The 42,480-nt window shown below is 69.6% G+C and carries 38 protein-coding genes, 1 tRNA gene and 1 pseudogene; 20 read left to right on the forward strand and 20 right to left on the reverse strand.

Going from position 1 to position 42,480, the window contains the following annotated elements; genetic code table 11:
* The 6 genes and pseudogenes from ACFVJS_RS06835 to ACFVJS_RS06860 all read left to right on the forward strand — a co-directional run.
* Positions 1-733: pseudogene (locus tag ACFVJS_RS06835) on the forward strand (hypothetical protein); the annotation flags it as partial.
* A 72-nt stretch (positions 734-805) separates the two neighbouring features.
* Positions 806-1,393 carry a superoxide dismutase family protein gene (locus ACFVJS_RS06840; RefSeq protein WP_378878175.1) on the forward strand — a complete coding sequence of 196 codons (588 nt, stop codon included), beginning with the start codon at positions 806-808 and terminating at the stop codon, positions 1,391-1,393.
* A 50-nt stretch (positions 1,394-1,443) separates the two neighbouring features.
* Positions 1,444-1,932, forward strand: coding sequence for a nucleoside deaminase (locus ACFVJS_RS06845; RefSeq protein ID WP_378878176.1), 489 nt, complete (start codon positions 1,444-1,446; stop codon positions 1,930-1,932).
* Positions 1,933-2,004: 72 nt separating this feature from the next.
* On the forward strand, positions 2,005-2,610 hold the full coding sequence (locus ACFVJS_RS06850; RefSeq protein ID WP_378878177.1) for a TetR/AcrR family transcriptional regulator: 606 nt from the start codon (positions 2,005-2,007) through the stop codon (positions 2,608-2,610).
* 89 nt (positions 2,611-2,699) lie between these two features.
* The gene (locus ACFVJS_RS06855; RefSeq protein WP_378878178.1) at positions 2,700-4,292 is read left to right on the forward strand and encodes an MDR family MFS transporter; all 1,593 of its coding nucleotides are present in this window, start codon (positions 2,700-2,702) and stop codon (positions 4,290-4,292) included.
* Between the two features lie 124 nt (positions 4,293-4,416).
* On the forward strand, positions 4,417-5,274 hold the full coding sequence (locus ACFVJS_RS06860; RefSeq protein ID WP_378878179.1) for an alpha/beta hydrolase: 858 nt from the start codon (positions 4,417-4,419) through the stop codon (positions 5,272-5,274).
* Positions 5,275-5,288: 14 nt separating this feature from the next.
* Here ACFVJS_RS06860 and ACFVJS_RS06865 read toward each other — a convergent pair whose 3' ends face one another.
* The 3 genes from ACFVJS_RS06865 to ACFVJS_RS06875 are packed head-to-tail and all read right to left on the reverse strand — an operon-like array spanning position 5,289 to position 11,631.
* Complete coding sequence (locus ACFVJS_RS06865) at positions 5,289-6,779, reverse strand: family 43 glycosylhydrolase (RefSeq protein ID WP_378878180.1); 1,491 nt, start codon at positions 6,777-6,779, stop codon at positions 5,289-5,291.
* A 9-nt stretch (positions 6,780-6,788) separates the two neighbouring features.
* Positions 6,789-9,344, reverse strand: a complete 2,556-nt coding sequence (locus tag ACFVJS_RS06870) for an alpha-L-arabinofuranosidase C-terminal domain-containing protein (protein WP_378878181.1) — start codon at positions 9,342-9,344, stop codon at positions 6,789-6,791.
* Positions 9,345-9,354: 10 nt separating this feature from the next.
* On the reverse strand, positions 9,355-11,631 hold the full coding sequence (locus ACFVJS_RS06875; RefSeq protein WP_378878182.1) for an immunoglobulin-like domain-containing protein: 2,277 nt from the start codon (positions 11,629-11,631) through the stop codon (positions 9,355-9,357).
* Positions 11,632-11,877: 246 nt separating this feature from the next.
* On the opposite strand from ACFVJS_RS06875, the gene ACFVJS_RS06880 reads away from it, so the two are divergent.
* Positions 11,878-13,179: an MFS transporter gene (locus ACFVJS_RS06880; RefSeq protein ID WP_378878183.1), complete on the forward strand. Its 1,302-nt coding sequence runs from the start codon at positions 11,878-11,880 to the stop codon at positions 13,177-13,179.
* A gap of 266 nt (positions 13,180-13,445) precedes the next feature.
* Here the strand turns inward: ACFVJS_RS06880 and ACFVJS_RS06885 are convergent.
* Positions 13,446-13,518: transfer RNA gene (locus tag ACFVJS_RS06885), tRNA-Thr, on the reverse strand.
* 301 nt (positions 13,519-13,819) lie between these two features.
* On the opposite strand from ACFVJS_RS06885, the gene ACFVJS_RS06890 reads away from it, so the two are divergent.
* Entirely contained in the window at positions 13,820-14,746 is a 927-nt protein-coding gene (locus ACFVJS_RS06890; RefSeq protein WP_378878184.1) for a LysR family transcriptional regulator, read from the forward strand.
* Between the two features lie 122 nt (positions 14,747-14,868).
* Here the strand turns inward: ACFVJS_RS06890 and ACFVJS_RS06895 are convergent, their stop codons facing one another.
* The 4 genes from ACFVJS_RS06895 to tmk form a co-directional block, all read right to left on the reverse strand.
* Positions 14,869-15,456 carry a hypothetical protein gene (locus ACFVJS_RS06895; RefSeq protein WP_378878185.1) on the reverse strand — a complete coding sequence of 196 codons (588 nt, stop codon included), beginning with the start codon at positions 15,454-15,456 and terminating at the stop codon, positions 14,869-14,871.
* 111 nt (positions 15,457-15,567) lie between these two features.
* Entirely contained in the window at positions 15,568-17,076 is a 1,509-nt protein-coding gene (locus ACFVJS_RS06900; protein WP_378878186.1) for an alpha/beta hydrolase, read from the reverse strand.
* Positions 17,073-18,245 carry a DNA polymerase III subunit delta' gene (locus tag ACFVJS_RS06905; protein WP_378878187.1) on the reverse strand — a complete coding sequence of 391 codons (1,173 nt, stop codon included), beginning with the start codon at positions 18,243-18,245 and terminating at the stop codon, positions 17,073-17,075. The genes ACFVJS_RS06900 and ACFVJS_RS06905 overlap by 4 nt, the downstream gene beginning before the upstream one ends.
* Positions 18,242-18,892, reverse strand: coding sequence for a dTMP kinase (gene tmk / locus ACFVJS_RS06910; RefSeq protein WP_378878188.1), 651 nt, complete (start codon positions 18,890-18,892; stop codon positions 18,242-18,244). Before tmk ends, ACFVJS_RS06905 begins: the two co-directional genes overlap by 4 nt.
* Before the next feature lie 130 nt (positions 18,893-19,022).
* Here tmk and ACFVJS_RS06915 point away from each other — a divergent pair, with 130 nt between their 5' ends.
* From ACFVJS_RS06915 to ACFVJS_RS06940, 6 genes are read left to right on the forward strand one after another with little or no spacing between them, the layout of a single operon-like run.
* Positions 19,023-19,640 (forward strand): DUF4178 domain-containing protein, encoded by a 618-nt coding sequence (locus ACFVJS_RS06915; protein ID WP_378878189.1) that lies wholly within the window; start codon positions 19,023-19,025, stop codon positions 19,638-19,640.
* Positions 19,637-20,149 carry a DUF2617 family protein gene (locus ACFVJS_RS06920; protein ID WP_378878190.1) on the forward strand — a complete coding sequence of 171 codons (513 nt, stop codon included), beginning with the start codon at positions 19,637-19,639 and terminating at the stop codon, positions 20,147-20,149. Before ACFVJS_RS06915 ends, ACFVJS_RS06920 begins: the two co-directional genes overlap by 4 nt.
* Positions 20,142-20,624: a DUF4247 domain-containing protein gene (locus tag ACFVJS_RS06925; protein WP_378878191.1), complete on the forward strand. Its 483-nt coding sequence runs from the start codon at positions 20,142-20,144 to the stop codon at positions 20,622-20,624. Before ACFVJS_RS06920 ends, ACFVJS_RS06925 begins: the two co-directional genes overlap by 8 nt.
* Positions 20,625-20,649: 25 nt before the next feature.
* Positions 20,650-21,072, forward strand: a complete 423-nt coding sequence (locus ACFVJS_RS06930; RefSeq protein WP_378878192.1) for a DUF350 domain-containing protein — start codon at positions 20,650-20,652, stop codon at positions 21,070-21,072.
* The gene (locus ACFVJS_RS06935; RefSeq protein ID WP_378878193.1) at positions 21,069-22,640 is read left to right on the forward strand and encodes a polyamine aminopropyltransferase; all 1,572 of its coding nucleotides are present in this window, start codon (positions 21,069-21,071) and stop codon (positions 22,638-22,640) included. Before ACFVJS_RS06930 ends, ACFVJS_RS06935 begins: the two co-directional genes overlap by 4 nt.
* A complete protein-coding gene (locus tag ACFVJS_RS06940; RefSeq protein ID WP_378878194.1) occupies positions 22,640-23,665 on the forward strand; it encodes an ion channel in 1,026 nt (341 codons plus the stop codon). The genes ACFVJS_RS06935 and ACFVJS_RS06940 overlap by 1 nt, the downstream gene beginning before the upstream one ends.
* Positions 23,666-23,789: 124 nt before the next feature.
* On the opposite strand, the gene topA is transcribed toward ACFVJS_RS06940, so the two are convergent.
* A complete protein-coding gene (gene topA, locus ACFVJS_RS06945; RefSeq protein ID WP_378878195.1) occupies positions 23,790-26,498 on the reverse strand; it encodes a type I DNA topoisomerase in 2,709 nt (902 codons plus the stop codon).
* A gap of 329 nt (positions 26,499-26,827) precedes the next feature.
* Here topA and ACFVJS_RS06950 point away from each other — a divergent pair, with 329 nt between their 5' ends.
* Entirely contained in the window at positions 26,828-27,583 is a 756-nt protein-coding gene (locus tag ACFVJS_RS06950) for a hypothetical protein (RefSeq protein ID WP_378878196.1), read from the forward strand.
* On the opposite strand, the gene ACFVJS_RS06955 is transcribed toward ACFVJS_RS06950, so the two are convergent.
* A complete protein-coding gene (locus tag ACFVJS_RS06955; protein WP_378878197.1) occupies positions 27,531-29,009 on the reverse strand; it encodes a methyltransferase in 1,479 nt (492 codons plus the stop codon). The two genes, ACFVJS_RS06950 and ACFVJS_RS06955, sit on opposite strands and share 53 nt — an antisense overlap.
* A 26-nt stretch (positions 29,010-29,035) precedes the next feature.
* Positions 29,036-29,371: an anti-sigma factor antagonist gene (locus ACFVJS_RS06960; RefSeq protein ID WP_165109518.1), complete on the reverse strand. Its 336-nt coding sequence runs from the start codon at positions 29,369-29,371 to the stop codon at positions 29,036-29,038.
* A 182-nt stretch (positions 29,372-29,553) separates the two neighbouring features.
* Between ACFVJS_RS06960 and ACFVJS_RS06965 the strand changes: the two genes are divergently transcribed.
* Positions 29,554-31,866, forward strand: a complete 2,313-nt coding sequence (locus tag ACFVJS_RS06965; RefSeq protein WP_378878198.1) for a DEAD/DEAH box helicase — start codon at positions 29,554-29,556, stop codon at positions 31,864-31,866.
* Positions 31,867-31,881: 15 nt separating this feature from the next.
* Positions 31,882-32,184 carry a hypothetical protein gene (locus ACFVJS_RS06970; RefSeq protein ID WP_378878199.1) on the forward strand — a complete coding sequence of 101 codons (303 nt, stop codon included), beginning with the start codon at positions 31,882-31,884 and terminating at the stop codon, positions 32,182-32,184.
* 9 nt (positions 32,185-32,193) lie between these two features.
* Here ACFVJS_RS06970 and ACFVJS_RS06975 read toward each other — a convergent pair whose 3' ends face one another.
* From ACFVJS_RS06975 to ssd, 7 genes are all read right to left on the reverse strand, one after another.
* Positions 32,194-32,556: an Rv3654c family TadE-like protein gene (locus tag ACFVJS_RS06975; RefSeq protein WP_378878200.1), complete on the reverse strand. Its 363-nt coding sequence runs from the start codon at positions 32,554-32,556 to the stop codon at positions 32,194-32,196.
* A 2-nt stretch (positions 32,557-32,558) separates the two neighbouring features.
* Positions 32,559-32,933 (reverse strand): TadE family type IV pilus minor pilin, encoded by a 375-nt coding sequence (locus ACFVJS_RS06980; RefSeq protein ID WP_378878201.1) that lies wholly within the window; start codon positions 32,931-32,933, stop codon positions 32,559-32,561.
* A 3-nt stretch (positions 32,934-32,936) separates the two neighbouring features.
* Complete coding sequence (locus tag ACFVJS_RS06985; RefSeq protein ID WP_141801821.1) at positions 32,937-33,113, reverse strand: DUF4244 domain-containing protein; 177 nt, start codon at positions 33,111-33,113, stop codon at positions 32,937-32,939.
* Between the two features lie 262 nt (positions 33,114-33,375).
* On the reverse strand, positions 33,376-34,092 hold the full coding sequence (locus tag ACFVJS_RS06990; RefSeq protein WP_378878202.1) for a type II secretion system F family protein: 717 nt from the start codon (positions 34,090-34,092) through the stop codon (positions 33,376-33,378).
* Entirely contained in the window at positions 34,089-34,853 is a 765-nt protein-coding gene (locus tag ACFVJS_RS06995) for a type II secretion system F family protein (protein ID WP_378878210.1), read from the reverse strand. The genes ACFVJS_RS06990 and ACFVJS_RS06995 overlap by 4 nt, the downstream gene beginning before the upstream one ends.
* 5 nt (positions 34,854-34,858) lie before the next feature.
* Entirely contained in the window at positions 34,859-36,043 is a 1,185-nt protein-coding gene (locus ACFVJS_RS07000; protein WP_378878203.1) for a TadA family conjugal transfer-associated ATPase, read from the reverse strand.
* On the reverse strand, positions 36,040-37,095 hold the full coding sequence (gene ssd / locus ACFVJS_RS07005; protein WP_378878204.1) for a septum site-determining protein Ssd: 1,056 nt from the start codon (positions 37,093-37,095) through the stop codon (positions 36,040-36,042). The genes ACFVJS_RS07000 and ssd overlap by 4 nt, the downstream gene beginning before the upstream one ends.
* 124 nt (positions 37,096-37,219) lie before the next feature.
* Between ssd and ACFVJS_RS07010 the strand changes: the two genes are divergently transcribed.
* Complete coding sequence (locus ACFVJS_RS07010) at positions 37,220-38,014, forward strand: HAD family hydrolase (RefSeq protein WP_378878205.1); 795 nt, start codon at positions 37,220-37,222, stop codon at positions 38,012-38,014.
* Positions 38,015-38,302: 288 nt separating this feature from the next.
* On the opposite strand, the gene ACFVJS_RS07015 is transcribed toward ACFVJS_RS07010, so the two are convergent.
* Complete coding sequence (locus tag ACFVJS_RS07015; protein ID WP_378878206.1) at positions 38,303-39,034, reverse strand: oxidoreductase; 732 nt, start codon at positions 39,032-39,034, stop codon at positions 38,303-38,305.
* A gap of 35 nt (positions 39,035-39,069) precedes the next feature.
* Between ACFVJS_RS07015 and ACFVJS_RS07020 the strand changes: the two genes are divergently transcribed.
* Positions 39,070-39,981 carry a class I SAM-dependent methyltransferase gene (locus ACFVJS_RS07020; protein ID WP_378878207.1) on the forward strand — a complete coding sequence of 304 codons (912 nt, stop codon included), beginning with the start codon at positions 39,070-39,072 and terminating at the stop codon, positions 39,979-39,981.
* 9 nt (positions 39,982-39,990) lie between these two features.
* Here the strand turns inward: ACFVJS_RS07020 and ACFVJS_RS07025 are convergent, their stop codons facing one another.
* A complete protein-coding gene (locus ACFVJS_RS07025) occupies positions 39,991-40,821 on the reverse strand; it encodes a hypothetical protein (RefSeq protein ID WP_378878208.1) in 831 nt (276 codons plus the stop codon).
* Positions 40,822-41,253: 432 nt separating this feature from the next.
* Between ACFVJS_RS07025 and ACFVJS_RS07030 the strand changes: the two genes are divergently transcribed.
* Complete coding sequence (locus tag ACFVJS_RS07030; protein ID WP_378878209.1) at positions 41,254-42,453, forward strand: glycosyltransferase; 1,200 nt, start codon at positions 41,254-41,256, stop codon at positions 42,451-42,453.
* Positions 42,454-42,480: the final 27 nt, after the last annotated feature.

Below are 42,480 nucleotides of genomic sequence, written 5' to 3' on the forward strand. Positions count from 1 at the left end.
GGCCGTGAACCGTCTGGATCGGCAGAACGCCCGCTCGGGGCGTACGACCGACGAGGAGTCACCCATGACCACATCCCGCCTCCACCTCCGTGCCGCGCTCGCGGCGACCGCCGTGGTCGGGCTACTCGGCCTGGCCGGGTGCGGGAGCGACCCCGCCCCGACTGCCGGATCGCCCTCGCCCGTGCCGTCCTCGGCTCCGTCGTCCGAGCCGCCCGCGACTCCCACCCCGGCTCCGTCGGAGGTTCCGGTCTCCACCACTGCGTCGGCCGAGCCGACGCCGAAGCTGGACTGGGGCGGCCCGCTGGCTCCCGGAGCTTTCGGGAAGATCAAGGCGGAGGGCAACGTACGCACCCTGGTCGACCAGGGGTGGATGACCCGCGACAGCAAGCGCGAGGACATCTGCGAGGGGAAGCACTGGAGGTGGGTTGAGCAGCTCGGCGACGGCATCGACGTCATCCATGACCAGCAGGGCAACATCGGCTCCTTCGGGATGAGCAAGCCCGTCCTCGAGACCGCCCAGGGCATCACCGTCGGCGACTCCTTCATGGCTCTCCAGGACGCCTACGCGAGGGGCACCCAGAACACCAACGACTACGGCCAGACGACCTGGGTCGTCCAGGACGGCAACCGCTGGATCGGCTTCCTGCTCTCCGGCGACTCCCGCGACGCGAAGGTCGAGTTCATCGAGGTCTCCGTCGGGCACCAGCCCGGTCTGCTCCGCGACGGCTGCTGAGTGTCGGGCGACGCTCACCTCCTCGCGGCGTACGGTGGGGGTGACCGGATCCCGTTCTCGTGGAGGTATCCCATGTCCCGTCGTGCCACCGCCGCCGCGCTCGCCGCGTGCGGCCTGCTGACGCTCGCCGCGTGCGGAGAGGCAGCAGACCCCGACCCGGATGACCGCAACGAGGTGAGCGCGAAGCTCGCCGATCCCGACGGGAAGCGGGTCGGGACCGTCGAGATCGAGGAGGACGACGGCGCCACCCAGGTCAGCGTCCGGGTCAGCGGCCTGCCGGCCGGCTACCACGGCTTCCACGTGCACACGACCGGCAAGTGCGAGGCCGACAGCGCGGCGCCGGACGACCCCTCGAAGACCGGAGACTTCCTCTCCGCGGGCGGACACCTCAATCCCGACGACAGCGCCCACGGCGAGCACCTCGGCGATCTGCCGGCGCTCCTCGTGAACGAGGACGGCACCGCCAGCCTGGAGTTCACCGGCCCCTTCACCCTCGACGACCTGCGGGACACCGACGGTAGCGCGGTCATGATCCACGCCGGCCCGGACAACTACGCCAACATCCCGGAGCGCTACGCCCCCGAGGGCCCGGACGAGGACACCACCAAGACCGGCGACGCCGGCGACCGGATCGCCTGCGCCGTGATCGAGGCCGGCTGACCGGCACGAAATGAGGCGACGTCTGCGGCGCACGGCAGCAGACTGGTGCGGTGACCACCGATCTCACCCCGAACGACATGACCCACCTGCGACGCTGCCTGGAGCTGGCGGCGGAGGCGCTGGCGGACGGCGACGGGCCGTTCGGGTCCGTCCTGGCCGACAGCGCCGGCAACGCGCTCCAGGAGGGACGTAACCGCGAGCACTCGACCGGCGACCCGACGGCGCATCCCGAGATCGAGCTCGCCCGCTGGGCGGCGATCCAGCTCGACCCGGCGACGCGGGCCGGGGCGACTCTCTACACCTCGGGCGAGCACTGCCCGATGTGCTCGGCGGCGCAGGGTTGGTCTGGCGTCGGCCGGGTCGTCTACATCGCCTCCTCCGAGCAGCTGACCACGTGGCGGGCCGGCTGGGGTGCGGGCGAGTCGCCGGTGCGAGCGCTGCCGATCCAGGAGGTCGCCCCGGCCGTCGAGGTCGTCGGCCCGGTCCCCGAACTCGTCGAGGAGATCCGCGCGCTCCACCAGGCGGCCGCCGGAGCCTGAGCGAGCCCGTGTAACACCCAACACACTATTCTTGCATTGACTGCAACTTGCACTCAATGCAAGAATAGTGGCGTGCCCACCTCCACCCCGCCTCCGAACGCTCGCGAGCGTCAGAAGCGGGAGCGTCGGCTGGCGCTGATCGAGGCCGCTCAGCGACTGGTCGGCGAGCGTGGGCTCGACGACGTCACCGTCGAGGAGATCAGCTCGGCGGCGGGGTTGTCGACGCGTACGTTCTTCAACTACTTCGACTCCAAGGACGACGCGGTTCTCGGCATCCAGGAGATCGACCTGGACGCCGAGGTTCGCGCACAGTTCGTCTCCGGCGGGCCCTCGGGACGGCTGATGACCGACCTGGAGGCACTGGTGGCGGGCTTCCTCAGGAATGCCGCCCCCAACATCGAGCAGGGCGAGCGGGCGATGCGGCTGATGATGTCCGAACCCCGCCTCGTCCAACGGCACATCGCCTGGCACCAGCGCGTCGTCGGCGAGCTCGAGGCGCTGCTCTCCGAGCGCCGCAACGCGCGGCCCTCCCCGGTCGACGACGACACCATCGGGATGGTCGCCGGGCTGCTGATGCGGTCGAGCGCGCTCGCGTGGGCGCGGTCGGGCTACGAGGGCGATGCCGCGGCGCATCTGCCCGAGGCAGTCGCCCAGCTCCGCCTGCTCCTCGACGACTAGAACGACCAGCCGCAACCTCTCGGGACTCTCACGTCACACGGCACCCGTGTGTCCTCACCTCTTCACCACCTGCCTGGAAGGTCCAACCCATGAGCCACACGGTCGCGCCCGACGCGCCCGACAAGCCGCTGGTCGTGCTGACGCCGCGTACGATCTGGCTGATCTTCGGGGCCCTGATGGCCTCGATGTTCCTGTCCTCCCTCGACCAGACGATCGTGAGCACGGCGATGCCGACGATCGTCGGTGAGCTCGACGGCGTCGAGCACCAGGGGTGGGTGATCACCTCCTACATCATGGCGATCGCGATCGTGATGCCGCTGTACGGGAAGTTCGGTGACCTCTGGGGTCGCCGCTGGCCGTTCCTGGTCGCCGTCGCGCTGTTCACGCTCGGCTCCCTCTTCGGCGGGATGGCGCAGACGTTCCCCGAGCTGGTCGCCGCCCGCGGTCTCCAGGGACTCGGCGGTGGTGGGCTGATGATCCTCTCGCAGGCGATCATCGCCGACATCGTGCCGGCCTCCGAGCGCGGCAAGTACATGGGACCGATGGGCGCCCTCTTCGGTATCTCCGCGGTCATCGGCCCGCTGCTCGGTGGCTGGCTCACCGACGGCCCGGGCTGGCGCTGGACCTTCTGGATCAACGTACCGGTCGGCATCATCGCGCTCGTCGTTGCCTGGTACGCCCTGAGGCTGCCCTCGCACCGCTCCGGGCGACCGGTCGACTGGCTGGGGATCATGTTCATGGTGCTCTCCACCAGCGGCATCGTGCTGCTGACCTCGTGGGAGTCGCTGGGCCACGACGGCTACGACTGGTCCTCGCCGCAGCTGCTCGGCCTGCTCGTCGGCACCCTGGCCTCGGTGGCCGCGTTCATCGTCACCGAGACCCTCGCGCCCGAGCCGCTGATCCCGCTGCGCCTCTTCAAGAACCCGACCTTCACCGTGACCACGCTGATCGGCCTGGTGCTCGGCATGGGCATGTTCTCGGCGATGGCGATGCTGCCGACGTTCCTGCAGATGTCGACGGGGGCCTCGATCACCGGCTCCGGGCTGCTGATGCTGCCGATGATGGCCGGCATGATGCTGACCGCGATCGGCTCGGGTATCGCGATCTCGAAGACGGGTCGCTACAAGATCTTCCCCATCGTCGGGTTGGTCGTCACCGCGGCCGGGATCGCCTGGATGACCACGATCACCGGCGACATGTCGATGGTGGTCTTCGGGCTGATGATCTTCGTGCTCGGCGCCGGGATGGGCCTGGTCATGCAGACCATCGTGCTCGCCGTGCAGAACGCCGTCGACCCGCACGAGCTCGGCACCGCGACCTCGGCGAACAACTTCTTCCGAGAGATCGGCGCAACCGTCGGCACCGCGCTGTTCACGACCGTGTTCACCACGCGACTGACCGACAACTTCGAGGGTCTGGCCGCGAAGATGGCCTCCTCGGGCCTGATGCCCGCCGACGGCGCCGGGTTCTCCGGCGAGAGCCTCACCCCGGCCGCCGTCGACCAGCTGCCGGAGCCGATCCACAGCTGGGTCGTCGACGCCTTCACCGAGGCGCTCGCTCCGGCGTTCTGGTACCTCGTGCCGCTGGTCCTCCTCGGCCTCGCGCTCGCGCTGTTCCTCAAGGAGGTCAAGCTCTCCAACGAGGCCGGCATGGTCGCTCGCGGGGAGGCGGTCGCCGCCTGACCGCGCCGACGTCGAAGGGCTCTGGCCAGCAGGTTGCTGCTGGCCGGGGCTCTTTCTCGTACGTCCCCAGGTGGCCGTCGAAAACCGCGTGGCTCGCCCCTCGAGTCGGCGCTAGTGTCTCGCCATGCCCTCCCCCGACACGACCTTCGTCCTGGTCCACGGCGCCTTCGCCAACTCGTTCTCGTTCGCGCCGCTGCAGGCCGAGCTCGCGCTGCGCGGGTTCCGCTCGCTGGCGGTCGACCTCCCCGGCCACGGCTTCAAAGCGACCTTCCCGGTGGCCTACCAGGCACCCCAGGACCTCGGTGAGCTCGCGTCCGCGCCGGGCGTGATCAAGGGCGTCACGCTCGCCGACAACGTCGCCCATCTGGTCTCCGTGCTCGAGCGAGCGAAGGCGCATGGCCCGGTGGTCGTCGTCGCCCACAGCCGGGGCGGGATCACCCTGACCGCGACCGCCAACGCCCGCCCGGATCTGATCGACAAGATGGTCTACGTGTCGGCCTGGGCACCGGTGACCCTTGATGCCGTCGCGTACAACTCGGAGCCGGAGATGGCCTCCTTCGACGCCTCGGTGCTGATCGGCGCGGCCGCCGCGAACCCGGCCGACCTCGGTCTGCTGCGCTGCAACTTCCGCACCGCCTCTCCCGAGGTGCTCGCCGGCCTCAAGCACGCCTTCATGGCCGACGGCACCGACGACGAGTTCCGTACGTTCCTCAACACCTTCCAGCCCGACGAGAACCTCGACGCCGGCGGGCCCGACGACCGTGCCCAGGCGTCGACCTGGGGCACGGTGCCGCGGGCGTTCATCCGGCTCAGCGAGGACGTCAGCATGCCGCCCGCGATGCAGGACCGGCTGATCCGCGAGGGCGACGCCCTCACTCCGGACAACCCGTACGCCGTCCACACCCTCGCCTCCAGCCACCTCCGCTGGCTCGTCCACCCCGCACCGGCCGCCGACCTCCTCGCGGAGATCGCGGCCGGCTGACGGGAACTGGGGCCTCAGGTCAGGGCGAAGGTGCTGGAGCGGCGTCCCGGGGTGGAACCGACGGTGAGCGCACCGCGGTCGTGCCGGAGGTAGTCGCCGCGGTCCGTGGCCACCTGCAGCGAGATCCCGCCCTTGACGGGCACCCTGCGGAAGCTGGCCTCGGCGGCGTACGCCGGACCCGGCTGGACCTGCTCGATCCGGACCGTGCCGGCGGTGACCCGGACGTACCGGTCGGGGAAGTTGACCGACTGCAACGACTCCGACCCGTCGCCCGCCAGGCCGGGGACGAAGCGGAACTGGCTATCGGCGAGCTCCCTGGGGGCATGGTCAACCCGCACGGCGTACTCGTAGTGGCGTACGAACGAGCCCGGCGCATCCAGCGGGGTGAGCCGCACGATCGGCCCGCCCTTCCCGACCGGGACCCCGAACATGGGCGTGCCGTCCTCGTGCCAGACCACCTTCTGCACGCGAGCGTGCCGGTTCGGGTCGTAGAGCGGGTCGCCGGTGATGTCGCGGTAGTCCCGGGCGTGGTAGACGAGAACGTCGGTCACGCCGTCCTCGGCGACCGTGAACGAGTTGTGGCCCGGGCCGTACTGCCCGGTCTGCTCGTTGGTCGTGAACACCGGTTCGGGGCTCTTGGTCCACGATGCCGGGTCGAGAAGGTCGGCGTCCGCCGGGGCGGTGAGCAGGCCCATGCAGTAGCGCGCATCGGTGGCGCTGGCCGAGAACGTCATGAAGACCCGGCCGTTGCGGACCAGCACGGCAGGGCCCTCGTTCACCTTGTAGCCCTGCACCTCCCAGCTGCGGGTCGGGGTCGCGATCCGCGCCGGGAAGGTGCTGATCGCGAACGGGGAGCTCATCTCGGCGATGTAGAGGCTGGTGTTGACCGCGATCTCGGGCTCGCTCTGCGCCCAGACCAGGTAGCGGCGGCCCGCGTGCTCGAACGTGGTGGCGTCGAGCGCGAAGCTCATCCAGGGCGTGATGATCTGCTGCGGCGCACCCCAGCCCGCCGGGTCGCGCGGGTCGGCGAGCGCCGACTCCATGACGTACATCCGGATCCGGAAGACATCGTCGGAGTCCCCGGCCGCGAAGTAGACGTACCAGCGGCCGTCGATGCGGTGCAGCTCCGGCGCCCAGATGTGGCCGCCCATCTTCCCGCTGGACGGGCGGCGCCAGATGACCGACTCCGCCGCGGTGGCGAGCCCGGCCAGCGAGGCCGACCCACGGATCACCAGACGGTCGTACTCCGGCACGGAGCCGGTCAGGTAGTACATCCCGTCGACGGGCGGGGTGACGAACGGGTCGGCCCGGCGCTCGACCAGGGGGTTGAGGGTCGGCACGCCCCAGATCTCGGCGTCGCCGGGCATGGATCCCGCCGGGGCTGCGGCCGAAGGCGTGGCGTACCCGGCGAGCGCAGCCGCTGCCCCGAGGCCGACCCCGGCCTGCAGGAGGTGACGCCTGCTGAGGCCGGCTCGGAGGACGAGGTGATTCAGGTGGTCGGACATGGTGCTCCTCTACCGGGTCGGGATGCGGATGAAGGTCACGGAGTACGGCGCGAACGTGCGCGTGAAGGTGCTGTCCACGCCGCGGATCGTGCTCGTCACCGGCTTGATGGGCTGCGCCGTACGCGTGTTCTGCTCCTCCGGGTCGCCGCTGATGACGGTCATCTCCGCCCTGGAGGCGACCTTCACGCCGAGGTCGAGACGAGTCACCGCAGGCTCGGCCTGGGCGTTGACGACCTTGACGATCAGGTCGCCGGTCGCCTCGTCACGGGTGACCACCTGCGCGAACGGCTCGGTGACCTGGTCGTCGTCGAACTCCTGGAAGAGCTGGCCGTCGAGGAAGAGCCGGACACGAGTGCCGCGGACCTCGATGCGAACGTCGTAGGTGCGTCCGGTCTCGACCGAATGGCCCTCCCGGGCGACCAGGGTCTGCTTGCCACCGTTGATGGCCTTCTCGACGACCGTGCGGGTGTTGTTCCAGCCACCGATGTTCCACCAGTAGAAGTTGCCGGAGTCCTTCACCCCGAACGCGATCAGGAAGCCCTCCGAGCCGGACAGCTTCTTGGCCTTGAGCTCGAGGTCGTAGTCGCTCGCGGTGATGTCCGCGGCCTTGACCAGGGTGTCCTGGGCAGTCGCGTCCGTCTGGGTGTAGGCGCCGTCGACGACCGACCAGCTCCCACGGTTGGCCAGCGAGCTCCAGCCCTCGGCGTCACCGTCCGCGAAGTCGTCGGCGAACAGCGCGGTCCCGTCGGGCGCGGTGACCGACACATCGTCGTACGCCGCCGAGGTGGCCCACGTGGAGAGGCCGATGCCGCCGGTGATGGGCCGCGGCTCGATCACCTTGCCGCTCGCTTCGCTGGGCACGACCCGGTCGCCGACGTTGTTCATGAACAGCTTCTGGACTTGGTAGCTCGCCGAGCCCCAGGACTGGTCGTTGTCGAACCAGATCATGTCCGGGCGCCACTGCACCTGGTCCACGTTGGCGAGCAGCGGGGCGTAGGAGGCCAGCCGGACGACGTCGGCGTTGCGCTCGAGACCCGTCATGTACGCCGCCTCGGACAGCGCGTTGAACAGCTTGTTGTCCTGGGAGGCGTACTCCCCGAGGAAGACCTTCGGCCCGTTGCGGTCGTAGCTGTCGTAGCGGTCGTTGTTCTGCAGGAACCAGGTCGGGGAGTTGTAGTAGTGCTCGTCGACCATGTCGACACCGGCGGCCTTGTTCTGCGCCCAGTGCTGGTCGAAGAGCGCGCCCTCGTCGTCGGGGCCGGAGTTGCTGATGATCGTGATCTCCGGGTGGCGGGCCTCGATGGCCGCACGGAACTTCTCGAACCGCTCGAAGAACTCGGTCGGGAGGTTCTCCTCGTTGCCGACGCCGAGATGAGTGAGCCCGAACGGCGCCGGGTGTCCCATCTGCGCACGCAGGGCGCCCCACTCGGAGTCGACCGGGCCGTTGGCGAACTCGATGAGGTCGAGGGTGTCCTGGATGTGGCGCTGCAGCAGCGCCTCGTCGTCGGTGGCGCGGTTCTGGCCGCAGCCGGTGACCAGCGCCGGCACGACCGGCAGCGGCATCGCCCCGATGTCCTCGGCGAACTGGAAGTACTCGAAGTAGCCCAGTCCGTAGGACTGGTTGTAGCCCCAGAAGTTGGCGTTCGTCGCGCGCTCCTCGACCGGGCCGACGGTGTCCTTCCACTGATAGGACCGGGCTCGCTGCCATCCGGAGGCGGCGTCGTAACCGGACATGCTGCCGGTGTTGACGAGGCAGCCACCCGGGAAGCGGACGAACTCCGGCTTCAGCGCCGCGATCTTCTCGGCGAGGTCCTTGCGCAGCCCGTTCTCGCGGCCCATGAAGGTGTCCTCGGGCATCAGCGAGACCATGTCGAGGCGCAGCGTGCCGACACCCTCGCCCTGGAGCCACAGCCGAGCGGAATCGGTCGTGGCGCTCGCGGTGAAGGTGCCGGCGTACTTCTTCCAGGTGTCGCCGTTCACCTGGAGCCGGACCGGATCGGCGTACGCCCTGGCGCCGGACTCGTCGCGCAGCGACACGGTCAGCGGCGTACCGCCGACGGCGTCCGAGCGTGCCCAGACCGAGAAGTCGTAGCGCTTCCCGGCCTCGAGCGCGACACCGTTGTTCCAGCCGCTGTTGGAGACCCCGTACGTCCCACCGCCGGCGTTGGCCAGCGAGAGCTGGAGGTAGGTGCGGTTGCGCTCGTTGAGCCGGGATCCGTCGTTGACGGGGGTGGCGGTCCCGGCGCCGCCGCCGACGGCTCGCGGGGTCCATGCGGTCAGGCCGGTGTAGGAGCGGTTGTCGACCGGGAGGAACTCGAACGACCGGTTCCGCACGAGCTCGGCGTAGAGACCACCGTCGGCCGCGTAGTTGATGTCCTCGAAGAAGACGCCGTACATCGTGTCGCTGATCTCCGGCCCGGACGCACCAGCGTGGGCCGTGATCGTGTAGTCGGGTTCGGGCGCGGCGGCTCGTCGGTCCGCGCCGAGGCTGGGCGCGGCGTAGGCCAGAGGCAGTGCGAGGACGGCGGCGGTGGACAGGACGGTCAGTAGACGGATGCGATGCACGATGGTCTCCTCAGGACACGCGGTAGACGGTGCGGATACGGTCCAGCTCGGCCTTCGTCACCGGTAGGACGGTCCCGTGGCGGGGGCGGCTGGGAAGCTGGTAGTCGCTGGAGATCGAGAAGTTGCCCGAGTCCAGGTCGGTCGTCTCGAACGGCACGTATCCGCGGCCGCCGAACTCGTCGATGAACAGGTACCACTTGTCCTCGGTGTTGGACTTGAAGATCGTCGGTCCCTCGCCGCGGTCGATGCCCGGGTTGTCGGCGGTGGCCTTGCCGATGCACTCCGCGACGAAGCTCCAGTCCAGGTCGAGCAGCGAGGTGGCCTTCTCCTCGACGATGAACTTGCTGCAGGGCGTCGTCGAGGTGTTGTTCCGCTCGTCCTTGGTGAACCGGTAGTAGGTGCCCTGGTGCTCGACGACGGTGGAGTCGATCACCGAGTAGCCCGGGTCGATCCACACCTCGGGCTCACTGAAGGTCCGGAAGTCCCTGGTGGTGACGTAGACCATCCGGTTGTGGGTGTTGCCGGCATGCTCGGGGTCGGACTCGGCGTAGAGCTTCGAGGCCCAGAAGACCACGTACGCGCCGATCCCCTCGTCGTAGTAGGCCTCGGGCGCCCAGGTGTTGCCGGCCTGGGGCGAGGAGACGCGGACGTGTCGCTGCTCGGACCAGTTCACCAGGTCCGTTGACTCCCAGATCTCGATGTAGCGGCTCCCGCGACGCTGGGCGGCGTCCCAGTCGCCGTTGCCGTAGATCTTGAGGTCGGTGGCGATCAGGTAGAACTTGTCGCCCTCCGGGGAGCGGATGATGAAGGGGTCACGTACACCCTTGTCGCCGTATTGCGACCGCAGCACCGGCTGGCCGCCGTTGAGCTCGTCCCAGTGCAGCGGGTCGTTGCCCTTGCTTGCCGCGAGATAGACCTGCTCACCGTCGGCCGTTCCCTCACCCGTGAAGTAGGCGAAGGTGTAGCCCTCCAGCGGCTCCGTCTTCGGCAGCGGCAGCACGGTGAGCCGGAACTGCCGCTTCTCCTTCACCTTGCCGAGGCTGACGGTGGCGTTGAGCGCCACGCGGACGGCCTTCTCCCCGTACGCCGGGCGGCGGACCTCGCCGGTGGGAGTCACCACCTTGGGCTCGCTGGAGGTCCAGCTGACGGTCGTACCGTGCAAGCCCTGGGTCGGCAGGGTGATGTTGCCGCGGATCTCGTCGGCGTCCCAGACGCGGAGCGCGGCCGTGGCGCGAGTGACCTTCTCGGCATCGCTGATGTCGGCCGGCACGTCGACCGTGAACTCCTCGGACCGGCTGACAGAGCCGTGGGTGGCGGTGGCGGTGAGCGTCACGGTGGCGTCGGGGCTGCCGTAGGGCGGGCGGGTGACCTCACCGGTCGCGGAGACGACAGCAGGGTCGGAGGAGGCCCACGAGAAGGTGGAGCCGTTCGGGCCGTTGCTCGGGAGCGAGAGGTCACTGACGACGCGCGAGGTGTCACCCAGGTCGAGCCAGGCCAGGTCGCGGGTGACCCGCCGCTCGTCGGTGACGTGGCCCAGGTCGTGGACCTCGGCCGCCGTCAGCGCACGGTCGTAGATCCTGAAGTCGCGCACCTGACCCTTCAGGTGGCGGTCAGCGCTGTAGACGGATCGGCCCAGGTAGTTCGCCGTGGTGACCCCGTTGCCGATCTGGCCGGGCGTGATGGTCACGCCCGTGCGACGGGCCACCTCGACACCGTCCTCGTAGAGCACCGCGGTGCCGTCGGCGAGCGTGTAGCTGATGGTCTTCCAGGTGTCCCGCGCGAGGTCTCGGCCGGCCGTGACGGTCTGCTCGGTGCTCCAGTTGCCGGTGGCGATGGACGTCCGGTAGGCGTTGCCGGTCGTGAACAGGTAGCCGTTGCCCGAGCCGTTGGAGCCGGTGTTGCCGAGACCCCAGATGAAGTAGGGGGTGGCCTGGTCCGCTGCGATCTTCACCTCCACCGAGACGGTGATCGATGTCAGCCCGGCCATCACGTCGTTCGGGAGCCTGACGTGCCCGTCGGCGCCGCCGAGGGCGAGCCCCTCACCGCCGAGCCAGGTCGTGCCGCCGGCGACCGTGCCGTTGCGGCCGGCCCCCGACGCGTCGACGACCGTGGTGCCGCTGGTCTGGTCGAGCGGGTAATGGACGACGAGCCCTGCTTGGCTCGCGCCCTGCGCCGGGGCTGTGGCCACCAGGCCGGCCAGGATCAGGGTCAACGACGCAAGCGCCGTGACGGTGCGCGCAAGATGCCTCCGGCGCCGGTCGTATGCGGTCGGATTCGACTGGTCCATCTGCGCGCTCCAGGGGTCGACGTTGGGCCGAGGCACCATTCGATGTGACTGCAGTCACATCTAATGTGAGCGCTAACATAAGCAGGAAGGCGCCGCGATCGTCAAGAGAACCGGACGACACCGGCCCGCCTCGGGCACCCGCCCAACGGGGCTCCGACCTGCATATCCGGCGGTAATCGGACGTCGCCGGATCGCCTATCGCGAAATCGTTTTCAGCATCGACATCACACCTGCTTCACTGACCCGGTGGCATCCTCCCCCGGCTCCCTCTGGCACACCCTGATCCATCTCCGCGGCAACCCACGCGCCTGCGTGTGGACCGAGCCGATGTGGGGCCTGTCGATGGCGCTGGTGCTGCCGTACCTCTCCGTCTTCATGCTCGCCCTCGGCCTGCACGACGCGCAGATCGGCCTGCTGGCGACCGCCGGGATGATCTCCCAGGTGGTCTTCGGGCTCGCGGGCGGCATCATCACCGACCGGATGGGGCGCCGGCTGACCAACGCGGTCTTCGACCTGATCGCCTTCGTGATCCCCTGCCTGATCTGGGCAGTCGCGCAGAACTTCTGGGCCTTCCTGGCCGCCTCGCTGCTCAACGGCGCACTGCAGGTCACCGCGAACGCCTGGGACTGCCTGATGGTCGAAGACGCCGAGCGCGACCAGATCACCGGCATCTACTCCCTCGTCCGGGTCGCGGCCGACTGCTCGGCGCTCTTCGCACCGATCGCCGCCTTCATGGTCGCCCAGTTCGGCCTCGAGCCGGCGGTGCGGGTGCTCTTCATCAACGCCGCGGTGGTGATGCTGGCCAAGATCATCCTGCTGTACGCCGCGTCCACCGAGACCCGCCGAGGGCTGATCCGGATGGAGGAGACCCGCCACGAGAGTCTCTGGCGGCTCTTCGTCGGCTACCGCGAGGCCGCGAAGCTGCTGGGCCGCTCGCACGGCTCGCTCCTGGCGCTGGCCATCGCCGCCCTGGTCGCGGCGGTCACCCTCGTCAACGGGACGTTCTGGCAGATCCTCGTCAACCAGCACCTGCACGTACCCGACGCGGTGCTCCCGTTCTTCCCGATGGTGCGGTCCCTGCTGTCGGTGCTCTTCCTCTTCACCCTGATCCGCCGACTGACGTCAGGGCACGACCTCAAGCTGGCGAGCCTGTGGGGTTTCGGCATCTATCTGGCGGGCCAGGTCGTGCTCGTCGCGATCCCGGCCACCGACGGCGACGCCGACCTCGTGACGTACGCGCTTCTCGGGGTGTGCCTGCTCCTCGACGGGTTCGGTGCCGGGATGCTCTTCATGCTCTCGGAGTCGCTCGTCGCCTTCCATGTCGACAAGAGTGAGCGGTCGCGGGTGATGGCGCTGCAGCGCACCGTGGTCATGCTCGCCGCCGCACCGTTCGGCTGGATCTCCGGCTGGCTCTCCGGGATCGACCGCACCTATCCGTTCTGGCTGACCAGCGCGCTGCTGGTGATCGGCGTGATCACCACCGTCGTGTGGTGGGTCGGGCCGCACGCCGAGCCGTCGGTCGAGGCCGTGCCCGCAGATCACGCGTGATCTGTGAACGGCCGGGAGGGACCTGGTGTGCGGTCCTGGACGCCCTCGCGACCGAGTGGGGGGTACTCCAGCAACGTGGGCGCCCGGACCGCACACGGAAGTGATAGCACGCATCTGCGACCGAGCGCTGACAAACATCAACAACTGGTAACGACCGCGCTGAGCGACGTCTACTGCGGCCGATGAAGCCTCACGCCCCAGCACAGAAACCAAGGAACCCCGGTCTCGCAGCCAGCGTTTCCGCTGGTGAGACCGGGGTTTTGCTGAGCCGCCTGTCGGAATCGAACCGACGACCTATTCATTACGAGTGAATCGCTCTGCCGACTGAGCTAAGGCGGCGTACCGTCATCCGTTACCGCATGTAGCGGGTCTGGTTGAGCGGACCGGATGAGTGTACCGAGACTGCGCGCTCGACACTAAAACGGTGCGCCTCGACGTGCTCGTCGATGGTGGTGCGGGTGGGCTTCCCCTTGCCGATCAGGCGGCCCAGGCGGCGAACGCCGTGCTTCATTACTTGCTCTACTCCCCTAGGAACGTGAATCAACCACCGACTGCGGACGCAGTGGTGGTGATTCAATGATGACTCCGAGCAAGCCATAGAGGTAGACGATCTTTCCTTGAAAAGACATAGGATGTCTCTATGTTGTCGCTGCACCAGCTCCGCGTGTTCCTCGCGGTCTACGAGCATGGCTCGCTGACCGCGGCGGCCGAGGAGCTCGGGTATGCGCAGCCGTCGATCTCGGAGCAGGTCAGAGGCCTGGAGCGTACGCTCGGCGTCCAGCTGTTCCGACGCGTGGGGCGCGGGGTGGTGCCGACCGCAGTGGCCGACGAGCTGAGGCCGCACGCGGAGCGTACGGTCGCGGCCGCCGAGGAGGCGCGCAAGGCCGTCCAGGCGGTGAAGCAGTTCGAGACCGGGACGATCCGGTTCGGGATGTTCGGGATCGCGCGGCTCTACGGCGGCGCCGGGCTGGTCGCCGACGTGCTCGACAGATATCCAGGCGTACGAGTCGAGCTCGTCGGCCAGAACTCCGCCGAGGTCCAGGACGACCTACGACGCGGACGGCTCGAGGCGGCGATGCTCTCGGTCGGCAGCGTCTCGGGCGAAGGCCTGAAGGTCACCCCCGTCGCGCGGGACGAGCTCGTCTACATCTCGGCCGACCCCGCCCACCTGGCCACACCGGTCACCCCGCACCGGCTCTCGCTGGCCACGCTGGTCATGTCCGACACCACCTGGAGCGCCGAGGACCCCACCCGGGTCACCATCCGCAACCTGCTCCACGAGACCGGTCGCAACCCGCCCAGTCGGATCGAGGTCGAGGACATCGAGACGGCGGTGGAGCTGGTGGGGATGGGCTACGCCGACGGCGTCATCCCGAAGGGAGCAGCAGAGCAACTGCTCCCCCGGCTCGCACCGAAGGCCGGCTGGGTGTCGCTGCGGCCACGGACGTACGACACCTTCGCCGTCGTCCACCGCACCGACGCCACCCTCTCCCCCGCCGCCACGCTGATGATCGAGCTGGCCACGAAGCGGATCCAGACGATCGCTGACCCGGTCCACCGGCGCTAGGTGTTCCTTCATCAAGGTATGCAGCCGAAGGCTCACATCCCGTGCGGAGTTCCGCCAGGGATGTGAGCCCTGACCTGCATACCTTCGACCGGCTCGAGACACCGCCTTGACGAAGGCTCAGGTCAGTCGCAGCCGTAGCCGTCGTCGTCGGCGTCGAGGCGCCACGGGTCGGAGCTGTTGTTGACCCGGACGGGCTTCTTGTAGCCCGGGATCTCGCCGCAGTCGAGGTCGTTGGTCGAGGTGGCGTTGTAGACCTTCTCGCCGTTGGCGTAGGTGTAGTCCAGGCCCGAGACGCGCTTCTTCAGGTAGAACGCGGCGGACACGTCGGCCCTGCGGTTGGCGTCGCCGGCGAACTTCCAGCGGTAGTAGCGGCTGACCTTCGGCGTGACGATGACGGCGCACTTGCCGTACCGGTTCGTCACGCAGGAGGTCACGCTCATCCAGCGGCCGCTGGCCCGCTTCTGCAGGTGGATGCGCTTGCCCTTGATCGGGTTGCCGCCCGCGGTGAGCTTCCCGACGGGACGGTAGGACCTCGTCCCGTACGGCTTGGCGGAGACCTTGATGACCTTGGTGACGACCTTGGCCGACACGGTCGCCGGGGCCGTGGTGGCGTGGGCGGGCTGGCCGATGACGGGGGCTACCGCTAGCGCCAGGGCGGCGATGGCGGTGGCAGCGAAGGCCTTCGTCGTCGAACGGATTCGCTGGTTCATGATCACGTGCTCGTGACCCTTCTTCTCGAAGTGAAATTACGAGAAGTGATCCTCTGGGTCAGTGAGATCCAGCGGGCGGAGACGGTGAGGACCCACCCCACATGGGGTAAATCAGCACTCCAGGCCGTCCTCGGGCACCTTGCCGTTGACGAGGTAGTCGTCGACGGCGTCATCGACGCAGCCGTTGCCCTGCATGTAGCCGGTGTGGCCGTCGCCGTCACGGGAGACGAGTACGCCGGCGTCGAGGGCCTCCGCGAGATCCTCCGCCCACTCGTAGGGGGTGGCGGGGTCGCGGGTGGTGCCGATGACGACGATCGGGTTGGACCCCTGGGCGTCGATCTCCGGCTCGGGCTCGGTGGCCTTGAACTTCTCCCCGGCGCAGCCGTTGAGCATCCAGGCCAGCGCGGCACCGAAGGTGGGCGCGGCCTTCTCGAAGGCGGGCAGCTGCTTGCGTACCTCCTCCGGGCCGAGGCCGGAGGAGTCGTCGAGGCAGTTGATCGCCCAGTTGGCTTCCATCGTGTTGTTGAGGTAGCCGCCCTCGGGGTCGCGGCCCGCGTAGTTGTCGGAGAGGCTCATCAGCTGGGAGCCGTCACCTTTCAACGCCGCCTGGAGGGCGTCGGTGAGATAGGGCCAGTAGGACTCGACGTAGAGCGGGGTGATCAGACCGTAGAGCGCGTTGCCCGCGGTCAGCTCGCGGTTGCCGGCGGGTAGCGGCTCGGCGTCGATGTCGGCCATCAGCTTCTGGACGCGCTCGACGCCCTCGTCGACGGTGTCGCCGAGGAAGCAGCTGCCCTCGTCGACGCAGTTCTCGACGTAGGAGCGGAGCGCGACCTCGAAGCCCTTCGCCTGGGCGAGATTGGCGTCGAGGACGCTCAGGCCGGGCGCAATCGCACCGTCGAGCACGAACCGGCCGACCCGATCGGGGTAGAGCTCGGCGTAGGTCGAGCCGAGCTGGGTGCCGTAGGAGGCGCCGAAGTAGTCGAGCTGGTCCTCACCCAGCGCCGCCCGGAGTACGTCCATGTCCCGCGCCGCCTCGACGGTGCTGACGTGGGCGGAGATGCCGTCCTTCTGAGCAGCGCAGCCGTCGGCCATCTGGACGCCGCTGTCGACGTAGGCCTTCTCCTCGGCGGGGGTGTCCGGGTCGGGGTCGACCGCGACGTAGGCGTCGAGCGCCTCGTCGTCGAGGCAGTCGACCGGGGTGCTCTGCCCGACACCGCGCGGGTCGAAGCCGACGATGTCGTAGGAGTCGCGGACCGCGGGGCTGAACGACTGGTTGTTGTAGAGCGCGTAGTCGATGCCGGAGCCACCCGGGCCGCCCGGGTTGATCGCCAGCGAGCCGATCTTCTTCTCGTTGGCCGGGTCCTTGATGACCGCGACGTCGATGGTGCGGCCGGTCGGGTCGGAGTAGTCGAGCGGGACCTCGAGGGTCGCACACTCGAAGGCGCCGTTGCAGTCCTTCCAGTCGAGCTTCTGGCTGTAGAAGGTCTGGAGCCCCTCGGACGGCGCCGCGGTGGCCTCGGCGCTCGGGCTCACCCGGTCGGCATCCGGGGCGCCGCCACCGCCTCCACAGCCCGACAGGGCGAGCGCTGACATCACGACGAGAGCGGCTTTGCGATTCACTGATCTCCTCCGGGCGGCAACAGCGCCACCATCATGGCTTCCAGCACCAACTGGGGCTGCACGTTGAACTCCAAGAGCTGCTCGCGGGCCTCGAAGATCGCCCCGATGCGCTGCAGGTTGAGCTCGGGGGTCGAGGACGCGACGACCTGCTCGATCTCGCGCCGGTGCTCCTCGTTGACCAGCGTCACCGGCGCACCGGCAGCCAGGGTGATCGCGTCGCGGTAGACGGAGACCAGGTCCATCAGCCCACGGTCGATCACGTCGCGATGGCGGCGGGTGGCACGGCGCTTCTGGTCCTTCTCGAGCGCAGCCAGCGCGGGACCGTACTCCCGCGGCCGGCGGCCCCGGTCGACCACGCCATAGCCCGCGTCGAGGTCGGCCTTCTCCTTCGCATCGAGGTCGGCGGTGACCGCGTCGGCTTCCTCCTTCGAGACCGCGGCCAGCTCGCCTGCCGCGCGCAGCGCGTCGGCCAGGCTCCTCAGCTTGGCCGGGTAGGCGACGACCTGCTCGCGGCGGCGCCGGGTGTCGTCGTCGCGGGCGAGCGCTTTGGCCCGGCCGATGTGACCCTGGCTCGCACGCGCCGCATAGGCGGCCCTCGCCGCGTCGACGCCCAACGTACGCTGCAGGAAGGCGGTGACGTCGGGAGCGGTCGGGGTGGTCAGCGTGACCAGTCGGCACCGGGACCGGATGGTCGGGAGGACGTCCTCGACGGTCGGCGCGCAGAGCATCCACACCGTGCGGGCACCGGGCTCCTCGACGGCCTTGAGCAGGGCGTTGTTGGCCTGCTCGGTGAGCCGGTCGGCGTCCTCGATGATCAGGATCTGCCAGCGGCTCCCAGCCGGGGTCAGCGCGGACTGGCGCACCAAGTCGCGGATCTCGTCGACACCGAGGGTCAGCTTCTCGGTGCGGACCAGGTTGACGTCGGCATGGCTTCCGGTGAGCACGGTGTGGCACGCGTGACACTGACCGCAGCCGCCGTTGGGGCACTGCAGCGCGGCAGCGAAGGCGATCGCGGCGTTGGACCGTCCCGAACCGGGAGGGCCGGTGAAGAGCCACGACTGGGTCATACCGTGGCCGGCGGCAGCGGTCTGCAGCGTGGAGATGATGTGGCGCTGGCCGACGAGGTTGTCCCAGACGGAGCCCTCGATCAGGCTGGTGGCGACGTTCATGCCGTCACCGCCCGGGCGAGAAGCGGCTCGAGCCGCGCCAGCACCGCCGCGTGGATCTCCTCGACCGGAGCGCGGGCGTCAAGCACCAGGTAGTGGTCGGGGTTGCGCTCCGCGAGCGCGACGAACGCCGCCCGCACCCGCTGGTGGAACTCGACCGACTCCTGCTCCATCCGGTCGCGCTCCTCGAACCGGGTGAAGCCGGCCGTCGGGTCCAGGTCGAGCAGCACGGTCAGGTGGGGTCGCAGGTCGGCGGTCGCCCACCGCGCTACCTCCTCGAGCTGCGCGGCGTCCAGCACCCGGCCGGCACCCTGGTAGGCCAGCATCGAGTCGACGTAGCGGTCGGTGATCACCACCTCGCCACGCTCAAGAGCCGGCCGGACCATGGACTCGATGTGCTCGGCCTTGTCGGCAGCGAACAGGAGCGCCTCGGTCCGATCGTCGAGGTCGCCGGTCTCCGGGGACAGCACGATGCGGCGTACGTCCTTTCCCACGGCCGTGTCGCCCGGCTCGAAGGTGAGCAGGACGCGGTGGCCGCGGGCGGTCAACGCCTGGTGGAGCAGTCGCGACTGGGTCGACTTACCCGACCCTTCGCCGCCCTCGAAGCAGACGAACACGCCGCGCTCTGCGTAGACACCCGGAAACCTCACGACCCCAACCTACGGGGTGGGGCCGACAACCCGACGTACGCCGCCCGCAGACGCGGCGTTTGCGGCTGCCGAAGGCCGCACCACCAGGTTAAGGTTCGGGTCGTCCTCACGCTGACCCAAGGAGTCTCCGGTGATCTACGTCCTGATCGTCCTGCTGCTGGCCGCGCTCGCGGTCGCGGCCTATCTGCTCTGGAGGAGCAGGCAGCAGCCGACGGCTCCGCAGGAGCCCGACGACTTCATCGGCGACCAGCACAAGCACGCCTCCGACCAGCTGCGCCAGGTGCGCAACGGCGACGTCATCGAATACCTCGGCCACAACTGGTTCGTCCGCGGGCGGATCGACTTCGACGAGCACGGCTACCGCTGGACCGAGCACATGCTCGACGACGCCGAGGGCAAGAAGTGGCTCTCGATCGAGGACGACGAGAGCTTCGAGGTCTCGCTGTGGCACTCGATCCCGCTCGGCGACATCGAGCAGGGCACCGTCGGTGACCGCGACGTCATCGTCGGCGGTGTCGCCTACCGGCTCCAGGAGAAGGGCTCGGCCGCCTTCACCGCCACCGGCGCGACCGGCACGGCACCGTCGGGCACGGCCGAGTACGCCGACTACAAGTCGGTCGACGGCAAGCTGCTCGGCTTCGAGAAGTGGGGCAACAACTGGGAGCCCTCCCTCGGCGAGGTGCTGCAGCCGTTCGAGCTGACCGTCTACCCGTCCTCTGACCGGCCCGCGACCCTGGGCGACGAGTGACACTCCTCGACGTCCCGTTCGCGGACGTTCGCGGAGACACCCTGCGCTGGAGCCTCGCACCGATCGCCTGCACTCCCCTGGCCTCTTGTTCGGTGCGTCTCGGGGACGGTCTGACCGTCACGCTCAGCGTCCTCGGCGCCAGCCACCAGGTCGTCGTACGCCGCGACGACCGCCCGATCCTGCACGAGACCGTCGCGTGCGGGATCGCCGAGGCCGGGCCCCTTCCCGCTGCGCACGCCGAGGGCGCCTACAGCCTCGGTTCGTACGTCGCCACGCTGGAGCCCGACGAGCTCGCCGAGCGGGCCTCGGAGCTCGTGGAGCGGTTGGAGGGGCGTACGGATGCCGTCGTCGCGCACTTCCCGGGCGACCCGCACGCCGTGACCGCGCTGGCTCTCGACGAGCTCGGCGAGCAGCAGATCTCCTGGAGCACCTGGCACACCTACCCGCAGACCGGCGAGATCGTCGCCACCGTCACCAGCTACCGGCCCGAGGAGGGCGCACGTGTCTGAATCGAACGGCCCGAACCGCAAGCTGATCGGATGGGCGATCGTCGCGGTGTGCGTCGTGCTCGCCATCATCATCGCCATCGTCGTGTCTGGCGACGGGAACAGCCCCGAGAAGTACCTGCGCAAGAACTTCGACCACGTCAGCGGCTCCGACCCCGACAGCGATGCCGGGATCGTCTTCGAGGACGACGGCTCCGTGTCCTCGGTCGCCAACCAGATCGCGAACGGCACCGACGCCGACGAGAACCGGGCCGAGGGCTCCAACCACTACCTGCGCTACGACGACGACTGGCTGGTGGTCGTGGAGCCGCGTACGCCCTCGGGATCCACGATCACCCTCTACGAGTACGACCGCGGCTACCGGCACCACAGCACCGTGATCGGCCTGTGGGGCTGGAACAGCTACTACGGCCGCAACAGCAGCGGCGGCAGCAGCGGCGATTCCTTCCGCGGCGGCGGCAGCGGATTCGGCAAGTGACCACCTCAGACCTGGAGATGAACCGATGACTGACCTTGTGAGCGGACTGCTGTCCACCGTCGCCTTCGCCGCCCTCGGGCTGGTCCTGCTGGTGATCGGCTTCTACGTGATCGACCTGCTCACCCCCGGCAAGCTGGGGCAGCTGATCTTCGTCGAGCACCGCCGCGACCCGGCGTTGCTGCTCGGCTCGTCCGTCGTGGCGATCGCCACGATCGTGGCGACCTCGATCTACACCGCGGAGGAGGACACGCTCGTCGGGCTGCTGGCCACCGCAGCGTACGGGCTCATCGGGATCGCCCTGCTCGCGATCGCCTTCGTGATCCTCGACCTGCTCACCCCGGGCCGGCTCGGTGAGCTGATGACCGACGAGAAGGACGACCCGGCGATCTGGGTCGCGGTCGCGGTGCAGCTGTCGGTCGGCGTGATCGTGGCGGCCTCGATCACGTGAGTCTGTCCCTCCCTTCGTTGCCTGCGCTGCCCGCGGGACGAGCGGCCAGGCTGCTCGTCCTCGCGGCAGTGTTCATCTGCGCGGCGTGCGGGCTCGTCTACGAGCTCGCGCTGGTGACGCTGGGGAGCTATCTGCTCGGCAACTCGATCGCGCAGACCTCGCTGGTGATCGCGGTGTCGATGTTCGCCATGGGCGTCGGCGCCGTGCTCGCCAAGCCGCTCACCGCGCGGCCGCTGCGGGCGTTCGTGGGCGTGGAGATCGCGCTCGCCGCGGTCGGTGGCGCCTCGGTGCCGGCGCTGTACGCGTCGTTCGCGTGGCTGCACCTCTACACCCCGATGATGCTGCTGGTGACGTTCCTGATCGGCGCGCTCGTGGGCGCCGAGATCCCGCTGCTGATGGAGCTGCTCCAACGGCTGCGGCGCCAGCAGGCCTCGCTCGCGGTCGCCGACATCAACGCGGTCGACTACGTGGGGGCGCTCATCGGTGGGCTGGCGTTTCCGTTCGTGCTGCTGCCGACGCTGGGGCTGTTGGTGGGCACCGTGGCCACCGCCGCCCTGAACGTGCTCGCCGCCTGGACGGTCGGGGTCGCGCTGGCCGGCTCCCGTCGGCACCGCGGGGTGGTCACCGCGGTCTGCGGCGCTCTCGCCGTCGCCCTCGGCGCGACCGCGGTGACGGCCGATGCCTTCGAGCTCAACGCCCGGCAGGCGCTCTACCGCGACCCGATCATCCACGCCGAGCGCTCGGACTACCAGGAGATCGTGGTGACCCGCGGCGCTCCGTTCGGGCCGGAGTTCGACGACGTACGCCTCTTTCTCGACGGCGACCTGCAGTTCTCCTCCCTGGACGAGTATCGCTATCACGAGATGCTCGTCCACCCGGCGATGAACGGGCCGCACCAGCGGGTGCTGATCCTCGGCGGCGGCGACGGGCTCGCTGCTCGGGAGGTGCTGCGCTACCGGTCGGTCTCGTCGGTGACCCTGGTCGATCTCGACCCGACTGTGGTGTCGCTCGCGCGCTCCTACGAGCCATTGAAGAAGCAGACGGAGGGATCCCTCGAGGACCCCCGGCTGACGTACGTCGCCGACGACGCGTTCTCCTGGGTCCGCGACTACTCGGGCGCGCCGTTCGACGTGGTCGTCGCCGACTTCCCCGACCCCGACTCGACCGCGCTGGCCAAGCTCTACTCGGTCGAGAACTACAGCATGATCGCGCGGCTCCTCGCCCCGTCCGGTCGGATGGTGGTGCAGTCGGGCAGCCCGTTCTTCGCACCGGACGCGTTCTGGTCGGTGCGGCACACGCTCGACGAGGCGGGCTATGCCACGACGCCCTATCAGGCCGATGTGCCATCCTTCGGCAACTGGGGCTACGTCCTCGCCTCCCGCGACGGGTCGGCCCCCGAGCTCGCTCTCGACGACGAGGCGCCGGGCGGGCTGCGCTACGCGAGCGACACCGTGCTCGCGGCGGCCTCGTCGTTCCCGCCGGACCGCGCCGAACGACCCACCTCGGTCACCACGCTGCTGGATCCGGCGATCCTGGACTACGCCCGGAAGGGCTGGGTGGGCTACTGATGTTCTTCCTTCTCCGACTGGTCCGACGCACCTCGCGGCACTACGCCTGGGCGCTCCCGCTGGCGATCATCTGCTTCGTCTTCGTCACCGGCTGGATCGCGATGGCGCTGGCCCAGCCGGGGAGCGACATCGTGCACCCCGCCAACTACTGGTGGTGGTTCCTGGTCACCGCGACCACCGTCGGCTACGGCGACTTCTTCCCCGAGACGACCGGCGGCCGGTTCGTCGGGGCGTACGTCGTCTTCGGCTCCATCACCACCCTCGCCATCTTGTTCAGCCGGATCTCGGCAATCATCGAGAACGCCAAAGGACGCCGCATGCGTGGAGAGATCTCTTTCAGCGGAACCAACCACATCGTGCTGCTCGGTTACACCCCCGGGCGCACCGAGCGGCTCCTGGGCGAGCTGCTCTCCGAGCCCGAACGGGAGGTCGTGCTCGCGACCTGGGAGGACCAGCTCTCCGAGCACCCCATGGCCGGCGAGGACCGCCTGCATTTCGTACGCGGCGACATCACCGACCTCGACGTTCTCGGTCGGACCGGGCTGTCGGGTGCGCACAGCGTGTTGATCGACGCACGCGACGACAACGAGGCGGTCACGCTGACCGTCGCGGCCCACACCGCGGCGCCGTCGGTGCACACCATCGTCGCGCTGCGGGACCTGCGGGTGCAGCGCACGATCTTCCGCATCGACACCACCTGCCACTGCGTGCAGTGGCACAACACCCAGCTGATCGCCGAGGAGCTCAGCGACCCCGGGATCGCGGAGGTCTACCAGGAGCTCGCCACCGCCGGCGGCAAGGGCACCTACTCACTCACCGTCCCAGCTGCCGCTGCGACCGCGACCGTCGAGGCATGGCAGGGCGCCCTCGGCCGCGGGCACGAGGCCACGCTCCTGGCCGTCCGGACGGTCGACGGCATCCAGGTCAGCCCCTCGTGGGATCTCCCCATCGGTCCCGGCGCCCGGCTCTTCTACATCGCCTCCGACCGGCTGGACTACGACGAGGTCGCCGGGGCGCTCGGCTGACGGGCGTAGGGATACCCGGTCAACCGGGTATCCCTGCACTTCTCAGGCATTGCAACACCTGAGAAGTGCAGGAAACACCTGAGAAGTCAGACGTTCGCCTCGCACGACGCTCAGATCGACCTGATCACGACTTCTTCGTCGCAGCCTTCTTGGTCGTCTTCTTGGCGGTGGACTTCTTCGTGGTCGACTTCTTCGCCGTGGACTTCTTGGCGGTCTTCTTCGTCGTCCGCTTGGCCGTCTTCTTCGCCGGACCCTTGGCACGCTTCTCGGCGAGCAGCTCGGCGGCGCGCTCGGCGGTCAGGGTCTCCAGGTCGTCGGCGGCCCGGAGGGTGGCGTTGTATTCACCGTCGGTGACGTAGGGACCGAAGCGGCCGTCCTTGACGATCATCGGCTGACCGGAGACCGGGTCGGGGCCGAGCTCCTTGAGCGGCGGCTTGGCGGCCGCCCGGCCGCGCTGCTTCGGCTGGGAGTAGATCTGCTCGGCCTCTTCGAGGGTGATGGTGAGCAGCTGGTCCTCGGAGCTCAGCGTGCGGGAGTCGGTGCCCTTCTTGAGGTAGGGGCCGTAGCGGCCGTTCTGGGCGGTGATCTCCTCGCCGTCGGCGGCAGTGCCGACGACGCGCGGCAGGGTCAGCAGCTTGACGGCGTCCTCGAGCGTGATGGTCTGCAGGCTCATGGACTTGAAGAGGCTGGCGGTGCGGGGCTTGGCGCCCTTCTTGGCGTCCTCCGGCAGCAGCTCGGTGACGTAGGGACCGAACCGGCCGCTCTTGGCGACGACGGTGAGCCCGGTGTCGGGGTGGACGCCGAGGTTGAGCTCCTCGCCGGCCGGGTTGGCGAAGAGCTCCTTGGCCTTCTCCAGGGTGAGCTCGTCGGGCGGCAGGTCGTCGGGGACGTTGGCACGGACCGCGAACGGGGTGCCGTCGTCGCCGGGGCCCTCGATGTAGGGGCCGTAGCGACCGACCCGGAGGTTGACCCCGGAGTCCGGGCCACCGACCGGGAAGGTCGCCAGCTCGCGGGCGTCGATGTCGCCGAGACCGTCGACCAGCGGCTTGAGGCCCTTGACCCGCTCGGAGCCGAAGTAGAACTCCCCGAGCTCGGTGGTCATGTCCTTGGCGCCCTTGGCGATCTCGTCGAGGATCTCCTCCATGCTCGCCGTGAACCGGTAGTCGATCTGCCGCGGGAAGTGCTCCTCCAACAGCCTGACCACGGAGAACGCGACCCAGGCGGGCACCAGAGCGGTGCCCTTCTTGAAGACGTACCCGCGGTTGATGATCGTCTGGATGATGCTCGCGTAGGTCGACGGGCGGCCGATCTCGCGCTCCTCCAGCTCACGGACCAGGGTCGCCTCGGTGTAGCGGGCCGGGGGCTTGGTCTCGTGACCGTCGGCGGTGATGCTGGCCGCGTTGACCGTGTCGCCCTCGGCGAGGTTCGGAAGCCGGGTCTGCTGGTCGTCGGAGGTCTGGTCGGCGGAGTCGGTGCCCTCGACGTACGCCTTCAGGAAGCCGTGGAACGTGATCACGCGACCGGTGGCCGAGAAGACCACGTCCTCGCCCGTGGTCGCGGTGGCGCCGAGGCGGATCGCGACCGAGTTGCCGACCGCGTCCTTCATCTGGGAAGCGACCGTGCGCATCCAGATCAGCTCGTAGAGGCGGAACTGGTCGCCGGTGAGACCGGTCTGCGCCGGGGTGCGGAAGCTGTCGCCCGCGGGGCGGATGGCCTCGTGTGCCTCCTGCGCGTTCTTCACCTTCGAGGCGTACGTCCGCGGAGAGTCGGGCAGGTATTCGGCACCGTAGAGCTCCCGGACCTGAGCACGGGCGGCGCTGATGGCGTCGCCGCTCAGGGTGGTGGAGTCGGTACGCATGTAGGTGATGAAGCCGTTCTCGTAGAGACGCTGCGCGACCGACATCGTGGTCGACGCGCTCATCCCGAGCTTGCGGCTCGCCTCCTGCTGCATCGTGGTGGTGCGGAAGGGGGCGTAGGGGCTGCGCTTATAGGGCTTGGACTCGACGCTGCGGACCTCGTAGGTCTGGTTGTCGAGAGCGGCCACGAGAGCCTCGGCACGGCTGCGGTCGAGGTGGACGACCTTGTCGCTCTTGAGCAGGCCGTCGGGGCCGAAGTCGGAGCCGCGGGCGACGCGGTTGCCGTCGATCGAGGTGATCTTCGCCGGGAACATCCGCGGGTCGTGGTCGGAGCCGGCGTCGAAGGTGCCGGCGAGATCCCAGTAGGAGGCGGTCTTGAAGGCGATCCGCTCGCGCTCGCGGTCGACGACGAGTCGGGTCGCCACGGACTGCACGCGCCCGGCGCTCAGCCGCGGCATGACCTTCTTCCAGAGCACCGGGGAGATCTCGTAGCCGTAGAGACGGTCGAGGATGCGGCGGGACTCCTGGGCCTCGACGAGGTCCATGTCGAGCTCACGAGGGTTCTCGGCGGCGGCCAGGATCGCGGGCTTGGTGATCTCGTGGAAGACCATCCGCTTGACCGGGATGTCCTTCTTCGGCTTCAGCTCGTCGAGAAGATGCCAGGCGATGGCCTCACCCTCGCGGTCCTCATCGGTGGCGAGGTAGAGCTCGTCGGCGTCCTTGAGGAGCGACTTGAGCTTGGAGATCTGCTTCTTCTTGTCGCTGGGGACGACGTAATAGGGGGTGAAGCCGTTGTCGACATCGACGCCGAACCGCCCCCACGGCTTGTCCTTGATCTTGGCGGGGGTGTCTGCCGCGCTCTGCGGAAGGTCGCGGATGTGCCCGACGGAAGCCTCGACGACATACCCCTGTCCGAGGTATCCGCCGATCTTCTGAGCCTTCGCCGGGGACTCGACGATCACCAACTTGTGTGCCACTGACGTCCTTATCTCACTGCAGCAGAGCCTGGCACCACTGACAAGCTCTGGCGAGACACGTTAGCGCGTGTCTCCAGCCGGGCATGGGTCCAGTCACCGCGGTTCATACGGCGCTGAGCTCTCGGACAACATGGCGTGTTGCCTTGGGCGCCGTGAAGACAATACCTAGCACGCCCTGGAGCGGGAGCGTGAAATCCGTGTCTCATCGTGGTCACCGCCGCAACGCCGCTGAACCGCCTGGAAACGGCCCGGCCGATTCTGTCGGTGGTCGTCCGTAGGGTGTCTTTCCGAGGACGGCGAGACCCAACCGATTCGAGAGGTCTCTGCTGATGATCGACACTGAATACATCGACTACACCACCGGTCTGACCACGCCCCCGGAGCACCTGGTGTGCTCCGAGTGCGCCCAGCTGCTCACCCGGACCAACATGATCCTGGAGCGACTGGAGGCCGAGCTGACCCGGCCCCGGTGGGCGGAGCCGGCGACGCCACCGCGCCCCGACCACGAGGTCGCGCTCGACTGGCTGGCCGCGCTGTGCGGTGGCCACGAGGCGGTCACCGCCCTGGACCCCGCTGCGCTGGTCGAGGACGGGCTGGACCTGCCGGTCGTGGAGGATGCGGCAGGACGTACGCAGCTGGAGGCGGTGGCCGCGCTGCTCGACGAGGTCGCGGCCGACTTCCCGGTGGCGGAGCTGGGCTTCGCGCTCCGGCGAGCGCTGCTGCGGCTGTGGGAGATCGACCCGCTGGTCGTCGACCGGCCCGCGCGCCCGGCCCAGGTGGCCGCGGGCATCGTCTGGACGGTCCTGGGGGCCAACGGGCTCGCCGGCCCGAGCGGCCTGGTCACCGCGACCGCGCTCAAGGAGCGGCTGGGCCTGACGAAGATGCCGACCGCCTACGGCAAGCAGCTGGCGGCGGCGCTCCGTGGCTTCTGGCCGTGGCAGACCCAACGACCGTGGGGCATGCGCGAGCTTCCCGACCTCGAGCCGCTCGGCTATCCCGACCTGCTCGTCTCAAGCGTACGCCGGCGCCTGATCAGGCTTCGGGACCAGGCGTACCTGATGCGGGACGGAGGAAGCCCTCGCTGACCAGCTCCTGGGCGATCGGCAGATAGCTGCTGCGCACGACCGCGGGGTCGCGGTCGAGGATCTGCGCGAGCGCATCGAGGATCTGGCCGACCGTCAGATCGCCGTCGCAGGCGCCCGCGAAGGCGGCCTCGACCGTGTCGGCCTGGCGGGCGCGGCGCAGGCCACGCTGCTGGCGGAGGATGACGGTGCTGGGGTCCTCTGCACCGGGCTGGCCGAGGGTCTCCTGCTGGACGTCCTCGGCGAGGACCAGCGTGGAGTCTTCGGTGACCTCGATACGGGCGGCGTCGCCCCAGGCCTTGAGCGCCGGGGCGATCGGCTGCTCGACGTCGTAGGGCCACTCGAGGAGCTCGCGCCTCGGGTTGGCGGTGTCCGTCCGATGCAGGTTGATCCAGCCGAACCCGACCCCCTCGATCTTCTGCTCCTCGAACCAGGACAGCCAGGTGTCGTAGCGGGTCAGGTAGTCGTCGGCGCCGTGGTGGCCGGAGTCCTTGAGCCAGAGCTCGACGTAGGCCGCGGGGTCGAGCACCTCACGCTGAACCACGAACGCGTCGACATCGTCGCCGAGCCACCCCTCGAGCCGGTCGTCCCACGGCTGGTCCTCGGAGATGATCCAGTTGCCCAGGATCTGACACCAGCCGTCCTCGGTGAGCATGCCGGGAGCGGCCCTGACGATGTCCTCGACCACCCGGTCGCCCGGGAGACCGGAGTCGCGGTAGACGAGGCGCTCGCCGGTCGCCGGGCTGATCACGAACGGCGGGTTGGTGGCGATCAGGTCGAAGCGCTCGCCGGCGACGGGCTCGAAGAACGACCCGTTGCGTACGTCGATCCGGTCGGCCACGTCGTTCAGCGCGGCGTTGAACGTGGTGATCCACAGGGCCCGCTGGTTGACGTCGGTCGCGACCACCCGGTCGCTGTGGGTGGCGAGGTGGAGCGCCTGGACACCACAGCCGGTGCCGAGGTCGAGCGCGGTGCCGACCTGGTCGCGGATGGTCAGCTGCGCGAGGGAGGTCGAGGCGGGACTGATCCCGAGCACGTGCTCCGGGCCGACCCGCTGCGGGCCGCCGTCGAGCCCCGGCGTGAGGTCGGAGACGACCCAGAGGGTGGTGTCATCGGTGGCGTACGGACGTACGTCGAGGCGGGCCGCGACCTCACCGACCGACTGCTCCAGGATGCCCTCGACGGCGAGCCGGTCGACGAGACCAGGGAGAGCCGCTTCGGCGTGGTCCAGAGGAACGGTCGTCTGCAGCAGGAAGAGCCGGATGAGGGTCTCCAGCGGCGAGCCGCCGTGGGTACGCCGCCTACCCGGCAACGTCTCGTTGCGGCTCAGCGCGCCGTGGGCGATCGGGCCGAGCAGCTCGGCGACGGAGTCGTAGGAGAAGTCGGCCTGCTGGAGGGCGTCACGGAGCCGGTGCGGGAGGTCACTCACACCTGGAGCCTAATGGCCTGACTGGGTCAGCCCGCTGCCGCGCCCTCGGCGCTGGCGTGGATGTCGAAGACCTTGGCGAGGCCGGTGATCCGGAAGATCTTGAGCAGCCGCTCCTGGGTGCAGACGAGGCGGAGCATGCCGTCGTGCTGGCGGACCTTCTTCAGGCCACCCACCAGGACGCCGAGGCCGGTCGAGTCGAGGAACTCCACGGCTTCGAGGTCGACGACGATGTCGTAGTGGCCTCGGGCGACGAGCTCGGTGATCTTGTCCCTCAGCTTCGGCGCGGTATAGACGTCGATCTCGCCGCCCACGGCCACAACGGTGGCCGAGTCGAGCTCGCGAGTCGCAAGCGTCAGATCCACTTCGAAGTTCTCCTGCCAAGGAACGTGAGACAACCGACTCCGGCATCGAGCATCCTCGCGTCCGATACCCGGAGTCGATCGTAATGTAACCACGCCTCACCAGGATGCGCGCAAGAAACTCGCAACGTCATGCCCACGATGCGGGGCCGCAGGCGTGACGTCCACCAGGATTCTGGGAGAATATGAAGGTGTTGACGACGGCGACCGGTGATTTGATACGCCGACTCGCTGACATCCCGGGCCGCGAGGACCGGCTCGCTCATCTCGAGCGAGTTCCGCCGCGGGAGGCCGTCTTCACCGACTGGCCGACGTGGGCGTCGCCGGAGGTGGTCGAGGCCTTCGTCGCCCGCGGGATCAAGCGTCCGTGGCAGCACCAGGCGGTGGCCGCCGAGGCCGCCCACGAGGGCAGCCATGTGATCGTCTCGACCGGCACGGCCTCCGGGAAGTCGCTGGCCTACCAGTTGCCCGCGCTGACCGCGATCCGAGACGGACGAGGTCCACGTGGTGAGCGCGGCGCGAGCGTGCTCTACCTCGCCCCCACCAAGGCGCTCGCCCAGGACCAGCTCACCGGACTGCGTGAGCTCGGCGTCGACGTACGGGCGGTGACGCACGACGGCGACAGCACCCGCGAGCAGCGGGAATGGGCGCGCGACTACGGCGAGTACATCCTGACCAACCCGGACATGCTGCACCGGTCGTTGCTTCCCGGACATCAGCGCTGGACGGCCTACTTCCGGTCGCTGCGCTACGTGGTCATCGACGAGTGCCACCACTACCGCGGCGTCTTCGGCGCACATGTCTCGCACGTGCTGCGCCGGCTGCGCCGCATCTGTGCGCTCTACGGCTCCTCCCCCACGTTCATCCTGGCTTCGGCGACGGTCGCCGAGCCGGCGACCGCCGGTGAGCGGCTCATCGGGCTCCCGGTGCTGCCGGTGACGGCCGACGCCTCACCACGCGGCGAGCTCTCGATCGCGCTGTGGCAGCCGCCGCTGACGACCCACGCCGGCGAGAACGGCGCTCCCGTACGCCGCGCCGCCTCCGCCGAGACCGCCGACCTCCTCGCCGACCTGGTCTCCTCGGACGTACGCACCCTGGCCTTCGTACGTTCCCGGGTCGGCGCCGAGCAGGTCGCCATGACCGCAGCCACCGAGCTGGCCGAGGTCGATCCCTCGCTGCCGGGACGGGTGACGTCCTACCGGGGCGGATATCTGCCCGAGGAGCGCCGGGCGATCGAGGCGTCGCTTCGGTCGGGCGAGTTGCTCGGGCTCGCGGCGACGAACGCCCTCGAGCTCGGCATCGACATCAGCGGCCTGGACGCGGTGGTGCTCGCCGGCTATCCCGGAAGGCGTTCGGCCTTCTGGCAGCAGATCGGCCGCGCCGGGCGCGGCGCCGGCGATGCGCTCGGCATCCTGGTCGCCCGCGACGACCCGCTGGACACCTACCTCGTCACCCATCCGGACGCGCTCCTCGGGCAGCCGGTCGAGGCCACCGTCTTCGACCCGGCGAACCCGTACGTCGTCGGCCCCCACCTCTGCGCCGCGGCGCAGGAGATCCCGCTCACCGAGCCGGACCTACCGCTCTTCGGGCCGGGCGCCCGGGAGATCCTCGACAGCCTGGTGGCTTCGGGGCTGCTGCGCAAGCGGCCTCGTGGTTGGTACTGGACCGACCGCCGACGGGCGGCGGATCTCGCCGACATCCGCTCCTCCGGCGGATCTCAGGTGCAGCTGATCGAGGCGGACACCGGTCGGGTCGTCGGCACCGTCGACGCAGCGAGCTCGCACGCGAGCGCGCACGCCGGCGCGGTCTACGTCCACCGGGGCGAGACCTATCTGGTGCATGAGCTCGACCTGGAGGAGAACGTCGCGGTCATCTCCCGTGACGACCCCGGCTACTCCACCTCCGCACGGGAGATCACCGAGATCTCGATCGTCACCGAGCGGGAGCAGGTCGCGTGGGGAGAGTGCCGGCTCGCGTACGGCGACGTGGACGTCACTCACCAGGTCGTCTCCTTCCTGCGCCGACGCCAGCCGAGCGGCGAGGTGCTCGGCGAGGAGCTCCTCGATCTGCCTGAACGTACGCTGCGCACCTCCGCGGTCTGGTGGACCGTGCCCGCCTCCGCTCTCGAGTACGCCGGCCTCGAGCAGGCGGACATTCCGGGCGCCGCGCACGCCGCCGAGCACTGCTCGATCGGACTTCTCCCGCTGATCGCGACCTGTGACCGCTGGGACATCGGCGGCGTCAGCACCGCGTCCCACCCGGACACCGGCATGCTCACCGTCTTCGTCTATGACGGCCATCCGGGCGGCGCCGGGTTCTCGGAGCGCGGTTTCCGAGCCGCCCGGGAGTGGCTCGGGGCGACTTTGGAGACCATCGAAGCCTGCGAGTGCGACGACGGCTGCCCCTCCTGCGTGCAGTCGCCCAAGTGCGGCAACCAGAACAACCCACTCGACAAGCAGGGTGCGATCGTGTTGTTGCGGCTCCTGCTGGAGAAATAGGCCTACCCTGGGGAAATGTTGATCTTGGGACTTGTGCTGATCGTCGTTGCAGCAGCTCTCATCGCTCTCGGTCTCTTCACCACCGGCAACGGTGACCTCGAGGATCCGACCGCCACTCTGCTCGGTCTTCCGGTCGGCGCGACCACGATCTTCGTGATCGGCCTCATCGCCGGCGTGCTCCTCCTCTTCGGCCTCTGGCTCATCAAGTGGGGCGGCAAGCTCCAGGCGAAGAACATGAAGGAGAAGCGCGAGATGCGGAAGCTCGCCAAGTCGCTGCAGGACGTCACGCCTGAGTCGAAGGACGAGAGCCAGGCCTGATCCGGCCTTCTACGGCGGAGCCCCGGTCGGTCCGGCCCTCGCCCGGGCCACCGGATCTCCTGGCTGACCGAGCCAGCGCGGCCCCTCGACCCGCACCATGACGGTGACGTCCTCACCCGCGACCTCGCACGACTCCAACGTGGCGCCGTTGCGATCGGCGATGGCCGCTGCCGCCACGCACGGGTCTTCGGAGACCTGAAGCGCATCGGCCGCAGCCAACGCCGCCAGGTCGGCTGCGGACTGCGCCGTGTGGTGGGCCACGAAGACCGCGCCCACCACACCCAGCGCCGCGCCGAGGAAGAGCAGCAGGCCGATCGCGCCGACCGTGAACGGCACCGCCGACCCGCGTTCGTCGTGCCCTGCTCGGATCACGCTCACCGCTCCCCCGATGTCGACTCGGTCGCGGCGACGGCCTCGCCACGCACGGTCACGCCCGGCATCCAGCGGAAGATCCCGCCGGGCCCGGTCACCCGGGCCTGCGCCGAGGCGACGACCTCCTCGGCGCCGGCGCTGACGCTGACCCGGGTGCCCGCGGGTCCGACCCGACGTCCGCGGGCCGCAGCGGAGCCGCTGTCGTCTCCTCGAGCGACTGCCCGCGCGGTCTCCCGGGCCGCGTCGACCACCTGGATCTGCGCCGCTCCCACCGACAGCAACCAGACCAGCCCGATGGTCACGGCCACCAGGAGCGGGATGACCATCACCAGCTCTGCAGTGGCGGCGCCCCGCTCGTTGCGCTGCCCACGGACCACGGCTCAGATCCCCAGGAGGCTGAGCACGTGCTGGAACAGCCGGTTGAGCAGGTCGTTGCCGAAACCACCGGTGAGCAGCTTGTAGAGCAGTCCGGCAAGCCCTGCGCCGGCCGCCGTGCCGACGGCGTATTCAGCCGTCGTGATCCCCTTCTCGTTCTTACGAAGATGTGCCTTGGCCATGGTTGGTCTCCTCTGATCGATGGCCGTCCGTACGGCCGTTCACGGACGACGATGACCTGCTCCACCGACATTCGCGACCGCCTTGTGGCCGGCTGTGGACAACCCGCTCCCGAACGCGCCCTGTGGATGGCAATCGGCCCGGTGATCAGGGAAAACAAGAGCGCCGAGACGCCACGTACGTCGGTCGAGCCGGCACTCGGATGCCAGCTCGGCCGACGCCGGTGACGCCTCGGCCGACGTGGGTGACGCCTCGGCGGTGGGGTCAGATGCCGAGGTTGGAGAGAAGCCCGCCGACGACCGGGACGACGCCCAGCAGCAGGAAGGCGGGGAGGAGACAGATGCCGAGCGGTACGGCAGCCTTGACGCCCACCGCGCGAGCACGGTCCTCGACCTCGGCGCGGGCGTTCCTGGTGAGGTCGTCGGCGAGCCGCTCGACAGTCGTGGCGACCGGGGCACCGGTGGCCTGAGCCCGGGCCAGCGCTCGGCCCAGCGGTGCCAGCGCGGGATCGTCCACCAGGGTGCGCCAGGTCTTCTCCGGGTCGGCTCCCAGGTGGAGCCGGGAGGCTGCCGGCAGCAGCCGGTCGGCTGCTGGTCCGGGCAGAGCGGCCGCGACCGCCACCAGTGCCTCCGCAGGCGCCGCACCGGAGGACAGCGCGGCGGAGAGGAGGCGAACCAGCGCGGGAAGGTCGGCTTTGGCCGCCTCGCGCTCGCGCCGGATCTGCGCGGGTTCGACCCGGCCGATGACGACCCAGCAGACGACGCCGGCGGGGGCGGCGAGCACGGCGCCCATGGTGCCACCGACGAAGGTGTAGAGGGCGCCGGCGGCGAGCAGCGCCAGCAACGGCCGCCAACGCATCATCCAGCCGCCGGGATCGCCCCGGTCCTCGAGAACCGCGACGCGTGCGGGAAGGGGCGAGGTCGGCGCCGGCAGCAACGCCGCCGCCAGCCCGAGCGCGACCGCCACGAGCCAGGTGCTCATCTCGCCTCGACCCCACGCGCGATGCCCTCGATCCACCACAGTCCGAGCCAGCCGAGGAGCAGTCCGAACCCGAGGCAGGCCAGGCCCACCGGCGACCCGAAGAGGAACGCCAACGGGTCGCCGCCGACCCCGCTGCCCATCGCCAGCGCGGCCACTGGCAGCCCCGCGATCAACCGGGCTGTGGAGCGGGCGGACCCGAGCTCACCGTCGACCACGCGCTGGGTGGCAGCGGCGGCCCGCAGGTCGAGCGCGACCCGGTCGAGCGCATCGGCGAGACCACTCCCGGTCTGATGGGCGATCTGCCAGGCCGCGGCGACCACACGGAGCGAACCCGCCCCCGGTACCTCGGCGACCTTCCGCCAGGCCGCGGGGACGTCGGAGCCCATCCGCTGCGCCTCCGCGACCGGCTCGATCACCGGCCACTCCATGGCGAGCTGCGACAGCGCCGGCCCCGGTGGATGCCCGGCGGCCAGCTCGGCGGCCATCTGCTCGCAGGCCTCGACCACGCGGTCAGCCGTACGTCCCGCCTCGATCCGTGCTCGGCGGCGCCGCCACAGTGCGACCCCGCCGAAGGTGGCGATCCCGAGCAGGACAGCCGCGACGACCGCCCTGCCCGGGAAGACGATGGGAATGAGGACGACCAGCACGAACGACCACCGCGGCAACCGCCACGCACGCGTCCGAGACCCGACCACAGCCCGTGGGCGGACCATCAGCGCCGCCGCGGCACCGGCCAGGCAGGCGATCAGACCGAGCACCATCCCGCTCACCGGTCACCACCCAGCAGCGCTTCCAGCCGACCCGAGGCCGGCCCGTCCACCACCTCGGCGTCGGCAGCCACCGAGCACGCGGTCTCCATCCGGACCAGCCCGTCGGCGCCGCGGCACGGGACCGCGATCTCGGTCACCACGCGGCGACCGTCACGGCGCCGCAGATGCAGGACCACGTCCACCCCGGAGGCGAACTGGCTGTGCGCCGCCTCTCGGCCGAGTCCGGCCGCGAGCGCCAACGCCTCGACCCGGGCCGGGACGTCGGCAGCGGAGTTGGCGTGGAGCGTGCCGCAGCCCCCTTCGTGGCCGGTGTTCAACGCGGCCAGCAGGTCGACGACCTCGGCACCGCGCACCTCTCCCACGACCAGCCGGTCCGGCCGCATCCTCAGGGCCTGACGGACCAGCGTGTGGAGCTCGACGGCGCCCGCGGCCTCGATGTTGGCGGGGCGTGCCTCGAGGCCGACCACGTGCGGATGGTCCGGGCGCAGCTCGGAGGCGTCCTCCACCAGCACCAGTCGCTCCTCGGGCGGCACCAGCGACAGCAGCGACGCCAGCAGGGTGGTCTTGCCGGTGCCGGTGCCTCCGGACACGAGGAAGGCGGCACGGGCGAGCACCAGCCGTCGCAGCAGATCCGCCACGAACGGCACCACCATCCCCGAGGCCTCGAGCTCGTCGAGCGTGAACGCTCGCGCCGACGGCACCCGCAGCGAGATGACCGTGCCGGGTCGTGCCAGCGGCGCGAGCACCGCGTGAAACCGGCTGCCGTCGCCCAGCCGGAGATCGACGTAGGGAGAGGCGTCGTCCAACCGGCGGCCCGCACCGGCCGCGAGCCGCTGCGCGAGCCGTCGGACCGCGTCGTCGTCGGGGAAGGCCACCGGCGCGGGCTCGAGGCCGGAGCCACGGTCGATGAAGACCTGGTCGGGCCCGTTGACGAGCACGTCGGTCACGCCGGGCAACCGCAGCAGTGGCTCCAGCGGCCCGGCCCCCACCACATCGCGGCGCAACATCTCGTAGACCCCGAGGACGGTCGCGTCACCGACGATCCGTCCCTCGGCGCGGAGCGCCTCCTGGACCCGGTGAGGGGTGAGCTCTCCCGGCGTACGCGCCAGGTGGTCGCGGACCAGGTCGACGACCTGGGGCGCGATGTCGACGGCCCCGACGGCCCCGATGACGCCGATCATGCCGCCATCACCCCGCTCCGAAGCCGGCAGCGCACCAGCACCTCCGCCGCCGCACGAGCCAGCGGCGCCCGCTTGGAGCGGATCGGCCCGAGCCCCAGGTCGATGGCCTCGGAGAGCCCGCGCTGGTCGGCCATGGAGGCGATGACCGGAAGGCCGAGCGCACGCCCGACCGCCTCCGGCTCGGCAGCGCGACCGCGGACGACGACCCGCACCCGGTCCCGTTCCGGAAGCCGGGAGATCAGCCGCGCGGCGGACGCGGTGCCGGTGACGTTGCCCCGCACCACCACCAGGACGACGTCGCATCCGCTCAGCAGCGCCCCCGTCCCCGGATCAGACTCGCGGGGCAGGTCGACCACGACCAGGTCGTGCCCACGCCGAGCAGCGGCGATCACCTCACGCACGACCTCCGGCCGAGGCGACGTCACCTCGCCGCTGGGCCAGCCCAGCAGTCCGAGCGACCCGACGTGTGGCACCGCCTCCCGCAGCGCCCGGGCTCCCAGCCGCCCGGCGGTCTGACCGAGATCGCCCCAGGTCACCCCGGGGATCTCGTCGAGGCCGAGCACCCGGCCCGCGCCGGGCCCGAGTCGGTCGGCGTCGATCAGCAGCGTCGGCCCACGGTCAGCTCCCAAGCTGGCCAGCGCGGCTGCGTACGTCGTCGCCCCGGCACCGCCCGACCCGGCCAGCACGCCGACGACCATGCCGTCGCCGCCCTCGCCGTCGCTGACGTCGGCGAGCAGCCCGGCGACGACGGCCTCGGCCGAGGGCAGCTCCAGCAGCGTCTCGGCGCCCACCTCCAGGGCGGCCCGGAGCAACGGCTCGCCGGTGGAGCACCACCCCACGACGTAGACGCCGTCTCTCCTGGGTGGGCGCAACGACGCCATCTCCACCAGGAGGTCCGCCCCCAGGAGGATCAGGGGTGGCCGCTGCCAACGGCGCAGGGCGCCGGCGGCGTCGGTGCACTCCTCGACGGTGACGCCTGAGGCAGCGGCCAGACGAGCCGCCTCAGCGGCCAGCAACGAGTCCGAGGTGATGACGAGAGGTTCGGAGGTCATGGCAGCAGGATCCGCCGAGGCAGGGACGATTCCACCCGCAAATCCGGCGCCTGTGGATAACCCCGTCCCGAACCCGCCCTGTGGAGAGTGATCGGCCCGCCCAACGGCCGTCTACGATGTGCGCATGACACGCATCGCTGCGTTCTTCGACCTCGACAAGACGATCATCGCGAGGTCCAGCACGCTGGCGTTCTCCAAGCACTTCCAGGCCGGCGGCCTGATCACCCGCGCGGCCATGATCCGCTCGGCCTACACGCAGTTCGTCTACGTCGTCGGCGGCGCCGACCATGACCAGATGGAGAAGATGCGCAAGTCGCTCTCCGAGATGGTCACCGGCTGGGACGTGGCCACCGTCAAGGAGATCGTCGCCGACACCCTCCACAACGTGGTCGACCCGCTCGTCTACGAGGAGGCCGTGCAGCTCATCGAGCAGCACCACGCCCAGGGCCACGACGTCATCATCGTCTCCGCCTCCGGCACCGAGCTGGTCGAGCCGATCGGCGCGATGCTCGGCGCCGACCACGTCGTCGCCACCCAGATGGAGATCGAGGACGGTCGCTACACCGGCGAGATCGCGCTCTACGCCTACCGCGAGGAGAAGGCCCGCGCGGTCCAGCAGCTGGCCGAGCGCTTCGGCTACGACCTCGAGCAGTCGTACGCCTACTCCGACTCGATCACCGACACCCCGATGCTGGAGGAGGTCGGTCACGCCTTCGCGGTCAATCCCGACAAGGACCTCCGCAAGGTCGCCAAGGAGCGCGGCTGGGACATCCTGGTCTTCAACAAGCCGGTCGCGCTGCGCAGCCGCGTGCTCACCCCGTCCACCCCGACGCTGGCCGCGCTGGCCGTCGGCGGCGCCGTGGCGATCGCGGGCGGCGTCATCTGGGCCGGCACGAAGCGCCGTCGTCTCGGCGCCTGACTCCACCCGAGATCCCGGGACGGTGCAGGCGCGCCATGATCCTCCTCATCCTGGAGAAATTCCAGCCTTGAATCTGCCTGGCAATCAGCGTAGAAACAGATGTGTAACAAGACGTACACGAGAGCCAGGCACCCACGCGGCGATCCACCCATCTGATGGGGTGCTGTAGCCGGGGAGAAATCCCGGCGCAGTGACCAGACCTTGCACGCTTGGTAACCAGAAGGCCTCGTGTCCGCGGTGGCATCCGGTGTTCACAACCCACCGGGTGCCACCATCGGTTTTCCGCCGCTACTCAGCCGCATCCAGGCGCAGCGGCGAGGCCTCCGCCCCGGCGGCGTACGCCTCGGCTGCATAGAGCAGCCACGAGTGCGCCCCCGCCTGGCCGCCCTCACGGAAACCCCGCAGGTTGGACTCGTAGGCGGCGCGCAGCGCCAGATGGCCGGCCTCCGGCACGACCAGCGACTTCTCGTCCACGCCGCGCGCGACCAGGATGAGCCGCTCTGCGGCACGCGCGACCAGCCCGTTGTGGGACGCAAACGGCGCAGAGGTCGCCAGATCGGCGTGCACGAACGCCGCCACGACGAGTGCCGGAGCCGACGTCGGCGACAGCAGCAGGTCGGAGAGACGCCGCAACCGCTCAGCTGCCGCCGAGGAGCGTGGCCGCCCCAGCTCCTCCGCCTGCAACGACGCTCCGGCCGCCAGCGCGTGGATCCGGGCGAACGCCTGCAGCGGCGCCTGCTTCACCACCGGCACCAGCGAGAGCAGCTCCGTCGAGAGCCGCACGGCGTCCTGCGCGATCGCGTCCCCGCCGGAGGTCCGCACCTCGCCCAGGGACGACGAGGACCCCTCCAGCACCGCCGACGCGTGCGCCCCGCGCAGCAGCGACTCGGCGGTCGTCTCCGGAGACGTACGCCGCAGTCCCCGGTCACGCAGCATCACGTCGATGCCGTCACGAGCTGCGGCGAAGCCCGAGGCCACGCCTTCGAGCGACACCAATCGGGCCAGCGGATCGTCCTTCACACGATGAAGCCTAAGCGGGGGTTACCCTGGCCACGATGACGGACCCAGCGAACCCCGACCCGGCACGCTCCTTCGGAAGCGTGGCGGACAGCTATGACCGCGGGCGCCCGTCCTACCCGGTCGATGCGGTGACGTGGCTGGTCGGCGAGGAACCGGTGAGCGTTCTCGAGCTCGGCGCCGGCACCGGCAAGCTCACCGAGGTGCTCGTCGGCCTGGGCCACGACGTCTTCGCGACCGACCCGGACGACGCGATGCTCGACATCCTCTCCGAGAAGCTCCCGGACGTTCGCGCCACCAGCGGCACCGCCGAGCAGATCCCGACCGGCGACAGCCTCTTCGACGTGGTCGTCGTCGGCCAGGCGTTCCACTGGTTCGACCACGCCAAGGCGCTGACGGAGATCGGGCGGGTGCTGCGTACGGACGGACGACTCGCCGTGATCCAGAACGAGCGCGACGAGCGGATCCCGTGGGTGCGCAAGCTCGGCAAGCTGATCGGCAAACCCGACAGCGCCTTCGACCCGACGACGATCCTCGACGACTCCGGACTGTTCTCCGCGGCCGAGGCCAAGACGTTCCGGCACTGGCAGCTCGTCGACCGCCACACGATCCAGGACCTGGTGCTGTCGCGCTCCAACGTCGCGGTCCTCCGGCCGGAGGCCCAGGACCAGAAGCGGCGCGAGGTGCTCGCGTTCTACGACGGCTACGGCCGCGGCATGGACGGCATGCAGCTGCCCTACAACTGCCGCGCCTGGCACGCGCAGGTGCTTCCGCACGCCCAGATGGTGTCGACAGGCTCGACCATCGGCGCGCACGAGGTCGTCGAGGTGGACGACACCGACCGGCCCACGGTGCCGCTGGCCAAGCGCACCGACACCGCCGTACGGCTCCCCCGGGTCGTCACCGACCCCGAGGACGGCGACGACGACCTGCTCATCGACTTCCGCTGAGCCCCACCCTTAGGACAGAGTGCGTGGACGCGTGGTGGCGGCGTCGCGCGCGGGGTCCATCAGGTCGAAGCTCTGGATGACCCAGAAGATCGCGAAGCACACCAGCAGCGAGACCTCGGTCGCCAGCAGCCAGAGGTGCCAGCCGATCAGGCCGAGCACGATGCCGGCGGCCAGCAGCACCACCATCGCCACGACCAGTGCCCAGTAGGTCTTGTCCAGCCGCGTACGCGCCTTGTCGGCCTCCTGCGCGATCTTCCGCACACCCCAGTCGGTGTTGAGCACGACCGCCAGCGCGAACGGCGTGAAGGTGAAGATGGCCGCGAGCCCGTGCGCCTTGGTCGCGAAGGTCTCCTGGTCGATGAGCAGCCAGCCGACGCCGACGACCCACGCGCCCGCGACCGAGACCAGACCGATCAGCCCCCAGCGCGAGGGCCAGGCCCCGGCGGCGGCGCGCTTGCGGAGCCCGAAGATCAGCACGACCACCCAGCCGATCGCCATCACCGCCAGGTAGCTCCAGGCGTTGTTGACGATGGCTGCCTTGTCGATCTGCTGCCCGACCTCCGGTGTCGGCACGAAGCCCACCATCGGCGCCGAGAGTCCGGCGAGGTTGAGCGCGGTGTCCTCCGCGTCGGTGTAGCCCCGCAGCACCACCAGGCACACCCCCAGCGCGCACAGCACGGCGGTGAAGACCGGGCCTGCCGGGGTGTAGTAGTAGGACGAGATGGAGGTCTGCCACTCCCCACTCACGATCGTCTCGGCACCCACCGAGACCGCCAGGCCGAGGAGCAGACAGCACAGAGCGAAACGGACATAGCGGTACGTCGTCACCTCGGTCGTCATGGTTCTCGAAGGTAGCGGGATCCGGCCACCCGCGGGCCCCTATCTCCCAGCGCGTCCGAGACCCGCGCCAACCGTTCACCGAACAATCTCAGTGAACGCGTAGCGTGACGCACGCCACATCGGATAGCGTAAATCGATGCCGGATCCCCAACGGTTTCGATAAATCCTCCGTCCCTCCCTACGATGCGCGCGTGAAGATGACGAACAAGTGAAATCACGCGTCCCGAGCCGACGACGCCTTGGGATGTTCATCCCGAGGCGTTAGCGTCCATCCGGGTGCCGAAGGCACCCACGTTGCCCTGAACTCGTTCACACGGGCCCGCTGGCTGACGCTCGATCAGCGACGATCACCTGCAAAGCCGCATATCTCTGCCGTAGCCCCACCAACTCCAACGCTCGGGCGATGCTGCCCTGCGGACTAGTGAGGTCGACATGTCTAACGTGGCATACCTCGAGGACGGCCCGTCCGTCCTCTCCCTGTACGAAGGTTTCTTCGCCGGCGGCGCCCGGATCCTGCATACCGCCGTCGTCCGTGCGCTCGATGCCACCACGCCTCAGCGGCACAGCGTGCTGAGCCTCAGCGACCGCGTCCAACGCGAGTTCACCGCCCAGCGGATCTCCTCGGACAACTCCTACCGACGTCTGACCTCGGCCGGTGTGCCGGTCCGGGCGTTGAGGCGTACGCCGACGGGACCGATCACCGCGAGCCAGCTCAAGCGGGTGGCGCAGTCGGTGGCGAAGGCCGACGTGGTGCTCTCCCTCAAGGAGCAGCCGCTCACGGTGCTCGGCAAGGTCGGCACCTCGGGCACGCCGTTGATCACGTGCCTGCACCGCTCCGACCCGGAGCACCAGGGCGCCGGCGTACAGGAGCTCATCGACCTCGACCGCGCCGGGCTGCTGACCGCAGCGGTGTGCTGCGCGGAGTCGACCCAGCGGGCCTACCACGAGGCGACCGGGATCCCGCTGGAGCGGCTGCCGGTCTTCCCGAACGGGGTGGACCTCCACAAGTTCCGCACCGACGCTGACCTGCGCGCGAGCAAGCGTGCCGAGCTCGGGGTGAGGGGTGAGGAGCCGGTCGTGATGATCGCGGCCCGCTTCGACGAGATGAAGAACATCCCGCTCTTCGTCCGCGCCGCGCGACGGTTCGTCCAGGAGCATCCCGACGCCCACCTCGTCATGTGCGGCGCGGGGATGACCGCGGACAACCCGGCCTTCGCGCAGCTCGTCACCGAGGAGCTCGGCGCGTGGGCGGCCCTGGAGACCAACCTGCACGCCCTCGGGATCCAGAGCCACATGGCACCGCTCTACAACGCCGCCGACCTGATCACGCTCACCTCGGCGTTCGGCGAGGCCGCCCCGCTGTGCCTGCTCGAGGGGATGGCCTGCGGCGCCGTACCGGTGACCACGCCCGTCGGCGACGCTCCGGCGATGGTCGGCGACCCCCGCCTGGTCGCGTCCTTCGACCCGACCGAGATGGCCGAGACCTGGAAGGTCGCCTTCGCCCAGCGCGAGGAGCACTTCGAGCGCATCTTCCGCAACCGGCAGCGCCTCTCCGAGCAGCGGCTCTTCGATGCGTACGCCCGGCTCATCACGGAGTCGGCAGACTCGGCCCTGATTCCGGTCGCGGTCTGAAGGGACCGCTGGTCGAGCCCGCAGGGG

Origin of the sequence: Nocardioides sp. NPDC057772 (assembly GCF_042798075.1) — a bacterium.
Classification (GTDB): Bacteria; Actinomycetota; Actinomycetes; order Propionibacteriales; family Nocardioidaceae; genus Nocardioides.

What these genes read in the sequence shown, in the direction of transcription:
- ACFVJS_RS07020 (WP_378878207.1), top strand. Translation starts at nt 39,070, where the DNA reads ATGACGGACCCAGCGAACCCCGACCCGGCACGCTCCTTCGGAAGCGTG.
- ACFVJS_RS06855 (WP_378878178.1), top strand. Translation starts at nt 2,700, where the DNA reads ATGAGCCACACGGTCGCGCCCGACGCGCCCGACAAGCCGCTGGTCGTG.
- ACFVJS_RS06990 (WP_378878202.1), bottom strand. Translation starts at nt 34,092, where the DNA reads ATGAGCACCTGGCTCGTGGCGGTCGCGCTCGGGCTGGCGGCGGCGTTG.
- ACFVJS_RS06890 (WP_378878184.1), top strand. Translation starts at nt 13,820, where the DNA reads ATGTTGTCGCTGCACCAGCTCCGCGTGTTCCTCGCGGTCTACGAGCAT.
- ACFVJS_RS07000 (WP_378878203.1), bottom strand. Translation starts at nt 36,043, where the DNA reads ATGATCGGCGTCATCGGGGCCGTCGGGGCCGTCGACATCGCGCCCCAG.
- ACFVJS_RS06970 (WP_378878199.1), top strand. Translation starts at nt 31,882, where the DNA reads ATGTTGATCTTGGGACTTGTGCTGATCGTCGTTGCAGCAGCTCTCATC.
- ACFVJS_RS06930 (WP_378878192.1), top strand. Translation starts at nt 20,650, where the DNA reads ATGACTGACCTTGTGAGCGGACTGCTGTCCACCGTCGCCTTCGCCGCC.
- ACFVJS_RS06895 (WP_378878185.1), bottom strand. Translation starts at nt 15,456, where the DNA reads ATGAACCAGCGAATCCGTTCGACGACGAAGGCCTTCGCTGCCACCGCC.
- ACFVJS_RS06995 (WP_378878210.1), bottom strand. Translation starts at nt 34,853, where the DNA reads ATGGTGCTCGGTCTGATCGCCTGCCTGGCCGGTGCCGCGGCGGCGCTG.
- ACFVJS_RS06840 (WP_378878175.1), top strand. Translation starts at nt 806, where the DNA reads ATGTCCCGTCGTGCCACCGCCGCCGCGCTCGCCGCGTGCGGCCTGCTG.
- ACFVJS_RS06985 (WP_141801821.1), bottom strand. Translation starts at nt 33,113, where the DNA reads ATGGCCAAGGCACATCTTCGTAAGAACGAGAAGGGGATCACGACGGCT.
- ACFVJS_RS06965 (WP_378878198.1), top strand. Translation starts at nt 29,554, where the DNA reads ATGAAGGTGTTGACGACGGCGACCGGTGATTTGATACGCCGACTCGCT.
- ACFVJS_RS06865 (WP_378878180.1), bottom strand. Translation starts at nt 6,779, where the DNA reads ATGTCCGACCACCTGAATCACCTCGTCCTCCGAGCCGGCCTCAGCAGG.
- ssd (WP_378878204.1), bottom strand. Translation starts at nt 37,095, where the DNA reads ATGACCTCCGAACCTCTCGTCATCACCTCGGACTCGTTGCTGGCCGCT.
- ACFVJS_RS06950 (WP_378878196.1), top strand. Translation starts at nt 26,828, where the DNA reads ATGATCGACACTGAATACATCGACTACACCACCGGTCTGACCACGCCC.
- ACFVJS_RS06875 (WP_378878182.1), bottom strand. Translation starts at nt 11,631, where the DNA reads ATGGACCAGTCGAATCCGACCGCATACGACCGGCGCCGGAGGCATCTT.
- ACFVJS_RS07030 (WP_378878209.1), top strand. Translation starts at nt 41,254, where the DNA reads ATGTCTAACGTGGCATACCTCGAGGACGGCCCGTCCGTCCTCTCCCTG.
- ACFVJS_RS06905 (WP_378878187.1), bottom strand. Translation starts at nt 18,245, where the DNA reads ATGAACGTCGCCACCAGCCTGATCGAGGGCTCCGTCTGGGACAACCTC.
- ACFVJS_RS06860 (WP_378878179.1), top strand. Translation starts at nt 4,417, where the DNA reads ATGCCCTCCCCCGACACGACCTTCGTCCTGGTCCACGGCGCCTTCGCC.
- ACFVJS_RS07010 (WP_378878205.1), top strand. Translation starts at nt 37,220, where the DNA reads ATGACACGCATCGCTGCGTTCTTCGACCTCGACAAGACGATCATCGCG.
- ACFVJS_RS07025 (WP_378878208.1), bottom strand. Translation starts at nt 40,821, where the DNA reads ATGACGACCGAGGTGACGACGTACCGCTATGTCCGTTTCGCTCTGTGC.
- ACFVJS_RS06940 (WP_378878194.1), top strand. Translation starts at nt 22,640, where the DNA reads ATGTTCTTCCTTCTCCGACTGGTCCGACGCACCTCGCGGCACTACGCC.